40 protein-coding genes and 1 tRNA gene (1 of these 41 running past the window's edge) are annotated in these 57,671 nt (G+C 43.6%); 16 read left to right on the top strand and 25 right to left on the bottom strand.

Going from position 1 to position 57,671, the window contains the following annotated elements; genetic code table 11:
* Window positions 1–179: the 3' portion of an imelysin family protein gene (locus LU351_RS07065; protein WP_232593360.1), read on the top strand. The gene continues 1,105 nt to the left of window position 1, outside the view; only the last 179 of its 1,284 coding nucleotides appear in the window; its start codon lies off the left edge, out of view; it ends in the stop codon at window positions 177–179.
* A 137-nt stretch (window positions 180–316) separates the two neighbouring features.
* Here the strand turns inward: LU351_RS07065 and LU351_RS07060 are convergent, their stop codons facing one another.
* The gene (locus LU351_RS07060; protein ID WP_232593359.1) at window positions 317–1,516 is read right to left on the bottom strand and encodes a class I SAM-dependent rRNA methyltransferase; all 1,200 of its coding nucleotides are present in this window, start codon (window positions 1,514–1,516) and stop codon (window positions 317–319) included.
* A gap of 212 nt (window positions 1,517–1,728) precedes the next feature.
* Between LU351_RS07060 and LU351_RS07055 the strand changes: the two genes are divergently transcribed.
* Window positions 1,729–2,625, top strand: coding sequence for an HDOD domain-containing protein (locus tag LU351_RS07055; RefSeq protein WP_232593358.1), 897 nt, complete (start codon window positions 1,729–1,731; stop codon window positions 2,623–2,625).
* Window positions 2,626–2,685: 60 nt separating this feature from the next.
* On the opposite strand, the gene gcvH is transcribed toward LU351_RS07055, so the two are convergent.
* The 4 genes from gcvH to LU351_RS07035 form a co-directional block, all read right to left on the bottom strand.
* On the bottom strand, window positions 2,686–3,075 hold the full coding sequence (gene gcvH, locus LU351_RS07050) for a glycine cleavage system protein GcvH (protein ID WP_232593357.1): 390 nt from the start codon (window positions 3,073–3,075) through the stop codon (window positions 2,686–2,688).
* A gap of 146 nt (window positions 3,076–3,221) precedes the next feature.
* Entirely contained in the window at window positions 3,222–4,328 is a 1,107-nt protein-coding gene (gene gcvT, locus LU351_RS07045; protein ID WP_232593356.1) for a glycine cleavage system aminomethyltransferase GcvT, read from the bottom strand.
* Window positions 4,329–4,558: 230 nt separating this feature from the next.
* Entirely contained in the window at window positions 4,559–6,205 is a 1,647-nt protein-coding gene (locus LU351_RS07040; protein WP_232593355.1) for an ABC transporter permease, read from the bottom strand.
* Between the two features lie 45 nt (window positions 6,206–6,250).
* On the bottom strand, window positions 6,251–7,324 hold the full coding sequence (locus tag LU351_RS07035) for an extracellular solute-binding protein (protein ID WP_232593354.1): 1,074 nt from the start codon (window positions 7,322–7,324) through the stop codon (window positions 6,251–6,253).
* 219 nt (window positions 7,325–7,543) lie between these two features.
* Here LU351_RS07035 and LU351_RS07030 point away from each other — a divergent pair, with 219 nt between their 5' ends.
* Entirely contained in the window at window positions 7,544–9,700 is a 2,157-nt protein-coding gene (locus tag LU351_RS07030; RefSeq protein WP_232593353.1) for an AsmA family protein, read from the top strand.
* A 124-nt stretch (window positions 9,701–9,824) separates the two neighbouring features.
* Here LU351_RS07030 and LU351_RS07025 read toward each other — a convergent pair whose 3' ends face one another.
* Entirely contained in the window at window positions 9,825–10,046 is a 222-nt protein-coding gene (locus LU351_RS07025; protein WP_232593352.1) for a hypothetical protein, read from the bottom strand.
* 147 nt (window positions 10,047–10,193) lie between these two features.
* Between LU351_RS07025 and mutY the strand changes: the two genes are divergently transcribed.
* The 3 genes from mutY (at window position 10,194) to LU351_RS07010 (ending at window position 11,809) form a co-directional block, all read left to right on the top strand.
* A complete protein-coding gene (gene mutY / locus LU351_RS07020; RefSeq protein WP_232593351.1) occupies window positions 10,194–11,288 on the top strand; it encodes an A/G-specific adenine glycosylase in 1,095 nt (364 codons plus the stop codon).
* A 23-nt stretch (window positions 11,289–11,311) separates the two neighbouring features.
* Window positions 11,312–11,596 (top strand): oxidative damage protection protein, encoded by a 285-nt coding sequence (locus LU351_RS07015; protein ID WP_232593350.1) that lies wholly within the window; start codon window positions 11,312–11,314, stop codon window positions 11,594–11,596.
* Between the two features lie 137 nt (window positions 11,597–11,733).
* Window positions 11,734–11,809, top strand: a tRNA-Phe gene (locus LU351_RS07010).
* Window positions 11,810–12,676: 867 nt separating this feature from the next.
* On the opposite strand, the gene LU351_RS07005 is transcribed toward LU351_RS07010, so the two are convergent.
* The 4 genes from LU351_RS07005 to LU351_RS06990 form a co-directional block, all read right to left on the bottom strand.
* Window positions 12,677–12,886: a hypothetical protein gene (locus tag LU351_RS07005; RefSeq protein WP_232593349.1), complete on the bottom strand. Its 210-nt coding sequence runs from the start codon at window positions 12,884–12,886 to the stop codon at window positions 12,677–12,679.
* 134 nt (window positions 12,887–13,020) lie between these two features.
* Complete coding sequence (locus LU351_RS07000; protein WP_232593348.1) at window positions 13,021–13,527, bottom strand: hypothetical protein; 507 nt, start codon at window positions 13,525–13,527, stop codon at window positions 13,021–13,023.
* 124 nt (window positions 13,528–13,651) lie between these two features.
* Window positions 13,652–14,122, bottom strand: coding sequence for a hypothetical protein (locus tag LU351_RS06995; RefSeq protein ID WP_232593347.1), 471 nt, complete (start codon window positions 14,120–14,122; stop codon window positions 13,652–13,654).
* A gap of 182 nt (window positions 14,123–14,304) precedes the next feature.
* Window positions 14,305–15,837, bottom strand: a complete 1,533-nt coding sequence (locus tag LU351_RS06990; RefSeq protein WP_232593346.1) for a hypothetical protein — start codon at window positions 15,835–15,837, stop codon at window positions 14,305–14,307.
* A 1,169-nt stretch (window positions 15,838–17,006) separates the two neighbouring features.
* Between LU351_RS06990 and LU351_RS06985 the strand changes: the two genes are divergently transcribed.
* Entirely contained in the window at window positions 17,007–18,308 is a 1,302-nt protein-coding gene (locus LU351_RS06985; protein ID WP_232593345.1) for a hypothetical protein, read from the top strand.
* A gap of 266 nt (window positions 18,309–18,574) precedes the next feature.
* Window positions 18,575–20,731, top strand: coding sequence for a TonB-dependent receptor (locus tag LU351_RS06980; protein ID WP_269783347.1), 2,157 nt, complete (start codon window positions 18,575–18,577; stop codon window positions 20,729–20,731).
* Between the two features lie 86 nt (window positions 20,732–20,817).
* Here the strand turns inward: LU351_RS06980 and LU351_RS06975 are convergent, their stop codons facing one another.
* The 3 genes from LU351_RS06975 to LU351_RS06965 form a co-directional block, all read right to left on the bottom strand.
* Complete coding sequence (locus LU351_RS06975; protein WP_232593344.1) at window positions 20,818–27,252, bottom strand: non-ribosomal peptide synthetase; 6,435 nt, start codon at window positions 27,250–27,252, stop codon at window positions 20,818–20,820.
* Between the two features lie 68 nt (window positions 27,253–27,320).
* Window positions 27,321–27,932: an FcoT family thioesterase gene (locus LU351_RS06970; RefSeq protein WP_232593343.1), complete on the bottom strand. Its 612-nt coding sequence runs from the start codon at window positions 27,930–27,932 to the stop codon at window positions 27,321–27,323.
* Entirely contained in the window at window positions 27,929–28,873 is a 945-nt protein-coding gene (locus tag LU351_RS06965) for a TauD/TfdA dioxygenase family protein (protein WP_232593342.1), read from the bottom strand. Before LU351_RS06965 ends, LU351_RS06970 begins: the two co-directional genes overlap by 4 nt.
* A gap of 334 nt (window positions 28,874–29,207) precedes the next feature.
* Here LU351_RS06965 and LU351_RS06960 point away from each other — a divergent pair, with 334 nt between their 5' ends.
* Window positions 29,208–30,830: a long-chain-fatty-acid--CoA ligase gene (locus tag LU351_RS06960; RefSeq protein WP_232593341.1), complete on the top strand. Its 1,623-nt coding sequence runs from the start codon at window positions 29,208–29,210 to the stop codon at window positions 30,828–30,830.
* Window positions 30,831–30,878: 48 nt separating this feature from the next.
* On the opposite strand, the gene radA is transcribed toward LU351_RS06960, so the two are convergent.
* The gene (radA, locus tag LU351_RS06955) at window positions 30,879–32,258 is read right to left on the bottom strand and encodes a DNA repair protein RadA (RefSeq protein WP_232593340.1); all 1,380 of its coding nucleotides are present in this window, start codon (window positions 32,256–32,258) and stop codon (window positions 30,879–30,881) included.
* A gap of 291 nt (window positions 32,259–32,549) precedes the next feature.
* On the opposite strand from radA, the gene LU351_RS06950 reads away from it, so the two are divergent.
* The 3 genes from LU351_RS06950 (at window position 32,550) to LU351_RS06940 (ending at window position 37,240) form a co-directional block, all read left to right on the top strand.
* On the top strand, window positions 32,550–34,808 hold the full coding sequence (locus tag LU351_RS06950; protein WP_232593339.1) for a bifunctional diguanylate cyclase/phosphodiesterase: 2,259 nt from the start codon (window positions 32,550–32,552) through the stop codon (window positions 34,806–34,808).
* A gap of 130 nt (window positions 34,809–34,938) precedes the next feature.
* Window positions 34,939–36,636 carry a DnaT-like ssDNA-binding domain-containing protein gene (locus LU351_RS06945; RefSeq protein ID WP_232593338.1) on the top strand — a complete coding sequence of 566 codons (1,698 nt, stop codon included), beginning with the start codon at window positions 34,939–34,941 and terminating at the stop codon, window positions 36,634–36,636.
* Window positions 36,548–37,240, top strand: coding sequence for a replication protein P (locus LU351_RS06940; RefSeq protein ID WP_232593337.1), 693 nt, complete (start codon window positions 36,548–36,550; stop codon window positions 37,238–37,240). Before LU351_RS06945 ends, LU351_RS06940 begins: the two co-directional genes overlap by 89 nt.
* A gap of 153 nt (window positions 37,241–37,393) precedes the next feature.
* Here LU351_RS06940 and LU351_RS06935 read toward each other — a convergent pair whose 3' ends face one another.
* The 3 genes from LU351_RS06935 to LU351_RS06925 all read right to left on the bottom strand — a co-directional run bounded on the left by LU351_RS06935 (window position 37,394) and on the right by LU351_RS06925 (window position 40,367).
* Window positions 37,394–38,143 carry an NPP1 family protein gene (locus LU351_RS06935; protein WP_232593336.1) on the bottom strand — a complete coding sequence of 250 codons (750 nt, stop codon included), beginning with the start codon at window positions 38,141–38,143 and terminating at the stop codon, window positions 37,394–37,396.
* A gap of 224 nt (window positions 38,144–38,367) precedes the next feature.
* Window positions 38,368–38,997 carry a hypothetical protein gene (locus LU351_RS06930; RefSeq protein WP_232593335.1) on the bottom strand — a complete coding sequence of 210 codons (630 nt, stop codon included), beginning with the start codon at window positions 38,995–38,997 and terminating at the stop codon, window positions 38,368–38,370.
* Between the two features lie 137 nt (window positions 38,998–39,134).
* Window positions 39,135–40,367 carry an HD-GYP domain-containing protein gene (locus LU351_RS06925; protein ID WP_232593334.1) on the bottom strand — a complete coding sequence of 411 codons (1,233 nt, stop codon included), beginning with the start codon at window positions 40,365–40,367 and terminating at the stop codon, window positions 39,135–39,137.
* 263 nt (window positions 40,368–40,630) lie between these two features.
* Between LU351_RS06925 and aceK the strand changes: the two genes are divergently transcribed.
* Window positions 40,631–42,376: a bifunctional isocitrate dehydrogenase kinase/phosphatase gene (gene aceK, locus LU351_RS06920; RefSeq protein WP_232593333.1), complete on the top strand. Its 1,746-nt coding sequence runs from the start codon at window positions 40,631–40,633 to the stop codon at window positions 42,374–42,376.
* A 91-nt stretch (window positions 42,377–42,467) separates the two neighbouring features.
* Here the strand turns inward: aceK and LU351_RS06915 are convergent, their stop codons facing one another.
* The 4 genes from LU351_RS06915 to LU351_RS06900 all read right to left on the bottom strand — a co-directional run bounded on the left by LU351_RS06915 (window position 42,468) and on the right by LU351_RS06900 (window position 46,875).
* Complete coding sequence (locus tag LU351_RS06915) at window positions 42,468–42,785, bottom strand: PilZ domain-containing protein (protein ID WP_232593332.1); 318 nt, start codon at window positions 42,783–42,785, stop codon at window positions 42,468–42,470.
* Between the two features lie 116 nt (window positions 42,786–42,901).
* On the bottom strand, window positions 42,902–45,139 hold the full coding sequence (locus LU351_RS06910; protein ID WP_232593331.1) for a xanthine dehydrogenase family protein molybdopterin-binding subunit: 2,238 nt from the start codon (window positions 45,137–45,139) through the stop codon (window positions 42,902–42,904).
* Complete coding sequence (locus tag LU351_RS06905; RefSeq protein ID WP_232593330.1) at window positions 45,136–45,690, bottom strand: (2Fe-2S)-binding protein; 555 nt, start codon at window positions 45,688–45,690, stop codon at window positions 45,136–45,138. Before LU351_RS06905 ends, LU351_RS06910 begins: the two co-directional genes overlap by 4 nt.
* 111 nt (window positions 45,691–45,801) lie before the next feature.
* Complete coding sequence (locus tag LU351_RS06900) at window positions 45,802–46,875, bottom strand: MBL fold metallo-hydrolase (protein ID WP_232593329.1); 1,074 nt, start codon at window positions 46,873–46,875, stop codon at window positions 45,802–45,804.
* 637 nt (window positions 46,876–47,512) lie between these two features.
* Here LU351_RS06900 and LU351_RS06895 point away from each other — a divergent pair.
* Window positions 47,513–50,128, top strand: coding sequence for a serine/threonine-protein kinase (locus LU351_RS06895; RefSeq protein WP_232593328.1), 2,616 nt, complete (start codon window positions 47,513–47,515; stop codon window positions 50,126–50,128).
* A gap of 8 nt (window positions 50,129–50,136) precedes the next feature.
* Here the strand turns inward: LU351_RS06895 and LU351_RS06890 are convergent, their stop codons facing one another.
* The gene (locus LU351_RS06890) at window positions 50,137–51,321 is read right to left on the bottom strand and encodes a hypothetical protein (RefSeq protein WP_232593327.1); all 1,185 of its coding nucleotides are present in this window, start codon (window positions 51,319–51,321) and stop codon (window positions 50,137–50,139) included.
* 163 nt (window positions 51,322–51,484) lie between these two features.
* Between LU351_RS06890 and LU351_RS06885 the strand changes: the two genes are divergently transcribed.
* Entirely contained in the window at window positions 51,485–52,366 is an 882-nt protein-coding gene (locus LU351_RS06885; protein WP_232593326.1) for an FHA domain-containing protein, read from the top strand.
* Between the two features lie 78 nt (window positions 52,367–52,444).
* Here the strand turns inward: LU351_RS06885 and LU351_RS06880 are convergent, their stop codons facing one another.
* From LU351_RS06880 to LU351_RS06870, 3 genes are all read right to left on the bottom strand, one after another.
* Window positions 52,445–55,033: a hypothetical protein gene (locus tag LU351_RS06880; RefSeq protein ID WP_232593325.1), complete on the bottom strand. Its 2,589-nt coding sequence runs from the start codon at window positions 55,031–55,033 to the stop codon at window positions 52,445–52,447.
* Between the two features lie 304 nt (window positions 55,034–55,337).
* Window positions 55,338–56,213: a hypothetical protein gene (locus tag LU351_RS06875; RefSeq protein ID WP_232593324.1), complete on the bottom strand. Its 876-nt coding sequence runs from the start codon at window positions 56,211–56,213 to the stop codon at window positions 55,338–55,340.
* Between the two features lie 14 nt (window positions 56,214–56,227).
* Complete coding sequence (locus LU351_RS06870) at window positions 56,228–57,004, bottom strand: hypothetical protein (RefSeq protein WP_232593323.1); 777 nt, start codon at window positions 57,002–57,004, stop codon at window positions 56,228–56,230.
* Window positions 57,005–57,091: 87 nt separating this feature from the next.
* Here LU351_RS06870 and LU351_RS06865 point away from each other — a divergent pair.
* Window positions 57,092–57,671, top strand: a 580-nt coding sequence (locus LU351_RS06865; protein ID WP_232592392.1) for a transposase, incomplete at its 3' end; no start/stop codon positions are given.

Genomic DNA, 57,671 nt, shown 5'->3' with positions numbered 1-57,671 from the left:
ATAAAGCCAACCAAATGGTGAAACAGCTTCGGGAACGCCAAAAAGACCAGCCACACCCTCAAGACTGGCCTTGGAGAGATGAAGCGCTGAATAAAAGGCTGGTGTCTCTCTGCCAAGATATACACATCGCGTTGCAAGATATGCCACCACTGCCCCACCAAGGTGGAGGCGCTTACTAAATTCATCACCAACAATTGGCTACCAACAATTCGCTACCAACTATTAGCTACCAACTATTCGCTACCAACTATTCGGTAGCATGAATTCAGCATCGCTGTTCAGCGTCGTGCGCCCTTTCACGCCTCCGCCCTAAAACTTAGGGTAAATACACCCGAGCAAAAAGCGATTTAATGTAGTCTGTTTCTGGAATGGCAGGGTGTACTGGATGATCCACACCTTGCCCACCTTGATGCAGTACCTGAACATGCCGCTCTAAATGACGACCGCCCGCTCGAACCAAATCCACTAACGTGTCTTTTCCTAAATGCATTGAGCAAGACGCCGACACCAGTAGTCCATCGCGGCCTAACAAACGCATTGCCAACTCATTATGATGATAATAAGCCGACTCACCTGACTTTTGGTCTTTTTTGCGTTTGATAAAAGCCGGAGGGTCCAGCACCACCACATCAAACTTTTCCCCTTCGGCGATCAAAGCTTTGAGCACATCTAACGCTTTCCCTTGCACGCCTTGTACCTTGTCTTCAACGCCATTCAAACAGGCATTTTCTCCCACCCACTCCATAGCATCGGCTGACGCATCCACACACACCACTTCGCTGGCACCGGCCACGGCAGCTTGCACGCCCCATCCACCAATGTAGGAAAAGACATCCAACACCCGTAAGCCTTTACTGTAACGCTGCAATAACTCTCGGTTTGGGCGGTGATCGTAAAACCACCCGGTTTTCTGGCCCGTCTGAATAGGTGCTAAAAACTGAGCACCGTTTTCCACCAGCGCCACCGCTTCAGGTACGTCTCCAATAATCTGTTGCTCTAGAGGCAAGTTTTCCAAGCTTCGAGCACTGTGATCATTACGCAACAGTATGCCTTTAGGCCGCAAGCATTGTTCCAAGGCAAGAATAATTTCATCTTTAACCGCCTCCATACCGGCGGTGGCAATTTGCACTACCAAGACATCACCAAAGCGGTCAACCACAAGGCCCGGCAATAAATCCGAATCCCCATACACCAAACGGTAATAGGGCTGATCAAAACATCGCTCTCTCAGGCCTAGTGCTTGTTTAATCCGATGAACCAATAGCGACTTATCTAAAAAGACACCACCTTGTCGACTCACCATACGAGCACATATCAAGCCTTGCGGATTTAACGTTGCAATGCCTAACACCTTATTTTTATCACCGACTACCGTAACCTGCTGACCGGGCGTTAATGTTTTAAAGGGGGTTGCCTCTGTATCCACCTCATTGGAGTAAACCCACAAATGACCTTTTTTTAAGCGGCGATCAGCACGAGGCTTAAGTTGCAGTATTGGTATTGACGACGAAGTCATAGGAGCTCCAAAGTAATGGATAGGAGGGAACAAGGGGGTAAGTAAAGGCTGCGGATTATACTCTTGTCGTCATACTTGGCCACTGTTCAAATTTTCCGGCTAAACTCAACGTCATCAAGACGCTTTTTCTATACCAATCTGCCGTACTAAGCGCCTTACCTATCGTTTAGTTGCTCGGTTACAACAACACATTCACTACAAAAAACAGATCAATGACTACCAACGAGCATCCCACAATGGGCACAGACCTCACTGACGAACAAATAAAATTTGTTTTGCAAGGGATTACAGTACCACCACAACCTCAAATCATGGTGGATCTGCAAATGGAGCAACTCTCGCCGAACTGCTCATTGCAAAATATCGCAAAGCTGATCAGCCAAGATGTTGGACTCGCCGGTAGTGTCATCAAAACCGTCAACTCGCCGTTTTTAGGCTTGTCAAACAAGATCACCTCTGTCAAACAAGCGGTCAATTTGCTGGGCATTAACAGTGTCGTTAATTTGGTGAATGGATTGTCGATTCGCGGGGAACTTTCTGACGATAACATCGTTGCTATGGGCCGCTTTTGGGATAGCGCCATGGAAGTCGCCATGGCATCCGCCGCCATTGCCAAGCAAATTGGCTTTTTCTCACCAGACGAGGCCTATACTCTGGGGCTGTTCCACAATTGTGGTATCCCTTTACTGATGATGCGCTTTGACAACTATATGGAAGTAGTGCATCACGCCTACCAAGATCCAGACCACATCATCACGGCTGTGGAAAATAAACAACTCAATACCAACCATGCGGTGGTCGGCTATTACGTGGGCCGCTCTTGGAATTTACCCAATCACATTACGCGAGCCATTCACGAGCACCACCAAGTCGAAAAAATTATTGATAACGATAATGAAGATCATCAAAAGAAAACCTTGTTGGCCATTTTAAAAATGGCAGAACACATATGCGGCCTGCATCGTATTCTGGGAGACACGTCAGAAGACTACGAGTGGCAGCGGATTCAAGAGGCGGTCTTACTTTACGTCGGCATGAGCGAATACGACTTCACCACACTAAGCCAAAGCATTAATGAAATGGGAATTGGGGTTTCGCAGTTTGTTTGATGTGAAGTTTGTTGGATGTGAAAGCGGAGCCAGATCAGTCGGCCCCGCTAAAAGCGCGCTTTACTCTTCTTCGATCGCCGCTTTGTAGCCATCCATATCCAGCGCACCATCCAACTCCGACAAGTCTTCAGGCTTCACGCGGAAAAACCAGCCATCATCATAAGGCGAGCCATTAACGGTTTCTGGAGCGTCTTCTAAAGCCTCATTAACGGCAACCACTTCACCCGTGATAGGCGAATAAATATCCGAAGCGGCTTTCACAGACTCCACAACACCCGCTTCTTCACCGGCAGAAACGTTACTGCCCACCTCAGGGGTTTCAACATACACCACATCACCCAAGCTCTCTTGTGCATGATCCGTAATACCAATCGTTACGGTACCATCTTCCTCCACGCGCACCCATTCGTGTGAAGGTAAATACTTTAGCTCGCTGCGAAGTTCACTCATGCTGTTTTCCTCAACTCTTAATTTTCTAAAACTCTTACTTACTTTATTTTGGATTTCTAAAAAAATGGCTGTTAATTGCCATTTTTAGGATTTGCTTTCTTAAAACTCTAAAACTCTTTTTGGCTCAATTAGTCACCCAATAACGATTAGTCACCCAGTAACGATTTACCACTGCGGACAAAACTGGGCTTAACCACACTGACAGGCACCTGTTTGCCACGCACCTCCACAAAACACGATCCAGAAAGTGATTTCGGAATACGAGCCAACGCAATCGATAACCCCAACGTCGGTGAAAAAGAACCACTGGTAATTTCACCACAAGGGTTGCCTTCACTGTCCAAGACAGTTTGATGCGCACGCAAAACCCCTTTTTGACGTAACACCAAGCCCGCTAATTTTTTCTCTACGCCTGCGCTCTTCTCTGCTTCGAGCGCTTTACGACCAATAAACTCACGATCAGCCGGTGCCCAAGCCACGCTCCAGGCCATGTTGGATACCAACGGCGATACCGTCTCATCCATATCATTGCCGTACAAATTCATACCCGCTTCGAGTCGTAACGTATCACGAGCACCTAAACCACAGGGGGCCACACCGGCTGCCGCCAACGCCTTCCAGAAATCCGGCGCAGCCGCTTCAGGAAGAATAATTTCTAAGCCATCCTCACCGGTATAACCGGTACGAGCCGCCAACCAACCTTCTTGATCACCCGATAGCTCTACGCCAGAAAACACACCCAAAGGCTTGATTAGTTCGCCGGCTTGTTCACCAAGCACAGAAATGGTTTTTTCAATCGCGTTGGGCCCTTGCACAGCCAACATGGAAAATTCGGGGCGCTCGTTAAGCTCCACCTCAAACTGACCAATACGATCATTCATCCAAGCGAGGTCTTTTTCACGGGTCGCGCAATTCACCACCAAACGGAACCAGTCGCCCATGTGATAAACGATCAAGTCATCAATGACCCCACCATTGTCATTGAGCATAGCCGTGTAAAGCGCTTTGCCAACCTTTGTCGTAATTTTGTCAACATCATTGGCCAGCAAATATTGCAAATAAGCTTTAGCGTCGGTACCAGTCACATCAACTACCGTCATATGAGACACATCAAACATGCCTGCATCGTTACGAACAGCTTTATGTTCTTCAATTTGCGAACCATAGTTGATCGGCATATCCCACCCACCAAAATCGACGATTTTGGCTGACATTTCGGTGTGCACGGTGTAGAGCGAAGTTTTATTACCCATAGACATCTCGTTAATTTCAGTGGCCGACGGTTAGTCGGGTTTGGCTCTGGATCTCTCTAAAGCATCGTGTACGAAATAAGTTTCCAGAACGGATGAAAAACGGCGCGAATTCTAGCGTGTTTATTCAATAGTAAAAGAGGCGACGGTTTTTTTATCTCGGAAATTTGCAATTTAATAGGCCAACAATCAACTGTGCACCAAGAAATACGCAAAAAACACAGTATTAACGATTAACGACGGCTACCTCTCATGATCGAGAGAACCGGAATCAAACTGATCAATACCAAAGTCAATGCCGGCAATGCAGCACGCTCCCACTCCCCTTCGGCCGTCATTTCATACACTCGCACGGCTAAAGTGTCCCACCCAAATGGCCTCATCAAGAGCGTGGCGGGCATTTCTTTCATGGTATCCACCAGCACCAACAGCCCTGCTGACAACAGCCCGGGCCGAAGCAAAGGTAAGTAAACACGACACAATACCTGCCATTGATTTGCACCAAGGGTATGAGCCGCTTCCTGGAAGCTGGGTCGGATTTTCTCAAGACTGGATTGAACAGGCCCATAAGCCACGGAGAAAAACCGCACAATATAAGCCAAAATAAGAGCCGCCAAACTCCCCAATAGCCATTGCTTCGGTGGTAAGCCAAGTAACGCTTGAAGTGGGTTAATCAGTTGTTGATCGATAAACGCAAAGGCCAGCATAATCCCCACCGCCAACACCGACCCAGGCAACGCATACCCCAGCGACGCCACGCGCACAGCCGCACGCTGCCATGGAGCCTCTTTCAGCTGTCGCCTTCCAAAGGCCACCAACAAAGCAAGCAGACTTGCCAAAGTGGCTGCGGATGCACCAAGCGCCAATGTTCTGGCCACCAGTGACCAATAACGATGATCTACGTCCTGCAGACGCCCTGCCGTCCACATTATCAACTGCCCGATGGGGATGACAAACGCCACAAACAACACAGTACAGCACACCGTCGTTGCCGCCCATTTCGCAGTGCCCGTCAACTCAAAACGCTCGATAATACGGGGCGGGGTTTGATAGGTGCGTGCCCGGCCTCGGGCTTTGCTCTCCCCCCACAAACCGAGAAATACGACCAGCAACAGCAACGACGCCAACTGTGCTGCTGCCGATAAATTGAAAAAACCAAACCAAGATTTATAAATAGCAGTGGTAAACGTATCAAAATTGAAAACCGATACCGCCCCAAAATCCGCCAACGTCTCCATTAAGGCCAGTGCCGTACCCGCCGCAATCGCAGGGCGAGCCATAGGTAACGCAACATGCCAAAAGGCTCGCCAAGGGCTGGCACCCAGTAATCGCGCTGCATCCATTAATTCACGACCTTGGGATAAAAACGCATTTCGGGCCAGCATGTACACGTAGGGGTACAACACCAGCACCATCACCACAATTACGCCGCACGTAGAGCGAATATCCGGAAAAGTGCCCCCCGTACCGACAATAGAACGCCACAAGGTTTGTACAGGGCCTGCGTAACCAAACACCCCTAAAAAAATGAACGCCAACACATAAGGTGGAATCGCCAACGGCAAGACCAAGCTCCAATCCAGCCACCTACGCCCTGGGAACTCACACGTAGCCACCAGCCAGGCCAACCCCACACCCAAAACCGCCACACAGATACCCACACCCAATAGTAAAGACAGGGTATTGATCATCAGACGACGGAATTCGGTTTCGAGAAGGTGCTCCCACACTTCCGGTGCAGGAGTCAACCAGCTAAAAAGAATGACCACCAAAGGCAGCATGACTAACGCCGCCACCACAATTAATGGCAGGCCCCACCAACGCACACGATGCGGCTTCAGTAATTCTGGCGGCAAACTTACCGCGTTACTCAGTGACACGAATAAAATCCAGTAATGGCGATGAAACCTGCATCATCGGAATATTTAGTGATACCCCGCACGGTCCATCAGCTTAATCGCCTCAGCTTGCAAGCTACCGGCTGCTTCAACATTCACCGTATCGGCCTTAAAATCACCCCACGACCTAACCTCTTCGGATGCCTTCACCGCCGGATTAACGGGGTATTCTTGGTTCAACTCTGCAAACATAGATTGCACCGCCGGTGTGGTCATCCACTCCAACAAGGCTTTGGCGCCCTCTGGGTTTTTCGCATGGCGCGTGACTCCCGCCCCAGAAACATTCACATGCACACCACGATCATTTTGATTTGGCCAGAATAGCGCCAGCGGTAAATCGGGCACATCACGCTTCAGGCGGCCAAAGTAGTAAGTATTAACAATAGTGACATCACACTGGCCAGCAGCAACGGCCTCCATTGCTTTGGTATCGTTCGAATATGGCTCTGTCGCCAAATTACTTACCCAGCCACGAATTAACGCTTCTGTTTTTGCCTCGCCCATGGTTTTGATCATGGTCGCCACTAAGCTTTGGTTGTAGACTTTTTTTGAGGTACGCAAACACAAACGGCCTTTCCACTTAGAGTCAGCCAAAGCTTCGTAAGTACTTAATTCTTCCGGTTGAACGCGCTCTTTGGCGTACACCATCGTTCTTGCACGTTGTGATAACCCCGTCCATTCAAGGGTAGGTGAGCGCAAGCTATCGGGAACATTTGCTTCAATAATCGATGAATCAATTGCCGCTAACACCCCTTCGTTAGATGCTTGCCATAAATAACCCGCATCCACCGTCATGAACAAATCTGCCGGAGAATTTTCACCTTCTGCTTTCAAACGCGCCAACAATGGCCCGGCCGAATCCGTAATGTATTGCACTTCAATTCCCGTTTCTTTTGTATAGAGTTCAAAGATCGGTTTGATCAAATGTTCTTTACGGGCGGAGTACACGGTAATGACGCTGGCGGCTTCTTCATTGGACGATTTGGAGCACCCGGATAAAACTCCGACCATAATGAACATCATCAACAAAAAAGAGACTAAACGTCTTGATAAGCCCGGTAAGGCACGGGCAACATCAACAACACGAAAAATGAATGACATAAAAGAATTATGATTTAAGGAAAACATCGGATGAAGAGGCCTTTTGGCAAAATGAATGACAAGGGAAAGACTTGCGAATAATGTGTTTGCGAAAACTGACTTACCAGTAATAAGCACCTAAATAATAAGCACTATCGTTTATGGGTGCAATCAACGGATAATGTTGTCAAAAATCGACAATCACAAATACAAAGCATTCACTTTTTTAGGGTAATTGGAATGAAAACAGCCATCAAAGCTATTCTGGCGGTCATTGTCAGTATTGTTTTATTGATCTTCGTTGCGATTGGAATCTTGATTTTCGCAATCAACCCCAATGATTACAAAAAAGACATTGAATCCGCCGCTTTACAAGCCGGTTATCCCGTTCAAATTCGTGGAGACCTCAGCTGGCAGTTTTTCCCCAACCTGGGTATTGGCATTGGCGAAACCAGCGTCTACACCGATATTCAACAAACGCAAAGCATTGCCGCTATTGATAATGTATCGACGTCCGTTGCCGTCATGCCTCTGTTTAGTAAACGTGTTGTGATTAACGAAGTCTCCATTGCGGGACTCAACGTCCAACTCAAAGTGGATTCACAGGGTACGGGAAATTGGGAAGCCCTCGGCTCAGATCAACCCGCCTCCACCAACCGACCAGAGAACAACACCACTATTTCAGACAACTCCACTGACACCTCTACGAGCACACCTACATCAGGCAGCTCAACAGACCAACCTGGCACAACAGGTACTCCCTTCGAACTGAATGCCCAAAGCATCACCATTACCGATGCTCGCTTCGCCTATGAAGACCAACAAGCTCCCCTTAAAGCAGAAGTCAGTGATTTAGACATCGTATTAACGGACGTCAACTTGGCAAATCGTCCGATGAACGCCGATATCCGTTGGGCAGTCAGCCTCAGTGAGCCCAAATTGAATACGACCGGTACTCTTAACGTCGCCATCGCCGTAACAGAAGCGCTAGATCAGGCCGCGCTATCCGATGGTAAACTGCGTATCGACCTCGGAAATGGCAATATTTCTACCCCCATAGAGCTGGATTTCAATCTTGCTGTCGCCGACCTTCAAAGCGACAATCCACAATTAGACAGCCATCTCAACCTAAAACCCGTTAACGCTCGCGAGCTTTTAAAGATAGTTTCAGGTGAAGCTCTAGATACCGCCGACCCAGCTGCGCTCACCGCCTTTGCCACTCAAACGACGATTCGCGGAACACCGGATGACATCCAACTATCAGACATTGTTATCCGCCTAGACGACACCACCCTTAAAGGAGCAGTTCAAGCAAAAGATTTCAATACCGTCGCCCTCACACTGGCCGGTGATAACATTGATGTAGACCGCTACCTACCGCCTCCCGCTGAAGAAGAAAGTGAAGCCACTACGACCTCGCCTTCAACAACGCCATCAGGAGAAGAAGCCCCCCTCCCACTGGAGCCACTTCATGACTACACAGCCGACCTAAAATTCACCTTCGAGCGTATAAAAGCCGCCAAGCTGGTCTTTAGTGACTTCAAACTTAACGCCAACAACAAAGACGGCCTCGCGCAAATCAGCACACTGGCCGCAGATTTTTACGAAGGGCATTTTGATGTCAACGGGAAATTAGACGCTCGCCAAACCAACGCCAAACTGGCCCTGAACGGTGACGGTGACGGTATTCAACTCAAACCCTTACTCACGGATTTAGAAATCCTAAGTCAAGCCAATAACATCACGCTAGAGGGCGTTGCACACAGCCAGATTACCGCTAACAGCCAAGGGCAAACCGTCGGTGAACTGATAGAAGCGCTTTCAGCAACACTGAATGCAGACACCCAATCCCTCAAGCTTGCCCCCTTCAACGTAGAAAAATACGCCTGCCAGGCTGCCGCTTTAATTCAAGGCAAACCTTTCGACGCCGCTGCCTTTCCCGCCAGCACAAGCCTACAAGATGTGAAAGCACAAATTGTGTATGCCAATGGCATTGCCGACATTCAAACCTTCAGTGCAGGAGTGGAGCAGTTCAAAATTGGCGCAGCAGGAAAAGTTAATGTGAACGACCAAAGATTCGATATTAATCTGCCCTTCACCGTAGTACAGGCGATTGAAAGCGACCGTTGTGAAATCGCCAGTAAATCGATTATTGATAAAGTGTTGCCATTATTGCGATGCAAAGGGGATTTAACCAACCCTGTTGATGCCTGCGGCCTAGATAAAAAAGCCATTCGGGAATTGGCCAAAGCCTATGTGAAAGACAAAGCTAAGGGGAAAGCCAAGAAAAAGCTGGACGACAAACTGGCCAAGCCAAAAGAAAAAGCCAAAGAAAAGCTCAATAAACTGCTTGGTGAAGACCGAGTAAAATCGCTAAAAGATCTAATACCCCGTTAATCGGCGTAAAAAGATTCGCTTTGGAACAGGCCGCCTTTGCGGCCTTTTTTAATGGATAAGCGGGCTTACTCAATAAACATTTTTTACAGAAAGGCGCTATCGTAAAAAGGATCGTAGAGAGACCTCAATCGCCACCACCGCCGCCATCTCCAGAAGAGCCTCCACCATCATACCAACTACCAGAGCCCCCTGAACCGCCGCCAACACCTAACCATCTTATTAAAAGGAGTAAGGCACTTACAGCACAAACAGCAGGAGCCACTTTACTGTACAGCTCATCCGGTGAGGACATATCAATGAAAAACGCAGAAGCCGCCACCACTAATAACAACATCATATTGACCATATGGAGTCCTTCTATAGCCCCTCTAAATACCTATTAACGCAGCACATAGACTGCTAGAGTCCGCAGCCGATACTTTTACGGTGTTTGCCACAACACACGAACCGTAAACATGATTCATCAACACCACTAAGTAAAAGCAGAAATACCATGTCAGCAACCCCCTTTGCCCGTGCCGTATTACGCTGGTTTGATCAACACGGCCGTAAACATCTTCCTTGGCAGCAAAACATTACCCCGTATCGAGTGTGGGTATCTGAAATTATGCTGCAGCAAACTCAGGTTACCACGGTTATTCCCTATTTCGAACGCTTTATGGAGCGCTTCCCCGATGTACATCATTTAGCCAAAGCCCCGGTAGACGACGTCTTGCACCTCTGGACGGGCTTGGGTTACTACGCTCGCGCCCGCAATTTACATCGTTGCGCTCAAACCGTGGTTGAAAAGCACAAAGGGGAGTTTCCCAACAGCGTAGAAGGGTTGTCTGACCTGCCCGGCATTGGGCGCTCAACCGCCGGCGCCATCGCCAGTATCAGCATGGGACTTTGGGCGCCCATTTTAGACGGTAACGTCAAACGTGTACTCGCCCGACATTACGCCATCGACGGGTGGCCGGGTAAAAAAACCGTAGAAGAACAACTGTGGCAGCGCGCCACAGAGAACACACCAAAACAACGCACCCATGACTACACCCAAGCCATGATGGACATGGGCGCCCTGCTCTGCACACGCAGCAAACCCAAATGCGATGAATGCCCCGTTGCCAAAAGCTGCGATGCGCTCGCACTTGGGCGCCAAACCGATTTCCCCGGTAAAAAGCCGAAAGTGGAAAAACCTGTCAAACCCATACTTATGCTGATGCTGCAAAATTCGTATGGTGAAATTTTACTTTACCAGCGCCCAAGCTCCGGCATTTGGGGGGGGCTGTGGAGCTTTCCAGAAGAACCCTTAGAAGACGAGCCACACATTGCCGCAGAAACCGCAGCCCAAGACTTTGCTGAACACCTAAACGTAAAGCAATGGCAAACCCACCTCTGGGACACCTTTCGCCATACGTTTAGTCACTATCATTTAGACATCACACCCGTACATATCACGCTTCAAAATACACCGACAAGCCTAGAAGACAACCAATGGCAGTGGGTTAACCCGCTAACCACCATTGAAATAGGGCTGGCAGCACCAGTTAAAAAACTGTTACAACAACTGGGCAAACAAAGCCCGCTTCAAGCCAATTTACTGTAATCATCAACCTCAGAGGAACGATCATGTCTCGCACCGTTTTCTGCCGCAAATTCCAACAAGAACTCGAAGGCTTAGATCGCCCACCCTACCCTGGTGCCAGAGGCCAAGACCTGTTCGATAATATCTCGAAAAAAGCCTGGCAAGAGTGGATGAACTACCAAACCATGCTCATCAATGAGCGTCAGCTCAATATGATGGATTTAACCGCAAGAACCTACCTAACCGAACAAATGGACAAATTCTTCAAAGGTGAAGAAACGGATGCCGTAGAAGGCTATGTTCCACCTGAAGAACGCGGCAGCGAATAAGGCCAACTGGAGACAAACTTCAACCCAAGCCAGAGAGGGCCAACTTTTATAGCCAGCCCTCTTGACTCTCAAAGCCAGAGCGGTTTTAATACGCGCCTCCTGCAGCGGGCCTTTCTGAAAAAGCCTGCGATACCGTTGCCCAGATAGCTCAGTCGGTAGAGCAGAGGATTGAAAATCCTCGTGTCGGTGGTTCGATTCCGCCTCTGGGCACCATCTATTTTTCCCTTTAAAATCAATCACTTACAGCACACAATAGAATTCCTTAATTTTATTAAAATTCGCTGTTGTGCGTCAAAGTGTCCATATTGTGTCCATTTAAAAAAAGCCACCTTTATTGTTGAGGTATCGGCACCGCAATTAATTGCAAATTTAATACCTCGAAAATCTCAAAAACAAATCCCTGATCATTCGTTAATCGATTTAACATTTTATTTAATTTCGCCTCCGAAATTTCTCTCCCTCTTTTTTCTGAGAGTGCTCTTGCCACTGCCTTTCTGGTAATTCCTGAACGTTTAATTTCCGATGTCATCACTGCAAAACTTCATCAATGACATTCAACGTGATAGATTTTTACTTTTGAGGAAACAGCAATGAATTCATTGCTTTGAATATCTGTAATAGTTATATGGAGATTCCGCTGTACCAAAGATTTCCTTTTCAGGTTTATGAACGAATTATCCTAGTGATAAACCCTGCGATACCGCAACGTCTTCGAACCAGTGTGCCATTAAAATAGGTAGCGCTCTCACCAAATGTGGTGTGGAACCACTAGACTTGTAAGCAAAAAACATCCTTTGCCTTTTAGGGTCTATTATTGCCGAACTTGTGTGCAACGTGCTGATTTGAGGGATTGGCCAAGCCACGTATATTTCGATATTCGCTTGTTCCAAGACGAAGAAGAGGCCGCACGTAACTTTATTCTCTTCTTATTTACCCTACTTGTTTTCATTGTGGCTGGTACATTTATTGGCTGAAAAAATCAACCTAATGTAATCCGCTTACTTTGATTTTTATGTGACCGCCCTGTCCACTAAAGTCTCAGGCTTGACCCAAAGCTTTAGTGGGCATTTATTTACCTTGTTAAGTTTTGATGTAAAATCGTGTTTTGACTTTATCATAGTAGGTATTATTAGGCCCTTGAAGCATTGCTAGCACAGCTATAAATTCGGAGGCTTTTGCTATTTTCACGTTCTCGTACTTTCGAGCACCTTCCATTTTTACACTGATTACATTTTTGTCACTCTCAACTTCCCATCCTGCTTTATATCCAACAACTAATTTACCTGCCATAGCAAAACCCTCTTGTTAATAGAAATCTTTTTAAACTTAATGCCCACACAATGAATATGAGCTTGCGTGCATTCTAATTGATACGCTTGTTATCACGAATTCATATTGCGTCATCTTCAGACAAAAAACCAATCTTATTCTTTGTAAAAAGTAGGTTTTAGATTGTCTATATTTTTGGGGCCATTTTTTTTACTATTACAGCTAGAACACATCGGCTGAAGGTTTTTCGGATCATGGTATGCAATAATAACTTCTTCAGTAAGCAATCCAACCCAGTAGCCACCTTCGCATTCAATCATATACGAATCGCAACTTTCTAAAACATATCTTTTCCAATCCACTTTGTGATCAATTGAATTTGCTACCTTCTTGCACTTAATACATTTAGCATTTCCTTTACCACCAAATCTTTTCCATATAGATGAGGAATCAATCCATGAAGGCCGCCTCCCCTTAAAAAGTTTCTTCGGTGCTGCTGGCTGTAAGAAATACTCTCCATTTTCAAACTCTTCGAGCACCTTAGTTTGGGTTCTTGTTTTTCTTGAATTTCGTAAAGCAGCCATCCTTTTTGGGTCCATGGCATACGGGTGAAACCTTCGACCTTTTCTCAATCTTCTACTACTCGTGGGTTCTTTCGGCATAATATTCTCCTACCGTTACTGAGTGCTAACACTAAGTAAACGACATCTACTTAACCATCTAAAAGAAAACTGTAAGTGCCATACTATTTCCGATTTTGGATGAGGGTATCACAATAAATATCTTCTACTGTTTCATCAAGACAGTTCCATCCACATAAGTAAGATCACCAAATGTGGCATTTATAATACAGTAATCAACATCCCCATCGACGCCATAACCTAAACTTGGAAAGATATCCCGAGCAAATTCACGAACTACATTTGAGTCATGCTTAGCAAAGTTGTAGCAACGCAAAATCTCCACGAGAAACAACGCCACAACATCTTTTGAAGTAGCCTTTAATGCTTTAAGCCTTTCTAAATTTGCTTTGACTAATTCATAAAGCGGCTGAGCGCACATTTTCAAATCACTATCACTTTGATTGACTTCCGATATTAACCAAAAAGCCAAATCTTGTAGCATCTCAACTGGGCTGGCTTCATCCTCTAGAAAATCCGAAAAATTCTCTGAAATAAAACCAATTTTCTTTTCAGTAGCACCAAATATTTTATTATTCAGTATTTTTAATGCTTTGCTGTCGAACTTATATGGCATGAGACATTCTCCTTTAACTGAGCCTGCTGTATTCTTATGGTTATGGCGATACCCAATAGGGTTTACAGCAACACCTAGAAGAAAACAATCCCCCTATAAATCGATGTCACAAAGACCATTATTTTGTCACCTCATACCACCAAAGGCTAATAATCTACTCAAAAAACATAACTAAATACCCACTAACCAGATACATCAAGGCAATTACTAGCCTCTATTTCATCTACCAATGCATCCGCGTAAACTCCTAACCTCTCACTTGATCTAATGCTTTTGCCCACCATATTTTCGAAACCAAAGTTTTGAGTTACCTTACATTTATTTGCAATTTCTCTTATCAGGTAAGCGATCTGACTTTGTGTAAGCTTCCCAACATCTCCATTATCTGATTCAGAAGGGCAATATTGTTTGTATTCATCCCCCTCAAAGAAAGATTCATTAACATCACCAAAATAACTAACTTCATTTTTTCTTATATTGACCAAAGAACACTGTAAAGAGCGAATCACTCTATGCAACGCCATCCTCTTTAGCACTATTGATGTGGTGTTTTTTAATTCAGAGATATCCTTTTGGCGGGCATTAAATTCCATATCTCGCGTCACTTTCCTTCCAAAACTTTCCACCGCCTCGCGAATTTCAGAAGGATTTGAAATATCTCCGGTTTGCTGTAAAAATTCTGAAAAAGATACATCAGGGGTTAAATCAATACCGCCATTTCGTTTTGTTATGGAAAATACAACATAATTGTGGTCTAGCAGAGGTTCAGCATACGGGTATTTAGACGATACAAGCTCACCATCACCAGTGCATTTAATAGCGTATTTTAATTGAAATTCTGCCGATTTAGCTTCTGAATTGTTATTTCGATTACAAGATACCAACATACCGGTCGAATGATCATAATCAAATTCCGACCAAGGAATGGGAGACTCTCTATCTTGCTTTCTGACTATCACTATATCACCTGTCCTCAGTACGGGAGCGTGAACACTGTCTAAACTGGGTCGAGGTATAAGATGCAAGGTGTACGAGGCCATGATGTCATCTTTATTCGCAGACACAAGAGATTGACCTAACGAGTTGAGAATATTGATCGCTGGTGACGATTGTTTAAGGTATGATTTTCCTGCCTTGGATAAGGTGCTAAGGAGAGCACTAAATTGCTCATTTTCTTGTCGATCCAATTCAATAATAGTCAAATCTATTGTTAAACCATTTCCATCCCACCTAACAGGACCGTAAACTGGACCAAATGACTGGTTCGCAAATTGGCCCTCTTCCATGTCACCGGAGTAAAACACAACACGACCAGGAAGCTCCGCACTTGCTTCCCTTAACTCGGGATTAACGATCCCAGATGTTACATTTGCAACAATAACCACTTCACCTTTCAGTTTTTTTCCTAGTTTATTGGCAATACTTCTCTCAAACCTGGACTCTTCAAGATAGTTAAAAAATGCATTCTTTAGATTAATGGAAATGTAATCTTCCTCATTAAAAAGACTGCCTGAAATTGAATTTTTATCCTGCGCATATTTTAAGTCAAAGTTTGAAATTTCATGAAACTTTGATTCTACATTACGCCCACCATTAACCTTTCCAGCAAACCTATAGTCACCCAAGCCTTCATAAGATTGATGAGGGTTCAAAAACGAGCATGATGCAAGAGACAAACCAACAAATAAAAACATCATGAATCGAAAAATAACCATACTTAAATCTCCCCTGACTTAACCAAACCAAGATCCTTTCATTTATTAAAACTAAGCTATATTAGCTATTTCAAATCCAGACAATCACTCTAAATATAAAAATACGCCCGACTAAAAAGCCATACTATTTATTTCATAACTCAGACAATAATTTTAGATTGAAAAATTCAACCTTCTTGAATTAAGGTCAAGGAGAAAGAGGCTAGCCCATTCACCTGAAAAAGAAAGACTGAAGTAAGTGGCTAGATGCTGTACGAATGGGGTGTTGTAGCGCCAGATCCTTCGTAGAAACTATTCTTTTCATAAGCTCACCTTCACTTCACTGTTATTATGGCGTGAAAAGCATAAAAAATCCGTTAATATAATTTTTAGACAGTCAAAAGAAGATTGCAATTCTATTTCAAAAATAATGTCGCCGTTTATTTCATTACACCATAATTGTATCCTGTAAAAACAACTATTATCCTAATAAAAAAATAACGCGCCAATGGCTTCACTTGAGCCCACATAAAAATTGACTGTACCGAGTGCCAGCACGTTACGACAATTACGCATCGTAAGCCACTGCCTGATATAACGTTTGACGTGTATTGCGACTGCAACCAGCGGGCACCGGTTTGTGTATAGGTTATCTTCCTCTTGTACCACACGCCCGCCTATGCAGGATGAGTCACGCTTGTCGGATGCCCACCTCTTATTGCACCTGCAACGCAAGGGCTTTTTAAAGATAAATATACCCTTACCTCATAGCTCCTCTCACTCTCTAATGCAGACGCTGGCATCAATTTTTATAATCATTTTTGATAAACTAAGACAACCGACCTAATACTCCACTCATAAAGCCACACACTAAGCAACACCCACAATAAAAAATACCTTGCCTTTTATAAAATAAAAAAAACAAAATGGCACGCACCAAACACCCTCTCAAATGCAATCATGCTATATTCCTTTCACAATATTCATATGTAAGAAATAAAAATCACATGGAAAAAATATAATTCTCCTTGTAGGAACAGCACTTCCTATACAGAAATTATACAAACCAAGGATAGGCAATCATGAAAATGCGAAATAAACCGCCCCTCCTAAAATCATTTCATCTCGAAAAGCAAAATAGATTTCTAAAAAACCACCCACCCGCCCACTTTTAAAAGTGAGGAAAAGCAATGAACATAAATTCTTCTTTATTGCAAAATCTAACACTGGCAATACTACTTTCTGCATTAATAAGCTGTGGAGGCGGAAGCAGTAGTAGTGGAGGCGGGAATGACGCTGGAGGAAATCCACCGGGGCCAACAACGCCGTCTCCCATAATCCCATCTCCCGAAATATTTACAGGTAAACTTTATCCGCCTATTGATGGCTTTTACTATGTCTCCGGTAGCGAAGAGGGAATAACCGATAATGGCGGCACTTTTTCTTATGAAGGAAATCAGCCAGTCGCATTTTCAATAGGTGGCATTAATTTCGGCTCAAGCGCCGGAAAAAGTATTTTAACTCTAGTCGATTTAACTGGCACAGATGCCAGTGACATACGAGTCCAAAATAGCTATCGACTATTACTGGCCCTCGATAATGACGGCGACAGCACTAACGGTATTTTACTTTCAGAGGAACTAAGAGCTATTGCCGATAATTTTTCACAGCCAGATTTTTCTTTAGAAGATTTTGACAACGAAGTTAGTCTTATTCTTTCTGATGCAGCGACTGCTGACAACCGAACACCTGAATTACCAAGCTTTCGTGATACAAGTGAAATATTAGAACTTTCACTTTCATGTTTAGCCTCTGGCATATTCAGTGGAACGTTTGATGGCGATGACAACGGTACATTTTTACTTTGGGTTCAACATCAACGCTTTGATACCTCAATTTTTCCGGTTAACGGTATTGGCACAGGCGTAACCAGCGCCCTAGTATACAGCAATATTGAAGATATAATATTGACAGTACTCCCTAGAGAAGGTTTAACGCTTAATACCGATAGACTACTGATTTCTGGCAGTCTCGATTCTGGCGCCGAATTTTCCGGTAGTTTTAATGAAAACTTTATGTCTCTTAACGGACGATGGGTAAATAGTGTCACGGCAGAATCTGGAGGTTTTGAAGGGGTACGAAAAGCAGGTGCCCTAACGGCCAAATATCGCTTATCCGGCCTGGTTAATCCCAATAATTTACCCTTCAGCACTGACAACACCTCTTTGGTCGGATTAGATATTATGACTGATAATAGTGTTGAAGGCGTTTTAGTCACTTTACAAGGCAATGAAACTATTTTAAGTGGGAGATTGGAAAGTGACACTATTACAGCCACCGGTGGTCGCTTTGAGTTTAACTTAAACTTTGATGCCGATGGCAGTGATACAGAAAATGACAATTTCCTAGGGCCCGTTAGTGGCTATGTAGGCACCTATACCGATGGCATTAGTGGCGGAATAATATCTGGAACCAGTTGCAAAATAAACTAGATTCAACATATTCATATAAACTCTAAACAAAAAAGGTCGTGCAATATAAGCGACCTTTTTTATAAAGCTTGGTCTAAATAAACAACCTCTCCCCTCAGAAGAGTATTGAAAAGTCGCGTATAACAACATCATTTTTCAAAATGGAATTATGCTCACACCTGCGACAATACACCACATCCCTCTATTTTATTCACATCACTATGATGACCCCTTTGCCTTTAACGAGAGTGGTTCACATGCAAATATATTCTTTTTTAAGAGACTTCATGACACATAAATATCCACTATGCCTCTCGCATTTCTCTTTTGGCGCAGCTAGCGTAGTGACTTTAAGCCTCTCTTCTTTAAACTTTTCTTCTTTAAGCCACGCTTCAGATAACACCTCTTGGTTATTAGAGGAAGTCACTGTAGAGGGCAATCAAGACAATCGCTCTTATCAAAGTAATCAAACCATGTTTGGCTTGACGAATACGCCTGTTTTTAATACCCCGCAATCCATTCAGATTATTAACGCTTCTCTTATCAATGACCAACAGCTGACAACTCTCAGCGATGCCCTAACGAATGTTTCAGGCGTTGTTCCCAATGACGAATCTGAAACGCTATTAATCAACCCCATTATAAGAGGTTTCGAATCAGAAATTTTTGTGGACGGATTAATGAGCTATGGCGATACCGCTGTTGTTGATCCTGCTAGCTTGGCCGGCATAGAACGAATAGAAGTGGCAAAAGGCCCTACTTCTTCACTTTATGGTGGTGGCAGTGGGGCTCCAGTGGGCGGGCTAATCAATGTAGTGACCAAAACACCGAAAAAAGATAGCTTTTATCATATTGGCGTACGTACCGGCAGCTTCGATACGTTGGCAACAACTCTGGATATTAACCAAGTTATTTCGAATAAACATGCTTTTCGTCTCGCCGGAGAAATCCATGATAGTGAGGATTATATTGACGATGTCTCTATCAAGCGATTATCTCTATACCCTAGCTGGAAAACCCATTTTGACAATGACAGTGAACTGTTGATTCGAGGATTTCACAGCTCTATTGAACAATTGGAATATCCGGGCTTACCGGCTGAATTGGTTGACCAACCCAATATTAATCTCACTCAATTTTCTGGCGCATCCGATGCACCTGATACTGAAATTACCAATAATGCTTTACATGGTCGTTACCAACTTGCACTCAATGATCAACTGCAATGGACTCTACAATTACGTCATTACGATAATGATTTACACGAATTCGCTGCCTTTCCTTTTTTAAATACCCTTCCCTTAATGGGAACACAGGCTGTGCTGATTCGCGGAATCATGAAAGCCGATACCCAAGAGTGGACTTTAGATTCACAATTAACATTGAATACCCAATTCGGCTCTACCGAGCACGAAGTTGTAGTGGGTCTAAACTACGACAAAACAGAATATAAAGTAGGAATGGTATTTGACCCTAATTTTTTAGGCATTGTTGATTATGCCGAGGAGAATACTGTCTCTTTTGGTGCCCCCTTCACCGTAACCGATGATCAGCGCGCTGAAAACAACTACACAACACTTGCCTTATATGCACAAGATTACATCACATTAAATGAAGCCACCACACTGCAACTCAGTGGGCGAGTGAGTCGCTACACACTGCAAGACGACGCCAGTGGCATTAATACCGATGAACAATACACCGAATTTGATCCACGTATTGGCATTAGCCATCAATTAAACTCCGAATTATCTCTCTTTGCAGGCGCAGCAACAGGTTCACGATTAAGCTTGTATTACGCCGGCAGCAATGCTTCTTCCCCCAAGCCAGAAACCTCAGAAAGCATTGAGGCAGGTGTAAAATTCAATATGGCTGACGGAAAATTAGTCGGCACCATTGCAGCTTATCAATTAAATCGGGAGAATATTCCAACGATTGATCTCACCGATCCTAACTTTGGTTCTGTGCAATCTGGGGAACAACAAAGTAAAGGTATTGAGTTAGATGCCATATGGGAGCCTACACCACAGTGGTCTTTATTGGCGAACTATGCTTACACCAACGCCGAATATTCCGAGCCATTATTCAATGCGACTCTTGGGCAAATTAATACCGGAACCGACTTGGCACGTGTACCCCAAAACAGTGGTCGACTTGCTGGCCGATATCGCTTTGAGAATGGAATTCTACAAAATGTCGCAGTAGGGTTAGGGGTCACCTATGCAGAAGGCACACCCATTGTTGACGGCAGTAATATCCTGTCTGACGACTACACAATTTTTGATGCGCAGCTGAATTACAGCACCTCCCGGTATGACATTGGCCTAACCGTGCGAAACCTGACCGATAATGAATATGTCACACCTTATCAATACTTTAGACAAGAAGTCATACGCCCTGGAGCACCACTGAACGCACAATTGACTCTTAAATTGTATTTTTAATGGATCATTAAAATGATAATGGCTGGTTTTATTGTCCTCTTTTACATAAGCAATAAAATATAGACAATAAAAGCCAGCTGTCATTGTTAGCTCTTTTCGTCACACCTGAGATTTTGATACCAATGCCCCACCACAGGCGCCTTAACGATTGACCCATGATTTCCCGGTACAACCATAACGTTTATTTTTTCGAAGTACTCATCCCACTCATTAAGAGGCAGCCACTCACAGCTTTCTTCAGCAACAATAAAATTAAGCTTATAGGGCAATTTTGTTTTAGGTAAGCAGTAACTGACTTTTAATGAAGCATTTACAATGGCGATCATATTATGGATAAATCCTTCATCCATGTGGATATCCCATTCACTTAATACACTTATTAACGCCTCTGTATCGATAGATTGCTGATCAACGTCAACCACCCGTTGTGTGGCTCTATCAATAAGCGTTTCTGTGCACTCTTCTTTAAACTCTTTTTTAGAATTTTTTTCAAAATTATTTCTGAATAAGGATTCTAAAAATAATGCTACTGCTTTTTTATCAACACTGCATTGTTGTCGATGAATTCTGCTATCTAGAAAAGTTACCGAATCAATATGAATATCTGCCAGCCCTTGTTCGGTTTGTTTTTGAAGTTGATGCAACATTTCCAGTGCAACTGTACCGCCATAACTGTGAGCATACAGGTTAATATGGCCAGATGAACAATACTTTTTTAAGCATTCTATATTGTACTCGGCCATGCTTTCGATTGACTCATAGGGCTTACGGCCATCAAAACCTGCCATATCCAAGGCAATGACCTCTCCTCCTCCCGTTAATTGCTGAGCCATTTCAGAATAGGCTTCCGCCAACCCTGGCATACCCGGCAGAATAAGATTTATCGATGATGGTTTTAATATGCGTATGGAATCAAGTGCTTTTACTTTATTATCATTATTATCTTCATCAGATATTACTTGATCCTGAATGCCTATTTGCGCTTTTAAATACGAAGCAAATGGGCGAATAGATGGATACGTTAAGAAGTCGGATACCGATATGACCGTTTTCCAGTGCTGATTAATTTTAAAGACCAATTGTATTGCCAGTAATGAATGCCCTCCGATTGCAAAAAAGTCATCGCATACCCCAATAGATCTATTAGGCAATAAGGTTTTCCACAAATTCAGTAATTCGGCTTCCATTGAAGTTTCAGGCTTGACGGAAACTTTCATAGATTGCGTATCTTTTAAGCCTACCTGTTGCGCCAGAGATTTTCGATCCACTTTTCCATTCGACGTTAACGGTAACGCGGCTACTTGCTTTGAAAAATTTGGCACCATATAAGCTGGTAAAAAATCAGATACATGCGACTTTAATGTCTCTTCATTAACATTTTCTTCCGAGGTATAAAACACTGCAATTACAGAATTATCCCCTTCCTGCTCTACAGCCTTACTACCTTCTGACGTACTATTTATTGACGCCCCCTCTATTGAAGCATCATCTATTAAAGTACTCTCTTCTGAGTTAACGTTATTAACCTTAGAAAGGTTAACCACCACAGCAGCCACAGATACAATGGCTGAAAAGCTCGCATAAGCACTTTCAATTTCACCAAGCTCAATTCGAAATCCACGAATTTTTATCTGCTCATCCTTTCGACCTAGAAAAATAATTTTACCGTCGTTATCCCAGCGGGCTATATCTCCCGTCTTATAGAGCATCCCTTTGCTAAAGGGATTCTTAATAAATCTTTTTTTTGTGAGAAATGGTTGGCCCACATAACCTTGTGCTAATCCAGCCCCTGTAACAAACAGTTCTCCTGCAACCCCCGTGGGTACAAGCTGTAAATTATCATCTAAGATATAACACGTCGTATTACTAATAGGAGTACCAATCGTAATGGATTTTCCAGTGTCAATATTATTAGCCTGTATTGCTTCAATGGCGGTATTTACCGTATATTCTGATGGGCCGTAAGCGTTAAAAAGTTCGACAGGATAGCACTCAACATTGTCTATCACTGATTGAGGCAAGGCCTCTCCGCCGAAAGATAATACCCGCACCTGTGAGAAAAGCCGTTGCTTTTGTTTTGACGATAATGAATTTAATACGGGATAAAAGGCCGGAGGTAAATTTAATACGGTCACACCATTGTCACAGACACGACGATAAAACGCACTGGGATCAACGTCTTCATCACGACGGACAACAACCGCAGCACCACACAATAATGCGGGAAAAATTTCCTCAAGAGACATATCAAAAATCAGTGGTGAAAATTGCAAAATTCGATCATGAGAGGTTAACCGATACTGATTAATCATATGCAAAGACAAATTCGTTAAACTGCGTTGAGACACCATAACGCCTTTCGGGGTGCCCGTACTGCCTGACGTATAAATAATATAAGCCAATGAGTTCGGATTGTTGGACTGAGCGACCTTAGCTTTAGGAGCGATCTTAGCTTTAGGAGCCATCGTTTTAGCAACCGTAGGCTGATCAGCAGCTTGGCTGAGTATGGCTTTCTGTTTTTTTTCGGTTTCGTAAAATCTTTTGCTCTGATTGGCACCTTGATTAGAGTATTGCTTCAAAATGTTAAGGGGTACAGAAAAAGGGTGATTCTCGTTATCCGATACCATAAAGAGAAGCTGACTCTCTTCAACGATATGCTCAAGGCGCGCTTTGGGCACGGCAGGGTCTATAGGTAAATACACACACTCCAGATTCATAATGGCCAGCATGGTGACAATTGCTTCGCCAGATCGAGGCAAGGCAACACCAATAACGGTACTAGACGTTAAAGGGGCATTGTAAAATTGATGAAGGGCACACTGCGTTAGCTGTTGACAACGAACCATAACGTCATCGCAAAGTTGCTGATAAGTCCACAGGCACTCCCCGTCTATAACCGCGACAGCATGAGGGGACACACCCGCCCGATCAAAAATACGATCAAGAACACTATAATCCAACTCATTCTCAGAAATAACCGGGCCTGACCGACTCAAAAGGAATTGTCGCTCTTTATCATCAAGGATATTGAGTGATTTTACCGTTTTTTCAGGTGATTCTAAGAAGGTATCCAGAATTGTCATCCAATAAGTCAAATGACGCTCTATAGTCTTGGATTCGAATAAACAACGCTGATATTTCAAATTTACCTGTAGGTAATCACGATAATCGTACACTTCCAACGCATAATGGTCTCCAGCCTCTTGATAAATATCCATTTCTAAATTGACATCGATATTGTCAAGCAACTTACTTGGATACCCCTCAAAAATATTTTGATAAGTGAATCCAATAGACGCCAACCCCAAACCATTTCGAAAGATATTTAAATCTAAATCTGTCGCCAATTTAGAAAACGGATACTGACTGTGACTCAATGACTCAAGATAAACAGATTTAATATGATGCAATAAACTCAATAATGACTCTTCACCCTTCACGCGACAACGAGTAACAATAAGATTGATAAAACAGCCTATGCTATTATCAAAATCAGACGTTGGTCGAACACTTACAGGGCTTGCAATCGAAATGTCCGCCTGGCTAGACAATTTATGAATTAGTATTGCATACGCCGACAGCAATATGACAGAGAAATTCACCCGGTGTTTTTTTGAAAAACTCTGCAACTGTCTTAATCTCGAACCTTCCACAATGCATTTTTGACAGGCCACACCGACAGAATTTGAGGATGGCGCATGATCTTTTGTGAAATCATAAGGCAAGGAAATATCACTATTTACATCGTGTAACACAGACGCCCACCAATGCTTTGATGCTTCAGCTTGAGGTGATGCCAAATACTGTCGCTCCCATTCTATAAAACGCCAATAATCATGAGGTATTATTGGCGTCAGTGTACTATATTGCGCTTCCACATCATGCTGCATCTCGCCCGCCTGGCAAAGCTGATGATAGAGAGACCAAAACTTTTCGGTAAACAGCATTCCACTTAAACCATCAAATACGATGTGATGTAGAACAAAAAAGAGATATTCCTCTGGAGTGTCTTGCTGAGAAGAAGTGAAGTGATAACATCGAATCAAAGGCTCCGAAGCAAGATTGAATGGCTGGCGCAACAATTGCCAACATCGCTCCTGTACAAAACCCTTTTTCATTATCGTTTCTTTTTTCTTATTCTCTTTTTCCGACCCAGCACTGAGATTTAAATCAAAATCTTGACTTAACATAGTATTCTGATTAGCCGATACGAATTCACAAGGTACCTCAATACGATGAATAACGTTGTGGTTATGTCGAATATTTTCATGAGCATCTTTATGAGTACAATCTTTATGAGTACAATCATCATACGGGCGAGATCGCACCATATCAGACAATCTCTGAATGACCTCACCACTTTCAATATCTTCTAGAAAATTCACACGCATCATCGGTGTTGACTGAGTGAATAACTCAAATGCTTTATCGAGACAAACACAATTCAAACGTTGTTTAGATTGAAACAAAATAGGGACATTAAATTCGGTTGAGTTCGGGCAAGAAGATTGAACAAACCACAACCCCTTTTGAATTTCAGATAATAATGATTGCTTTACTTCATTAAAATTATGTTGTGACTCGTTTATTGAAGAAGCGTTTTTTGTTTCAGAAGAGCTTGTCGCCTTACCCTTCAGATAAGGCTTTAGTATTTGAATGAAATTTGAAAAGCGACTGAGTGTTAAAATTTCACCAACAGATATTGAAATATCGAAAGCACTGTTCACACGATGCAAAAATTGAATCATCACCATCGAATCAAACCCATAATCCATCGGAGAGGCTTCTGACGGCAAACTGCGATAAGGTCGTTGAAACACATTCTGTGCAATATCGTCTAATTGACTTAAATAAGACTCACCAAGAATGTTGTCATACTTCACATTAAATTCGATTTCTTTGGGTGTTTCTTTTTCTGTTAAAGAGGATGAGTCAACAACCATGCTCTCTGTTTTTGGTTGATTAGACACCACCAGCGCGGCACAAGAACCTCCAATGGCGTAACTATTCAATAATATACACCGTGGCTTACCCTCTTTTTGCTGCCAATGGGTCGATGAACTCTTTAACGTTAATGCATGGTCACGAGGTAACTCAGCATTAACCATGCTTAACCCACTAACCCCCGGTAATACATGACTCTGTAAAATATCTACCGCTTTCATGAATGAAGCAATACCGGAAGCCAACTCTACGTGACCAATGCTGGGCTTAATAGAACCCACCTGCCACCTCTTTTGCTGACAACGCCGGTGCGTTTTTAATACAGAATTTAAGGTATTCAGCTCTATGGCATCCGCCAAGCGATTACCAATACCATGGGCTTCCACATAATCAATATCGTCTACATGTACATTCGCCCGATTTATTACAGAGCGAATACATTCTCCCATTGCTTTCGGGTTCGGAGCGTCGAGGGAAAATGCTCGGCCACCATGCGCTATAGATGAAGAAAAAATATATGCCAATGGCTTTTCCGTTAGTTTTTGTGAAACGTGAGCAGAAGCCAATACCAGTAGCCCAACACCTTCACAACGGATAAAACCTGATGCAGATTGATCAAAACTGCGCATCGTGTGAGATTCGCTCAGCAATGAATCGTATACGCCACATTCCATCGCCGCAGTAAATTGCTCTTCATTAATGAGATTAATGGCACCCACTACTGCAATATCGCATTCTTTACTCTGTATCGCTTGCATCGCTTTATGAATACCAGCAAATCCGCTGGTACATAAAGACTGAATTGTTTCACTAGGGCCAGAGACATTCAGTAAATAAGAAAGAAGATTGGCAAGTGGCACTGTTGATGCCAACCCTGAATCAATCAATGCCGACTCAGACATAAACACACCCACTCGAAATTGAGAAAAAGTGGCAATATTTATGGCCGATGCATTTAATGCTTGGTGCAGCGCGTTAAGCATTAATCGAACACGATCCTCTTTTGTGATATCAGCATCCGCTTGACCAATACCCCAATTTTCTCTCAGTGAATCTATATTCACTGTGCGAGAAATACGCCCATATTGAAATTTTTTCTCAGGTTGAGTTGAGAGCACTTGAAAAAGACGATTTGATTTTACCTGTTCTTTCAATGCGTCAGCATCTTTAATACCAGGGAAGAGACATGCTTGTCCAATAAGTACAACATCACCTGAAACGTTCAACTCTTTTTCTTTTTTCGGAAAAACGCTTTCTTTCAACGACTCTTTTTGTTCATCAACAGGTTTATTGTCTTCCAAAGAGTGATTATTATTAAGAGCTTCATTTTGCTTAGAGGTAACACATTCAACAAGATAATCCAGCAAAACAGTTAAGGTTGGATACTCTACAATCAATGTACTGCTTAATGAAAGGGAAAGAGCTTCTTCCAAGTGACATTTTAGCTCTACCGCTTGTGCAGAATCTGCACCGAGATCCGAAAACCGATCGTCCGCATTTAAGCACTCACCTTCATCTAATAATAATGCATCCACCAAATACTGATGAATTAAAGCATCTAAAGAAGCTCTTATCATAAAACCACTAACCTTATTAACTACTATTGACCTTGTACACTTGCATTTCTCGGCATCACATCAAAAGGCTATTCAATGCTTGCCGATCGAATTGCCAATGTCACTTCACCTTTCGCCCGCCCTTTATGCTCATCTTCAAACTCACAGTATGTTTTCATAAAGGTGTATTGAGATCGCTTTCTAATGGAATGTATACCAAATAGGCCTTTAAAATACTTAGCATTTAATTCTGAAAGGTATTGACTAGAGATATTGACAATAAGAAAGTTGGATAATTGTTTCTGAAAAAACGAAGAAATATCGTAGTCATTTAACTCTTCAATTAAATGATGCTTAATGCAGTAAGCCAGATGCGTATACGCAATTTGATTAAAACAAATATTAAATTCTACCGCATTGAAATGGCCGGTATCATCAATATAGCAAGAATCCGCAATGGCAAACTCTCCCTCCATCAACATTTCGGTTGCTTTTGTGCTTGTTGCTGAAAATACCGCTTCTTTTAAATATCGACAGTGATCACGGTAGGGAGAGAGCACCCTCGCTTTAAACGATTGAGAAATAGGCTCTCTCCAACCTTCTGAAGAAGGCTCATTCGCAGAATATGATTTTTCGTTAATAGGTAATGCCTCTCCCTCACTAGAAAGCACTTGTTTCACAAAGGTATTGGAAGTATTCATTGATGTATTCCTTGATAAAAAGGGTATTCATCGTAAATGCCAATACGATAGCTTTTGTTTAATTCTCCTGGTGGTATTTCAACCGACATATGATTTAAATATCGGTTATCCCAAATAATGAGATCATTCTCTTCCCATCGATGCAGATGCACAAATTTTTCTTGTTCCGAAAAAGACAATATCGCTTCTAGCATCTCTTGGTTTTCTTCAAACGATAGCCCCTTAAATTTCGTTGTAAAACCACGGTTGACATAGAGTATTTTATCACCAGTGGCCGGATGCGTAATGACAGCCGGGTGTTCTACAGGCGGGACTTCTCTGTCTATTTGTTCTAATAACTCATGAAGAGATCGATCAATATCACAGGCTTGCACTTTGTAACGCAGTTGCCCTTGGTGAATGGCAATAGCACTGTCTGCAAACTCTCTAAGCTCTGATGGCAGAGCTTCATACACTTTTGCCATATTCATGTAGTAAGTCCCACGTACCGAATTTGGTAGCACTACAGGCCGAATAGACGTTAACGACAAGGGATGTTTTTCAAAAGAACAGTCCGTATGCCAATATCGGCCTGTGCCTGAAACCCCTACTTTTTTACCATTATCAGAAATATTCGTTGAAACAAAAATTTCAGGGTGATCTGGGTGGTGATATTGCGGCTGAAAATACACCTGTGGCGTACCAATCAACTTAGTAAAGGCAATATATTCTTTTGTATTCAATGGTTGATTACGAATCACCACTAACTTATTTCGATAAATAGCTTCTCGAATGATCTTAATTTCTTCAGAAGCTGGCGTGAGCATTTTCACATCAACTCCTGTAATCTCACCACCGATTTCACCTTGAGGCGAATCTATTACATCAATGGCACTATTATCTACATTAACCGAAGTGATTGCTGTTTGACCTTCAACATTGATTTCATTTGGGTTTAGCATTATTACTCCTCTAACCATCAGTTTCACCCACTGAAAAAACCCTTCCAAAAAAAGGTTTTTATACTAAAAAGTCACAACTCCAACAGAAGAACCCCTTTATTTTCAACTGATATTTTACAGACTTATTTATCATTAATATTAAAAATAGAGAACTCAAAAAACACATCATAATCAGGCAGGCACGAGTAAAGAATGCGACGTTTTGCCACATCAAACTCTCTCATTTGCACTGTTATTCATAGATTTATTTATTAACATTTCATCACATTAACGTTAAAGTGACGACTTTCCAAACTTAAGGCGTCACCCATAAAAACACCCGTGGAATTTTGGCATGATAAATACAATACCTGGCGCATTATTTCTTATTGAAAACCAGCACACGAACAAAGAATGCTTTCGATCTACTCACAAAACCACTACTTTTTCAGAATTAAAAGAAAACAGTTTAAAAGCCGCCGATGGATTACTCTCACTCGGCATTAAAAGTAATGATCGAGTTGCGCTATTATCGAAAGACAGAATCGAGAACTACGAATTGTTTTTTGCTTGCGCCATTGCACATGCAGTTCTCACCCCCATCAATTGGCGGCTTCAACCGGAAGAAATTGCTTACATTATTGAAGACTGCACGGCCAAAATCGTTTTTATTGAAAAAGATTTATTTCCAGCCATTGTGGACGTGATGAATAAGCTGAGTCAGATAGAAAAAATTATTGTCATTGGGGATAAGTCCAACACCCTAATTTCTACGGAAAACTATCTGCACTATGAAGAATGGTCTCAAGCTGTTCAAACCCCTTCTCACAATATACAACCCTTTTATGAAAAAGAAGGTGCCGAACAAATAACACGAAACTACACCACTACTGATGCCGTCGTACAAATGTACACCAGCGGAACAACTGGGCGCCCCAAGGGAGTAGTGTTAGCTCATTATACGTTTTTTGACTTACTCAATACCATGAAGACAGAAGGCGATAACTGGATGGGGCTAAACAGTCACGATTCGTTATTACTGTCATTACCCATTTTTCACATTGGTGGATTATGGTGGGCTATACAAGGTTTTCTTGCAGGCGCAGAAAGCTGCTTAATGGCATTTTTTAATGCACCTGAAGCCATAAAAATCATTGAGCAACATACAATTACCAAAGTTGCATTAGTGCCCGCAATGATACAATTCATATTATCCGAGCCCAATGCGACACCAGATAAACTCCGTTCTGTTAATGGCGTACTTTATGGGGCATCCCCCATTACTCCGGAATTATTAACCAAAGCCAAGAATTTATTTAATGCGTCGTTTTTTCAAATTTACGGTATGACAGAAACTGGCAATATGGCGGTTTGTTTGCGCCCTGAAGATCACAATCTTCCCCATCACCCCTATATTTCTGCAGCAGGGCGAGCACTACCAGGGGTTTCAATTAAAGTACTTGACCCAACAGGCAACCCTTTGCCGCCGGGTAAAACAGGAGAAATTGTCATCCACTCGCCTTCTCGAATGTTGGGTTACTGGCACAATCCAGAAGCTACCGACGAGACGCTGCGTGATGGCTGGGTTTATACGGGTGATGCCGGTTATCTCGATCAAGATGGTTATCTGTATGTGTGCGACCGCATTAAGGATATGATTATTTATGCAGGGGAAAACATTTATCCTGCCGAGATTGAATCTGTGTTAGCCGATCATCCCGCCGTCAAAGAGTGTGCGATTATTGGAAAACCCGATAATCGCTGGGGAGAAATTGTGACGGCATTTATTGTCTTGAATGATAATACTGCGTTAAAAAAACGCGATGTCGTAACCTTTCTCAGTGGCAAAATTGCCGATTTTAAAATACCGAAAGCCATCGAATACATCGATCAATTGCCTCGCAATGCTTCAGGCAAAATCCTCAAGAAAAATTTAAGAGCCCGGTATTGGCAAGATAAAGAGCGGCAAGTGAATTAAGCAGCTCACCTACGTCATTATCCGTCATAGATCATCAGTCATACATCATCAGTCATACATTGCATCAATGGCATCAGCCAAACGACGCACGGCAATAACCTCCATGCCTTCAGGCGGTGTTTTCGGTGCGTTTGCCACGGGAACAATAGCGCGCTTAAAACCATGCTTGGCCGCTTCTTTTAAGCGCTCTTGTCCACTGGGAACAGGCCGGATCTCACCGGATAACCCAACCTCCCCAAACACAATTAATTTTTCACTGAGGGCATGATTACGAAAACTGGAGATTACCGCCAATAATAGAGCCAAATCAGAACTGGTTTCTGCCACACGAACACCGCCCACAACATTGACATACACATCTTGGTCACCCAGGTGCAAACCACCGTGCCGGTGCAATACGGCCAATAACATCGCCAATCGATTTTGCTCAAGCCCCACCGCAACACGACGAGGGTTACCAAAGTGTGTTTCATCAACCAACGCTTGAATTTCGACTAATAGAGGCCGTGTTCCCTCCCACACAATCATCACCACCGAACCAGCCGCGACGTCCTCTGCACGCTGTAAAAATATCGCCGAAGGGTTCGATACCTCTTTCAAACCCAATTCGGTCATGGCAAAAATACCCAGCTCATTCACAGCGCCAAAGCGATTTTTGTGGCCTCGTAGAGTTCGATAACGGGAATCTTGATCGCCTTCCAATAGTGTTGAGCAATCAATCATGTGCTCCAACACTTTCGGTCCGGCTAATGAGCCATCTTTCGTGACATGGCCTACCAGAATTAAGACGGTACCTGTTTGCTTTGCAAAACGCGTAAGGTACGCTGCACTTTCGCGGACTTGCGAAACACTGCCCGGTGCAGATTGAATATCGGCCATATGCACCACTTGGATAGAATCGACGACTAAGACTTGCGGTTTTACGTCTCGCGCGATGTCTGTAATGGATTCAACGCTGGTTTCTGAAAGCATTTGCAGTCGATCCATCGGCAAACCTAACCGTTGAGCCCGCATAGCAACCTGTGCAAGGGACTCTTCTCCGGTGATGTACAGCGCATTCATTTGGCTTGCGAGGTAGCACAAGGTTTGTAAGAGCAACGTTGACTTACCCGCCCCAGGGTGACCACCAATTAACACCACGGCTCCGGGAACAAAGCCACCCCCAAGAACACGATCAAACTCCGTGGAGCCGGACGAAAAACGCGGAACATCCTCAATACTGATCTGATTTAATAGCTGAACGCGGTTCTGCTCTAAGCCACCCGCACCGGCATAGCCAGAGCGACGAGCATCGAGAGAACCGCTATTACTGCCTAATCGCACCTCTGTCAGACTATTCCACGTACCGCAATCACTGCATTGCCCCTGCCACTTTCGGTAATCCGATCCACATTCGTTACAAACATACGCTGTTTTGGGCTTTGCCAAATTTCTATCCTCTAATACATCATTTAAAGCAACGTAAATGAATAACTCGCCTATTTAACACTTTTTACTATCATTTATAACCAACTCACGTTCATTCATCACCCACTCACGCTTTATAGTGGCACGCCATTGGTCTTAGCTGATAAACACTTGGCTAATAAACACCTGGCTGATAAACAATTACGCTTAACGCTTTTTACTACACTGATAACGTCACTTATTTCGTCATAGCGAGGGAAAAATCACTAACTCATTCTAAAATTGATAATGGGTTTGACGATATGACACTCAATGGATCATTCATTTAATCAATCTACCTCGAATAGACTATTAGAGCCAAATCGATCTTTTGATCGACTCAGCCGGCACAATGCGATAATGACTCAAATTATCGCCCGTCGTCCCTTGCGCGAAATTCTAGAAAGCCTAGTGGAACTCATCGAAGGGGCAGCTCAACTCTCACGGGGCTCCATTGCTTTGTTAAGCAGTAACGGCAAAAAACTGAATACCCCCATCGCGCCTAATCTCCCCAATCAATACAGTCACGCTGTAACCGGCCTGGAAATCGGGCCTTGCGTAGGCAGCTGTGGTACGGCGGCCTACTTTGGCAAACGCATCGTTGTCGAAGATATTTACAAAAGTTCATTGTGGGCACCTTACCTAGAGATAGCAGAATTAGGTTCCATTAGAGCATGCTGGTCTCAGCCTATTATCGGTGCAAAAGAAAAAGTATTAGGCACTTTCGCTCTGTATTACCACGACACTCAACGCCCCAGCGAAGAAGGCATCAAGCTCATTGAAGAAGCTTCTCATCTTGCAGCACTGGCCATTGAGCACGCACACGCCCAAGAATATCTGGATCGCTCAGCCATCTTGTTTGAACACATTCCCATCGCCATTGCCGTTACCGATGAAAACCTGGTCATCACACGCGTCAACCCTGCACTATGCAGCCTAACCTGCCTTACTCAGGAGGCACTGATTGGGCACCCTTTGACTGAAGCCATTCATTGGTCAACCGACGTTTATCGTCATTTAATTCGTCCTCCTGACAACGAGCGACACACCGTCTGTGAACTGGAATACACCAATTCTCAGCAGCAGCATTTTTATCTGGAAGTGAAGGGCATGTCCATTCGATGCTCAGACCATTTACCCCTTGAAAATGTCTTTCTGTTTGAAAACATTTCTTCACGTAAAGAGCAAGAGTCGATCGTCGAGCAGCAAGCCAATTATGACTTTTTAACCCGCTTACCCAATCGCCATAATCTACAATCTCGCGTGGATTGGCTGATTAGTCTCTGTGAACGCACTAAGAAAAAGTTTGCCATCTTCGTACTCGATTTAGATCACTTTAAAGAGGTGAATGATTCTTTGGGTCACCTTGCTGGGGACCAATTACTCTGCCAAGTGGGTGAGCGCATCAACGCCCATGTCCGAGCCAGTGATACCTTTGCACGACTCGGTGGCGATGAATTTGCTTTACTGATGACCGACTATGAAGAGATTAATGACGCACTAAACCATCTTGCAGATAAAATTATTCAAACCTTTCACAAACCATTCTTGCTTGAGAATGATGCAAAGATCAAAGTATCGACCAGTATTGGAGTGGCCATCTATCCTCATGATGGGCATACCTTTACTGAGCTTTTATCGGCTGCCGACCAAGCGCTTTATCAATCAAAAGAATCTGGACGCAACAATTGGCGATTATTTTCCAGCGACTTACTGGAGCAAGCACAAAAAAACGCCTGGATTTTGCAGCAGCTTCACCAAGCCATTTCTCAGAATGAATTTTCTATTCACTATCAACCCATCGTCAGCCAGCAGAAATCTGGTCAGATTTGTTTCGTCGAAGCACTGCTGAGATGGCAAACGGAGGACCGTACCGTCGCCCCAGAAGAATTTATTCCTATTGCCGAACGATACGGGCTGATGCGAGATATTGGACGCTGGGTAAGAGAACAGGTATTCAGACAAATTCAGTGCTGGCAGCAGGCAGGCATTCATATCCCGGTTAGTATTAATTTGTCTGCCTCAGAAACATGCCATGAAACATTAGTAGAAGACTGGAAGAACAGTTTGAGCCGTTTCAACCTCTCTGCCAGCAGCGTTATCATCGAGATTACCGAATCGTTGTTATTGAAAAGCTCGAAAGGCATCAACGTTATCCACGACCTGGATCAACTGGGCTTTAGTATCGCTATCGATGATTTTGGCAGCGGCTATTCTTCTCTCTCGGCAATTCTAGACTTCCCAGTGAATGCCATTAAGCTGGACTCCAGCTTCCTAAAAAATATGGATCAAAGCCAGCGCAGCTTGGCGGTGGTAGAAAGCGTCATTCAATTGTGCAATCAATTGGATATTGCCCTCACGATTGAAGGTGTAGAAAGCCAGCAACAATACGATTTTCTAGATACTACCTTCCCTCTCTACCGTTATTCTCTTCAAGGGTATGCCATCGCACAGCCCATGAATATTGAGGATCTCAATACCTGGATTCAATCCAGATATCCCTCCAGCTCCTTTTCTTCCTCACAACAATAAAGCCTGCTCAGTTAGACTTTACCCAGTTAGACTTTGCTCACTTAGACTCTACCCAGTTAGACTTTGCGCACTTAAACTCTGCCCAGTTACATGCCTACTCATGTACACTACTTTTTCAGCGATACCTGAGATGATCGCCCCAGATAGAAAGTGCTATATTGCCCCTATGCCTCATGACCCTCATACCACCCACCCATGGGAACCGAATCTACTTGAGCGAACCATCTCGCTTTCACCAACCATTGCGTGTGCAGTAGGCGTGGAGGAAGCGGTTTTACTATCGATGTTATCCACAAGTCTACCCCTGTTGCCTGCGCAAACACGCAATGGGCACACTTGGTATTGCTTGAACCAAACTCACATCGAGTCTCTGATGCCGTTTTGGACCTCCTTGGATGTTCAACGCCTCAGCCAGAGTTTACGAGATCAAGGGTGCCTGTTACTGGCGTCAGCACCTTATGAAGAGAGCCGAGAACTTCGGTTTTCACTGAACCTGAAGGCTTTAAAAACACTGCTTCACCCTCAAACACCTGTGGATAAGTCAATCGAAGCCTCGACCGCACCTGTGCATAACCCACCTCCACCCACATTTTTGCCATCGAATTCTTCCGTATCACCAGGAATGCAATCACCAGAAGTGCAATCACCAGAAGTGCAATCACCAGAAGTGCAATCACAGGGAGCACAAACCACAGGGACCATCCATCAAGGCCACCGGGAAAGCCCCTTCCGAAACGCCAACTTTCCCCACCGACGCGACCGTTTTGTACCCGGCGCCAGACCGATACCACCTAATTGGCAGCCCGCCCAAGAAACATTGCAGCGTATTATGCAGCAGCACTATATTCCTGAGACATTCATTAACAGCCAGCTGCCGGAATTCATTACCTATTGGCGTGAAAGTGGAGAAGCCCATCGCTCTTGGGGTGCAAAGTTTCAAAGCCATGTATTGCGAAAATGGCGCCAGCATGAAAACGATCAGGCCCGACTGCACAAACAACAGATGGAACAAACCCCCATCCACAGCCAGTGGACACCGGACGAAGAAGTCATTCAACAACTCAGCCAAGAAAGCATCCCACTGACCTTTATTAATGACTGCGTGGCTCCTTTTCGTCTGTATTACAAAGACACCAATCAGACCAATCGCTCCTGGAACATGAAGTTTTTCAACTGGGTAAAAGAAGATTGGCAAAAAAAAGAAACGCCTTTCTTGGCCGACCGAAAGCCAGTGCCGATGCGTACAGACTGGCAACCTGCAGACTATACCCTCAACTACTTATCCGACCACTTGGGTATTGATCGGCAATTTGTGAAAGAGTGTGTGCCGGAGTTTGTCCATAAATGGATGGAGAAAGGTGGGTTTCGTAATAACTGGGGCGATCTGTTCAGCCAGCACGTCAGCACGCAATGGGCGTATTTCGAACAAGGCATTAGTATCAATCCAAAAGCCTCCCCTATTACGGAGCAATGGACGCCTTCGGCGGAATGTTTGGAGTTATTGCAAACACAGTGTGAAATGTCTGCTGAATTTATTCGCGCACAGATTCCAGAGTTTATTTTATACTGGCGCAACCGAGGTGAGATCAAACACAGTTGGGACAGCGTGTTTATTCGACACTTAAAATACATCTGGGCAAAACAACATGAACTCAGCCACACGCCCCCAGTTGTATCAACGACACTCACCAACACAAATAACACGATTAATGCAAATACCACTCAGCAAGGCCGTGCCCATGAAGGACAGCAACCAGCTCATCAACAACGTCGAACACGAGATATCTCACTCGAAGAAAGCCTCACCGACCGCAGCTGGGCCTACTAACTCGGAGCATGGCAATCCAGAACAAACAAGGCCATCACCACAACCTGTGTGGATTGATACCATTAACCAAGTTTTTGCACTGTTGAAAATCAGCTATCACAATCAGTACTACAGTGCCTTTCGCGAACAATCAATTGAAATTCAAGCCAAACGCTTATGGTTAGAGTCGCTCTGCTACCACTTCGAGCCGGCCATCATACTGCGTGCCACAAAGACCGTTATTGCAGAATCCGAGTACTTACCCACGCTGCATAAAATGCTCCGTCATTGCCGCAACCTTAGCCACGATGGCCTTCCCGAACCACGGGCCGCCTACGTCGAAGCCTGCCAGGCGCCCTCCCCCAAAGCCGGATTTACCTGGAGCCACCCTGCGGTTTATTTTGCCGGGCGCGAAAGCGATTGGTTTTTCTTAGGCAATACACCAGAGCACATTGCTTACCCAGTGTTTGCACGACATTACGAAGACTTATGTCAACGATTGCTAGACGGAGAAAAACTCCCTCCCATTGAAAGGCCACAACTGCCACAAACCATTGAAACACCACTGAGTAAACAAGAGAACAAAGAAAAGTTGAAAGTACTTAGAGAACAGTTGGATCTTTAGTTTTTCCATTACAAATTGCTTTTAGACCTTACTGTTTATACTAATACCAATACTTCCTTCCAACACTGCTTGCTCATAAAAATAGCTATGATTTAGCAATCACAGAAAATCTGTGACTGCTATTTTCTGAAAAAAACTCAATCCTTTTAAAAATCAAAAACGAATGCCCGCATTCACAACAGTGCGTGTCCGCGCTTCATTCAGCTTATCTTTGAAATTATCATCGCGCGCCGCAAAGTTACCTGCACTCCAATTGCTGGGATCATTCAAAGCTTGTTTTGCACGAGGAGTTAATAACTCCCAACTGGCCGCTGGCCACACAGTTCCGTCACCACGATCTCTTCTGGCAACAGCACCCATAGAATGGGTAAAGGCATCAATACCGTAAGACGCATTCACTCGGCCATTACTCAAATACGGGTTCTCGTCGTAGTAGTAATCCCCATGAGCAGAGTAGGCCGCACCAATAATGTCATTATTACGGGTCCATACGACAATTTCTTCAAAGTCATGGCGATGACCAAAAAAAGCAAAGGGTACGCCATTGTCTTTTGGCATGTAATAAACAAACATATGGCCACAGTATTCACCCACACAAGCACTCCGTGCATACGCTTGGCCGGAAGGGCTGGAGCTACATCCACCGTTATGGGCTCCTGAATTGTTTAACCCTGCATTATAATTTCCGCTATCATCTACAGCTGCAAACGGCTGACAACCATGCTCAATCACAAGCTTCGGTGTAAAACGGTTATGTGTGCTAGTAGCGCCGGTAGAAACAGGCTTTAATCGATCATGACCCGTTGATACACCAGGGCCTGCTGCATTTGAAAAAGAGGCAACGGCCGTTAGTAACACAGCACACACAGCCGGTAGAGACATTTTTATTTTTAATAATTTCATTTGCTTTTCCCAATAGAGAGAATTTTTATGGAAGTACCTTACTCACTTCAACAACACCCTTTTATTACTGCGCACATTAAACTGCAGTAAAAGACCCAAAATACTGAAGTGTACTTACCAAGAGGAAAAACAAACAAAAAGGTAGACAATATTTAATGTTAACTTTGCATGTCAAAAAAATTAAGGAGCCTGTCAAAAAAATATAAACAATCAGACATCATTTTTTAATAATTCTTTTTTATTTCTTCTACACTCATTTTTCTCTCTATCGAAACAGATTCTTCCTCAAGCAGGAAATACCCATAATCATCAGAATAATCACAAAAATAATGCATTATAATAGGCGACGACATTTCTTGATGATCATCCATTTTTTGAACAACACTCACTGCTTGCTGATAAGCCAGCGTAAACTCACCCAGATAGCACCCTATTTTATTTTTTCGATTGTCTCCGTCTTTAGGCATAATCGGCACATCAGCCACAATGAATAACGTTTTTGACAAATCCGCCGCTAAAGTTAACTCGGTCACATAATTTCCAAACTGATCTTGTTGATCTATCTGCTCATTCAACAAAAAATAAGTAGGCAAACTTTCATCGATTTGATCTTTCCCTTCGGTGTCATTCTCTTGAGAACTTTGTATTTGCAGGTTTTTTTTGGGTAGATTAGGCTCTTGCAAAGAATGCATAGCCGAAGAACTGGACGACTGAGATAACCGTTCGTTGTTATCCGCTTTATTTATTTCACTGATGCTTTTACTCGAAGAGGCCATCACTAACGCCGAACTGGCATCATTTTTACCGCCACCACCCTCTGGAGATAAAACGAATATTGTTATACCCCAAAGCATCCCAGCCGCAATAAACAATAAAAAAAATCGACTTTTCGAACAGTGATTTAAAAACAAAGGGAATGTAAAGAATCTGAACATAATCTACACAACCGAGCTAATAAAAATTGACTCGGTTGATCTTAAACACAGTAATGTTACAAAAACTGTTCAAGAGAAATATTAAAACATTCAGGTGCAATTGCTCTTCGGATTTTTCGAGTATTCGTCGGAGCAGCCAAATTAATACGGACAGGAGGAATGATCTTACCTAAGTTGGTATCATAAACCACGATAATTCTAGGCTTGTCTTGAAATTCGATATCCACTTGTTCTACATAAGCCAATTTCGCGTTATCCAATTCAACAAAACTGCCAACAGGGTAAACACTCAAGCTGCGTATCAGCTGATAAACCACGGCTTTATCCAAATGTTCATCACCCGCCCATTCCACCATTTTTTTCAATGCATGAGGTGGGAGCATACCTTTGTGATATACTCGATCTGCAGTGATGGCGTCATAAACATCCACTACAGACGCCATGCGGCTATGAAGTGGAATGTGCTCGCCAATAAGCCCTCTAGGATAACCGCTTCCATCGAGCCGCTCGTGATGCTGGGCACAAATATCAATAATTTCTGGAGCCAACCCTGGTATCTGTCGTAGCACTTCCTCACCATAGATAACGTGCCGCTTCATTTCTTCCCATTCTTCAGGCTCAAGGGAGCCGGGCTTATGTAAAACTTCATCGTCGATACGTACCTTACCTATATCATGCAATAATGCCCCAGTGACCAAGTTGTGTAACTTTTTCCCCTCAAAACCGACAGAACGAGCAAGCACCCCCATTAATACACTGACATTAAAAGAATGCTCTAATAGATAGCGATCTTTATCCCGCAGACGTGTCATACACAGTAGCGCATTCTGGTTGTTCATCATCGAACCTAATAAGCCATCTGCCATATCCTTAACTGGCAACACATCAACGCCACGCCCTAATTTAACATCTGTCATAATATGATGAATCATTTCCGTCGCTTCAGATTTAAGTTGTGATGCGGCGGCTAATTCCGTTTTGAGGTCTACATTAGGCTTGGGCCTCTGTTTTGCGGAGAGTTTGACCTCGCTGATTTCTTTTTCACTTTGTCGATCAATCTCATCTTGTGTCCTGCCAATGGCACAATTTTTACCTTTTGTAATATCAATGTATACATGGGTTACACCTAAGGAACGAATCATCTCAATGATTTTTTCCGACTTTATGACCCCTTTTTTGGATAGATTATTATCGGGAATCCATTCGTTATTCAGATCAGAAAGGTACATATCCACCTCTAAGGCGGAAATTGGAATACGTTTTATATTTTTTAGTGTCATTTGATCCATACAGCGGTTATCTACTCAAAAAGTCATGTCTTTCTGTAATACTTCCCATTATCGAAATAGACAAAAAGCAAGTGGCAAAATTCTAGATAAGTATAGTCAAATCTCCTTCTTATTTATTTAAACCCCTAATGCCATGCAAGTTAAACCCTATGCCGGCATTATGGACATACCCTTACAGAGCCATAAAGCATACCTATAGTTAAAGAATCAACATATAAGATATAAGTCGTAACCTATGAATATTCAGTAACAGGACAGGCTCAATGCGTGCATCTCCAACCGCTCGGCGTATTGCAAAAACTATTATGTATGGCTTCGATGCGTATTTTGCGGACTATCAAAATATCACTCTGGGCGCTAAAGCACGATTTGAACGTGGTGAATGGCAAAAAGTACGTGAGGCACAGACGGAACGCATTGACCTGTATAAATCGCGGTGCGATCAAGTCTTAGATCGTCTTGAGCACGTCACCAGCAAGTCGCTGCACTCTTTAGAATTATGGCCAGATGTTAAACAAACTTATGCTCAATTACTGGAACATCACATAAATGGCGAAATAGCAGAAACCTTTTTTAATACTATTTTTTGTAAAATCTTTGATCATCAACATATTCATGATCGCAATCTATTCGTACTCCCCAGCCATGCAAACGCAACTCTACCCACACACTACGCCAGAGTGTCTGAACCTTTATCTGGTGATGGCATCTTCTTAAGTTATACCTTTACAGGTAACCCTGAGTCAGTGATTGCCTCCATTCTGGATGACTTTCAGTTTTCTATCCCGTGGGAAGATGCCATTCGAGATCGACAGCACTTGTGTGATGCCTTATGCAATGAGATCGACATTACTTCAACCATTACCATTGATCTATTAGACACCTATTTCTATCGTAACAAAGGTGCTTATCTGGTCGGTCGAGTGGTCAGTAATGATTCGCTTATTCCCTTGGTTATTCCTGTGCTACGCAGCGATATAGGGATTTATGTGGATAGTGCAATTTTCAGCACGGATGAAGTGTCTGTAATATTCAGTTTCACTCGCTCTCATTTCTTTGTAGAAAGTCGCGTGCCTTCACGCACCGTCAGTTTTTTAAAAAATCTTATGCCTTCAAAATCTGCGGCGGAACTCTATAGCTCCATTGGTTTTCCAAAGCATGGAAAAACGGAATTTTATCGTGATGCCGTAGAACACACTCGCCACAGCAAAGACCTATATACGATTGCCCCAGGCACCAAAGGCATGGTAATGGTGGTTTTCACATTACCTTCTTTTGAATATGTCTTCAAAGTTATTCGAGATCGTTTTCGACCGCCCAAGTCAGTAACAGAAAAAGAAGTTATTGAGAAATATCATCTCGTTTCCAGAAGTGACCGTACTGGACGAATGGCGGATGCACATGAATACAGAAATTTTATTTTTTATCGTAATCGTTTTAGTTATGCCTTAATACAAGAATTATTAGAACTTGCCCCAAGCAAAATCACCCTTACCGAAAGCCGTATTATCATCAAACATGTGTACGTAGAACGCCGTATGACCCCCTTAAATCTCTACTTAAATACCGCTTCTTCCCATGAGATTGACGCCGCTATGGACGAATACGGTAACGCCATCAAGCAACTCGCCGCCGCCAATATTTTTCCCGGGGATATGCTACTGAAAAACTTCGGAGTGACGCGTCATGGGCGAGTGGTCTTTTACGATTATGATGAAATTGTCCCACTAGAAGACTGCCACTTCAGGCATATACCACAAGCACGAACCGAGGAAGACGAAATGGCCTCTCAACCATGGTATAGCGTGGCGGAAAACGATATTTTCCCAGAAGAATTTCGGCTTTTTTTCAGTGGAAAACCGTTAATAAAACAATCTTTTGAACAACAACACAGTGATATTTATAACGTTGACTTTTGGCAATCCATGCAAGAGCAGGTTAAAAAAGGCCATATTGCTGATGCCTTCCCTTATCGACGAAGTCGACGTTTTTTAAACGACTATCAGTAATCCTTCAATCATTAGCCTCTTCTATTTGTAGTGCCTTTTACGTCTATTAAACTTACCATAAAACTGAGACTCTTGAATTCCCACTGAAGACCTACGATAAAAACTGCAGCCCCACACCATTATCATCACATCGAACTACTTTTACTGTGCGCTTTTGTTGTATAGGAAGATGAGTAATAACTTCAATAATTAATTCTGATCCTATCGGTGGTAGAGGGTGTCCAAGAAGATTCAGATATAGACCTGTTGCAGATACATCTTTTGTAGAAAGGATTTGCTCACCGATAAAGGGGTTATAGACGCTCAAAAAACAATTAAAGCGTGTACGGGGAGATATACGCTTTTCTTTTTGTGTGCTTGCCTCTTTAGGAAGCACTTTATTAGCAATGTTATGATTCAATACCACCATAATACCATTCAAATAAAAAAGAAGTATTATGAAAGTATATTCATAGATGAGAATAGGAGCGCATTTTTTACAGTCTTTAAAACTATAAAAACGCGCTCTATTTATAAAAGAGTGATTTAAGCGAGTTTTAAGGGAAGGCTTCTCAACCTCTGCCCGGTTGCTTGGAATACCGCATTCGCTACTGCTGGAGCAATCGGAGGAACACCTGGCTCACCCACACCGGTAGGGTCTTCTTGGCTGTCAATGATATGAACTTCTACCTCTGGCGCTTCGGCTAATCGAACCAGCCGGTAATCATGGAAGTTACTTTGCTCAACCGCCCCTTCTTTAAAGGTAATTTCTCCGTACAAAGCCGCAGACAAACCAAAGATGATGCCACCTTCCATTTGCGCTTTGACCATATCCGGGTTAACCGCTCGACCACAATCCACCACACAGGTCACTTTATGGACGGTGATTTTCGATCCTTCCACAGAGACTTCCGCAATTTGGGCCACATAAGAATCAAACGAACGATGGGCAGCAATACCTTGGAAACGCCCCTGTTGAGGCTTACCCCATTGGGCAACCTTCGCAACTTCACGAATGACACCATTTAGCCTTGGCGAAGACTGGGTATGGTTAAGGCGCATTTCAACCGGATCCATATTGGCTTTGATGGCCAACTCATCCATAAAGCTTTCTTTGAAGAAACCAGTATAAGAGTGACCAACACTGCGCAAAAACCCAAGTCGCATACCGTGATCTACGGTGACATGACGCACTTCTTTATTGGGTACATCATAATCTTCGTGCAGACCTTCAACACTGGAGGGGTCAACCACCCAGTTTTCGAATAAACCGTAACCGCGTTTACTTAACCAGTCGACCATGCCATTGGGTAAAAAGCCAGGCGCGAGCACATCGATAACCTCATCGAGAATATAAGACATCATATTCCCACCAGATCGGGTTGCCGCCCAAGTTTGTACTTGGCCTTGGTCATCAATACTGGCTTTGAGTCGGGCAAGTGCTGCAGGGCGATAATAATCGTGACGCATATCGTCTTCCCGGCTCCATACGATCTGTACCGGCGTATTCGGGTGAGATTTTGAGAAGGCCTGACCCACTTCAACCGCCTCAACAACATAGTCGAGATTACCCCGACGGCCGAAGCTGCCACCTAACAACGTGGTATGAACGAATACGTTCTCTTTATCCAATTCACCATGATACGCCACGGCTGACTGCACCGCGCCAGTCATTTGTGTGCCCAACCAGATATCACAACGAGGGCCATTAAACTGAATCGTGCAGTTCATCGGCTCCATAGTGGCGTGCGCAAGAAAGGGCACCCAGTATTCCGCTTCCACCACGGTGCTGTTTTCGGAAGACTCGGCTTGTTGCAACGCTTGAACACCTTCCCCACTTTTAAAATGCTCTTCGCCTTCTGAGGTATCCAGCGCAGAGGCAAAGTCGTCTCTTATGTGGGTGCTGGATTGAGAGGCAAGAGGAACGTTACTCCACTCCACAGAAACCAACTTTGCCGCTTTTTTGGCTGTCCAAATATGTTTGGCGACGATGGCAACACCATTGTCGATAGCAAAAACCTGAGCCACATCCGCCAGCTTTAAGGCTTCAGTAGCGTCGAATTTCACCGGCTTTGCACCATACACTGGGCTGCGAATAATCACCGCTTTATGCAGGTTGGGCAAGTCAACATCGATACCAAATTGAGCTGTTCCGGTTGATTTGCTGATGCCGTCGATACGAGGTCGTTGCTTACCAATTAAATTAAAATCGGAGGCATTTTTTAGGGGCACATTTTCCGGTGTTGGTAGAGTACTGGCTAATTGCACAAATCGGCCATAAGGGTGACGCTCACCACTTGTGGTAATGATGTGGCCATCTTCCGTTTTCAATTGCGCTGGAGACACACCCAGCTCGGCTGCAGCAGCGTCAACAAGCATCGCTCTCGCATTGGCGCCGGCTTGCCGAAGTGGATAAAAACTCACCTTCATACTGGTACTGCCACCGGTGCCTTGCATACCAAACTCAGGGTGGTTAAAGGCTTTATTTACCGGTGCGTGCTGGACGGTGATTCGCTCAGGCAATACATCTAACTCTTCTGCCACCAAGGTGGTTAAGCCATGATAAGAACCCTGCCCCATTTCTTCACGGGGTAGGTAAAAATGGACGGTATTCTCTGGAGTAATTTGCAAAAACGCATTCAGCACTAAAGCCTCCGGCGAAGGCGATTGCACCGCGTTATTGCCACTAGCACACCCAGATAAACTGGCTGACAGCACTAATCCACCGCTGCCCGCCCCCAACAAGCCCATAAAGCCACGACGACTAACCTTTAATTGACTCATGCTTCACCTCCTGCAACAGACTTCTCTTGGGCAACCCCATCAGACACAGAATCGGCTGAGGGTGCGTTGTCCGAACCCGGTGGCTCCCACTGCGCAACACCACCGGCAGCGGTGTCCAAAATGGCGTCTTTGATACGAGGGTAAGTCCCACAACGGCATAAATTACCGCTCATGGCATTGGCAATATCGTCTTCGGTAGGATTCGGATTTTGGGCGAGAAGCGCACTGGCACTGATTAATTGACCAGACTGACAATAACCGCACTGAGGGACACTGTGTTTCACCCACGCCTTCTGTAACGGATGCAAATTATCGGCAGTACCCAACCCTTCGATGGTGGTGACATGGCGACCTTCAACCGCCGAAACGGGTAAAATACAAGTGCGGGTAGACACCCCATCCAACTGCATAGAACAAGCCCCACACAGCCCCATACCACAGCCAAACTTTGAGCCTTTTAAATTAAAATAATCCCGAATAACCCAAAGTAAGGGCGTATCTTCAGGAACATCGGTACTTACCGGCTCACCATTGAGCATAAAGTGGATCATGGTCAATCACCTTTTGGTTGTTATGAGTACGCCGCAAATTTCCAGAGAAATTCACGGCGCACGCACTTTATTATTGAAATCTTTTTACAGAACGGCTCAGGGTGGTTCGAGTTAAAGGGTTGCGCTCTTTAAGGCCAGTTTTTCTGCTTTTTCAGTCACTTTTGTCTCATCGGCAACGTCTGTCATCATGGACTGCCACCAACGCTGTGTATTCGTCGGGTTCAGAATATCAACGCGCTCACCAAACACCGGGCTCAGCATGTTTACGCGTTTTTCATTGGCTTTGTTTAAAGCACGCTCAAAGGGCTCATACCAATCGTGCAATGCCAAATCGAACGTGCCGTTATGAATGGGCACCATGGCCACGCCTTTTACATCCAAATGCGCCTGCACGCTTTCTTCCGGCATCATGTGAGTATCACCCCACATTTTGTTATAGGCCCCGGTTTCGATTAGCGTAATATCAAACGGGCCATAGGCGTCACCGATCTCTTTAAAGCCGGCAAAATAACCGCCGTCACCACTGAAGAAAATTCGGCTTTCTTTCCCGATAATCGACCAGCTGCACCACAAGGTTTTATCTCGATCAAACAACCCTCTGCCTGAAAAGTGCTGCGCCGGAGTGGCCACCAACTTCAAACCATTCACTTCATGGCTCTGCCACCAATCCAATTCGGTAATCTTTTCTTTCGCTACACCGAACTTTTGCAATCGCTTGCCCACTTTTAAAGGCACGACAAACTGCTTCACTTTGCCGTTAAGCTCGCGAACACTGGCTTTATCTAGGTGATCATAATGGTCATGACTGATAAGAACGACATCAATAGGCGGCAATTCATCGATTGTTAACGGCGCATCATGAAAGCGTTTTGGCCCCATCCACTGCACAGGGGAGGCTCGTTTACTGAAAACTGGGTCGGTAAGCACATACTGCCCATCGACTTTTATCAAAATCGTGGAATGCCCTAAGCGGTAGAGAGAAGGAGAAGGCGCCTCCTGAAGCGCTTGCGCGGTTAACGGTGTGACCGGCACAGGCTGGGTCGGCATGGGCGCAGTACGGTCTTGAACAATAAACTGTTTCAAAATACGAAACATGTTCTCGGTATGTACTGGGGCTTCATTAACAAATTTGCCGCCCTCTTGGGCTGCATTTTTTTTAACCTGTTCAGCAAAACTATTATTCATCGTAGACACCAACATTCCCATTCCAACTATAATTCCAACTACTGTCTCAACAACCTTTCGATTCAGTCGATTCACACTCAACACCTTTTGAAACTCGTTGATTCAAACTTGTGCATATTATAATCACTGTTTTTTGACGCCACATCCACCTCCCATCACGCCATTCGACATTCCATGTGTGACATAGAATTTATACAAAAATATAAAGCTTTTATTTCTTTTGGATATATCAGAAATTGATAAAAAGAATGCTGCGATTTAAAAAATATCAAAAATAAATATCAGCACCTGGACAATGATCTACTTGGGATGTGATTTTAGAAAAAACCCTGAGGACATTTCTCCCACATAAATAGAATGGTAATTTACAAAAACTTGCGTTAGAAAAAACGAAAAACAATGGTAAATAAAAAGTGAAAATAAATTATTATTTTACCCATTTAAAAATACCACCCCGCCATAACTTTTGCTTTCAATATAAAGATCAATTCATTTTTCACTCCTGATGATGGATTACTTTCTCTTTATTTTCCTATATCGATCAGTCAATCAAACCCAACTTTTCCCTCGCTTTATTAACCCCACCGCATCTTATACCATTGTCCCATCTTAACCACGGTGAACCCTATACTCAGCGATGTCGCAAGAAAAAAGTAACATAGGTTTAGAAGAAAACCGCTACAACATTACCAAACTACTGGGAAAAGGCGGTTTTGGCGAAGTCTACTTGGCTTGGGACAACCAACTTGAGCGACAGGTAGCCCTTAAAGTCATCCACAAGTACGCTGGCGACCTCAAACAAGAGGCCAAAGCACTGGCCAAGCTGAGCCATGAAAATATTGTTGGCATTTACGACATTATTCAGTGGGAAAGTAGCCCAGCCATTGTGATGGAATACATTGATAGCGGAATATCATTCACCCCAGAACGTCTAAAACACCTTACCTTAGCGGAGTTTCTGAGCTTTTACCTACCTCTACTCGCGGGTGTTGAGGCCATTCACGAACAGCACCTCATCCACGGTGATATCAAACTTAGTAATATTCTCATTGATCACCGAGGCAAGGTGAAACTCACCGACTTTGGTTTAGCCCAGCATGAATCGTGTAACAACAACCATTCTCACTCACAACAAAATACATTTGATTCAAAAGAAAATGAAGAGAATACGGTTTCCGATAAAATAGTCGGGTCTTGGGAATGCCTTTCTCCTGAGCAATTGCGCAACAAACCTCTCACCGCCGCGACGGACATTTTCTCATTGGGCACCATTTTGTTTTCTGCACTATTTGGTTATCACCCCTTTGTCATCACTGGTGATTCACAAGCAACACGAAAGGCAATAGAAACAGGGGCCAAATTTCACGGAATCACTCCAAAAAACAAAGAGCTGGAACCCTTTATTCATATTTGCCAACAGATGTTGCAAATCAACCCTAAACGACGTCCAACAATTAAACAGGTACAGGCTCTATTCCAGCCATACGGAGAGTTTGTTACGACTAATGCACTGGGAATAGCTTCAGAAGAAACTCAATCTCTTGACGCCTCTCCAGATAACACATGGGTGTCAGTTCTCAAGCAGCGCAGCACTGTGATAACAACATTAATATTTGCAGGAGCCATTGCCGCTACTATAAGTGGGTATTTTCGAGTGTTTGAACCGATTAAGTCGACGCTGGTCATCCCCACATTGGCTGAATCATTAGCTCACTCCAATAAAGTTGATAAAGACGGAAAACCAATAACCCCAGAGTTGCAAAAGATCTTAGTTGAGAAAGAAAAAGCAATGACGGTGATAATGGACGATGAATTAACCGACTCAGTGTTGGCAGACCCGAAACGGCGGCTAGTGACCAAACGGGAGTGGCGTGGAAACAGAGATTGGCAGCAAGTGGCCGAATCGTTGTTAGTGGATGAGATTGTTTTTGGTCAAACTCAATGTAACGAATTTGAATCGTGCCGCTTTACACTGTCTAAATATAGCCGCAAAGAGCGAAAGGTAGTCGATAACGTCTCTATCGACACCCCAACGGATAATATACTCGAAGTCTCAGAAGTGATCAGCTCAATGACCGACAATATGTTAGGTGGTTATCGCAATGAAAATACAGAAAAACGAGCGACTCAAGAAGAACTCGAACACTATTTACGATACAGAGCAAACCTAGATAAATTATCAAATACCGAATTAATCACTGCACTGGAAGGCATGATTGAAAAAGGCACATCATTTAATACAGCATACGCTTATCTCGGTAAACTCTATTTAAAAGAATATGAAGTCACCAGAGAGCATGACTGGCTACTCAAAACCAAAACCATTGCTGACCGCATTAGCCACACCATTAGTGGGTTGGAATTGCTCTTCTGGATGAACATAGAAAAGAAACAATTTACCAAAGCCCAGGAAATTTTAGATCAAATACGCCAGCTTCCTGCCATTGATCAGTCATATCTCGTATTAAGAAACAGTTTTTTAAAGTTTGAATCAGGAGACAAAACCAAAGCCGTAAATTATTTATTATCCCAGAATAACATTAGAAAGAACGCTCGTTACTATCACACCTTAGTCTATATGCTAAATGATTTGGCCAGAAACGAAGAAGTTCTCAGCTACACCGAACAGTGGTTACAATTAGAACCCGAAAATAGAAATGCCAAAGAATACCAATTGGTCGCTCTAATTTTTCTGGGTGACCTGCGTAAGGCACTCGACATAGGGCTAAAATTGCAAACTGAAAATGCCAATCAATTAGTTCTTGATAATCTGAGCCTAATTTATTTACTGCAAGGTGATTTTGATCAATGTATTAAAATACTTTCTAACCTTTTGAAAGCAAACCCCGACAATCGTAACATTCTTTACAATTTAGCCGAGGCGTATCGAGGACAAAAAAACAACGCCAAGGCAAATGATCTGTTCAAGCAGTTCGTGACGGCCACATTAAAATTTTCCGATCTTCAATGGCAAGATCATGCCTACCTCGCTTTATCGTATGCGCATCTTAAACAAACGAATGAAGCCTTATTATCGATGCAAAATATGTCAGCTCAAGCGTTAGCCTCCGGTAACTCGAGTGACGGTATGTATTACTTACTTTCTTCGCATATTTATTCTCTACTCGGTCAAAACAAAGCTGCCCTTATCAATGCAAAGGAGGCACTGCGTAAAGGACAAGGGCTCCATTGGTTTAACTTGCCGTGGCTAGCTGAGCTAAAAGCTCAGCTAGAGCTCAAGGCCGCTAATTAAAGGGCGTCTTAATAAGGCTTTGCGGGGCGTGTAACATCTGTAGGGTCAACAAATACAAATTGCTGAATTCCATTTTTCGTCTTAAGCGCCAACATCGCATAACTGTAAGTTGCCACCAATGGATCATGAATGGTGACTCGAATACCTAAACTTTTGCCATTCAACACTTTCACCTGTTTAACAATTTTCCCTGCTGCACGATCTGCACGAAAAGCGTCCCAGCTTCCAGGGAAATACAGCATTGCCGCCGATTCACTACCGTAAGCCAACGATAATTGATTAATAAACGTGTTATAGACGGCATCCGCAGTATATTCACCATTTTGTACCACTCTCATGTTAGCAATGGTATTTCTGATTTGCGCCAATACGGCTTGCTGTTCATCAGTTAAATTCTGAGCTCTTGGGTCAAAACCAAGGTCATCTACGAACTCATACAGGTGTGCTTTATCGCCTCCAAGCTTGACCTTAAACCTCCGCGAGACACCATCACTAGAAGTCGCACTGGGTGCTGGCGTGTAAAAACCATCCATAGGTGCACCGTTGTTTAAATACACCAAACACGTTTCTCTCTCTATATCGAACGGAGTTAACCAAGTTTCCAAAAAACGGCTGTCCATACGCAGTAGAAATTTGCTGTTGTTCGGGTCGTTCAGTTCTACCAACTCTAACGGGCGCGCTTGAGGGTTGCTGCCTCGCTGAGGAATCAAAGCCCACTCTTTACCGTTATCATGTTCATTACGGTTCAGAATTGCCACATCACCCTCGGTCGTCAGCGCCTTAATGTACCAATGGGTGTGTAACCCTTCCGCCTCAGTATCCGATACCAAACTCACCCGCCCAGAGGCTTGGTTACCCGCCAAATACAGGCCATATTGTAAGCTCTTCAATTTAAAGAATTTAGTTTGAGGAATAAGCTCAAGCTCCCATAGCACCTTGTGTGGCTGCTGCCCCACCGCAATTTGACGCGGCAGAATTTCAAAAGCGACATCGTGCTGTTCGTTGGCCGATAACACCATCACTTGGGTTTTGGTATCAACATTCTCGGTATATAAATGGGAAATCACCGCAGCGTCACGCCAAATTTGGCGCTCATTACCAGGGTCTACGACACCCGCTGAGGCTATCATTGGCACCGCAATAAGCGGAATAAAAATTGATGCTACTTTTTTAGCCATTTTTAAAACATTCATTGAGCAAAACTTCCCCTAAAATCCACTTTGGTGGGGCGGACTGTAGAGACCCGCTGCCTCAGAGTCCATTACAAACTCTTACAAAATTGAAAAACGGTCACGATTACTTTGCTTTAAGTTGCCTAGTTGCCTTAGGATTTTGCTTTTACGATCAGGAAACCCCATGGCCATTTTGCGATCAACCGACAGCTCATCATTTATTTACCTTAAGCCCGCCCACATCTTTGGGCGTGACCCTAATACCGCAGATCAGCTGTTATTTGATACCGCCTGTTCACGCCTGCATTGCGTGATTCGCTGGCAAGGTAATTGTTGGGTACTCACTGACGAAAGCCGCAATGGCTGCTACATTAACGGCACACCCACCAAGCGCGGGCAAACCGTACGATTAAAGCTGGGGGATATATTTGCTCCCAGTAAAAGTTCGCAGCCTCAATGGCAATTGGAAGATGACTCTGAACCCACCCCAGTCATTATTACCACCTGTGGCAGCCGACTCATCAAACTCAGTAGTTTTAATTTATTGCCCAATGAACATACCCCTATCTGTCAGCTCACCCAGAAAAATCATCAATGGTATTTCGAACAAGGCCATGATTCCGTGGAAATTTCAGAAGGGTTTATCTTTGACATGGCAGGCCAACACTGGCGGTTTTACCCCAATTACGTAGTGCAAGAGACAGAAGTATTCGAAGATAACAGCACACCGATGTTAATTTTTGACGTTAGCCAAAACCAAGAACATATCGGCTTGTCAATGAATATTGATGGCCGGAATATCGAGTTTGGTTACAAAGCTCACCATCAATTTTTACTGGAAATGGCAAAGCACAAATTGGAGTTCAATAGCGAAAAGGACGCCGGTTGGATGAGCAATGATCTGCTGATGCATAACCTGGGGATAGATATTAATTACCTCAATATCCAAATCTATCGCATTCGGGATGCCATTAAAAAGTACTCCCCTTATTGGGCGCAACACTTAATTGAACGACGCAGAGGAGAAGTACGGTTGAGCGGATGTGAAATTAAGATTCATCAATAACCTTTATGTACTTAAACCCTTTAAACACCTACCTTTTTATAAAGATAGGTGTTTACACCAAACGGTTTATTGATGAATTTATTTCCAACTACAGTTCATACCGCTTTCTGTAACGGTAGCGAGTTTTGCTTCATCGGCGGCATCATAGGCGAAATAAAAACCACCCGCACGTACTGGTTCAGAAACATACCCAGATTGATTAAAATACACTTCACTACGGAATCCCGCTTTAGCGAAGAAGACTTTAAGACCTTCTCCCATTAAATGGTAAGGTCGAATTAGCCCAGCATCCTGTAAGCCATTGATCACACTGGTAAATTGATTAATTGTCTCTGTAGAATCCCCTGCGTTGTCCATGGTTGAACACACCGCCCATTTCATATTACTCGGGATATCCAATGCTACCCGGTTAGTGATGGGGGTAAGAGAAGATGCCTCTGGATGCATAAATACCATACTTGCGCCGATTCTCGCTGCCGATACCTGAGAATTATTACTGTTTAAGTCTGATGCGTTAGTTAAAAGGGACAGACGTAAAAAAGCAGCCTCCTCCGGTGAATAACGAGCGGTATAAGCCTCAAGATAGTTGCGACCTGCCTGAATGACTTTTTCGATAGGCCATTGCCTGAATAAATCAAAAGAACCCTCATCAAAAATGCCAAATCCGGTTAAACTTTCTACTTCTTGAGCCAAACTCAGCGCTGCATCCCCAGCACCTAAGCTACTTGTGGTACCATAAATGTAGGCATACTGCTCTTGATATTTAGGGGCCGAAACCTCACATAGCGGATGCGCAAGCCCAGAACAAGAAGGCGCATAAGCATGAGTTGAGAAATGCAAATGATCTTTAGAGCGATAGCGCATCACATCTACTTTCGCCAACATACTTTCCAGCGCATTGGGAAACGTCGTTGTAGAGTTCAGCTGCTTGATTGTATCCAGCACTAAGTCTTTTTGGTTTCCGTGAGTTCCCACAAACTGCACCCGTTGTGTTAAATCTACATCGGCACCGATACTTGCCGGTGGCAGGTAACCAATACACTCCCCATAGTAACTTGATTTTGTGCCCGTCGTTTGGTTGTACTCCATTTTCCCATGGCGGGTACACGCCGTTTTTGCTAATCCACCTGAGAGATTTGTCGCACTGACATTATTTAACACATCATCAAAGTAATCATCAAAATTATCGCCACCACGATTATGGGTGTATAGCCAATCGCCACCGCTCATTTCTAATGCGTCTTCTTTTATTGAATTTTTGTACGCTGAAGAAACATTCGTTTGTGGCACAATTTTCCAATTGTTTAAATCAGATTCACCTCTGGTATGGTACGTATTAGTACTACTGGCGCGTAGATAACTCGCATTATCAGGGCTATAGAAACGAAAGCTGTCTTCTTGTGCGTCGTACTCAGACTGCCACTGTTCTCGCCACTGCCCTCGATACCCAAGCTGCGCTTTCCAATCACCGCCGGCCCACAACGATAAGGTGTTCTCGGCATAAGCACTGATAAAACGAGGCTCATTATTTTCACAACTTAATCGCCAAATGGAATCGGTTCCTGGTTCGGAAACCGCATCTACATTGCCATACGTTGGCGCTTGCGGCCCTCTCTCATTATTGGCCCATACTTTACTTTCAATATTAAATAAGCCCACCTGTTCATTTTCAAAACGAGTACAAATAGGTAATGGCATATCCCGCTTCAACTTCACTTGCCAATCATTAAATAAGGATTCACCCTTAGCATGAGAAGTATTGCTCGTACTTGCACGTAAATAACTGTCATTTTGAGGAGAATAAAATCGGTAGGTATCCGCTTGAGCGTTGTATTGAGATTGCCATTGTTCACGCCATTGATTGCGATAACCTAATTGGGCATTCCAATCTCCCCCGGCCCAAAGTGACAAGGTTGCTTCAGCAGAATCACTGATCAGTCGAGGGTCACCATTTTCACAGGCCACCTGCCACAATGTATTTTCCGTTGGGTTAGTCACCGCATTCACATTATTGTAGGTAGACGCTGAAGCACCATTAGGATTATTCACCCAAGTACCGCTAGCGGGGTTATACAACCCTATTGTCTCACCTTCAAAGCGTGTACAAAACGGCAATGGCATTTCAGTACGAGGCACTACTTTCCAAGTCCTACCGGCTTCAACTGTAGATTGGTTAAAATACGCTTTGTTCGCATCCGCTCGAAGAAATGCATCATAACCTGGCGTCTTCAATCGATACTGATCCGTGCTTGAAATATGTTCAACCAGCCAATCCTCTCGCCATTGACCTCGGTAACCCAATTGGGCATCCCCATCACCACTGGCCCATAACGACAACGTGTCTGTTGCGGCGATACTAATAAAATGTACCGTTTCCTCATCACACTCTACCTCCCACAATGCATTAGCGGTTGGTGTAGCTGTAGTATTTAATTTGTTGTAAGTCTTAGCCTCTGCACCATGTTGATTGTTTACCCAAACTTGACTCGCCGTGTTATATAATCCGACAACCTCACCATCAAAGCGTTGACAAAAGCCACTCGCCGCTTGCACACCAGACGCGGAAAGCAACGCCCCACCCAGTAAAAAGAACGACGATAGCGGCTTTAAAACACCTATTTTTGTCGAAGGAGAATGAATCAATAATGTGGAACGTTTCCCGTCCATAAGATTTCCTCTAATGTTAAAAGAAATAAAAAAGCAGTGGTTTGTGAATGCAGAGAAGGATACGGGAGTGGCAGTAAGAAGCCATTACAAACCCTTACTGCTTGATTGAACATTAAAAGATGAGAAGCAATAAAATTCAGTCTATTGCAAATGGCAATCACAGTGCCTTTAAAACAAAAAACACCTATCTCTTTAAAGAAAATAGGTGCTTAAACAAACTCGCCCGGTACTTACGGCTTCTTATCAGAAGCCAACAGTAAATCTAACATCGTCAATAGGCCAATTTAAGAACAGCTCACGGGGACTATGCTTTCCACTCAGGAGGAAAAGCTTTCTTTTCAGTGACAACGAACTCGCCCCCTTCATAGTGCCCCTCATCGTATTCCCACTCGATAGGCTTCATGTCTTGGCTGATCGTTGCATCAGGCCAAGTCTTTTGGGCGTATTCCAGTTCTTTCTTTGCATGATCTGAGAGTTCTATTTTTACTGTTTCTAGAATCTCATCTCTGAGATCACGGAGAAGGGGATAGCATCTTTCAGTTTCAACTGATTGGAATGTGCTGAAATGTAAAGTAAGTGCATGATATCGGTCTATAGGGATGATACATGAAGAACGAAATTGCTCACTTAACATGCCAGCTGCTTCCTTATAAGCATCATAACGAACCATTAATAACCCATTATCTAGAGTTGTGATCCGCCAATTTATAGGGGATATCTCTCCTTCATTGCGACTTTTGTACGCGCCGGGACCTTTTGTGTAGTAAATTAAATTAACAGCTGCCTGTTCTAAATGAGCAGGATTAAATAGAGAAAATTCCTTGAGAATCGTAGGAAAATAAAGCAAAGTGCCTGATGCCGAAAGGCTTCCGAGACACTTAATTCCAAACGGGAATCCAAAAACACCAAAACTACGAGTAAAAATACTGATCACCTCGGAAGAGCCCGCTCTTTGTTCTCTCCTCTGAGGATCTGTTATATTTTTAACACCATACTCTGCTTTATTAAGGTAATTTATGTTGCCTTTAGTATTGGCTCGATTTCGCGCATCCGCTGGATAATGGGCCGGCAGTTCAATAGAAAATCTTGTTCCATTAAAATTAAAAGAAAAAAGTTTTTTTGACTTACCACCGGGAACATAGGGCCTTTTATCAGAAGCCAATAATAAATCTAACATCACTACCAAACCCACCATTAATCTACGAATTTGCTTTGCAACTTCTGAGCACTTTCATACCAATAATCATTACCCCGCCCAAAGTTAGATTTGACCAACGCATTTAAATGCATCCCAACATGCACCGATTTTTGAAGGGTTTTTCCTACTGCATAAATGCCTGCTGCGGCTGCAATAGCTACGACCCCATCATTGGCCATTGCCTTATTGAAAACGTCCACGGCAGATTCAGAGGTTAGCGCATCCCAAAAGGTAGCAACACCCACCGCTGCGAGCACAACTCCTACACCAGAATTATCAGCCACTGTTTTAGCAAAGCCTGTTGCACCACTCCCCAATTCCTCCGTATTAGTACGCTGAGCTTTTTGCAGCTCTGCAATAATATTACCATGGCGAATTTGCCCCTTAATACAGTAGGGATTGTTATTGAATCCATGATCACCATGTAACTTCATACCCAATTCTTCACACTTCCTCAAAATATCCCTAATATCCGCTTCAGCATTAGAGAAAAAGAATTCCATATTAGACATAAGCTTCGCCATAGAAGAATCTATCTCCCTCTTATGACTTGCCATAGCTTTCACTCCTGAACTCCCCAACAACTGATCCAGAGCCCCCGAAAAGCTCGCTGCACCTTTACCCTGAACTAACCAGAGAACAGGTATGTCATTGATTTGAGACTGCTTAGCCAAATATTGAATAGAAGCAGCTAAGCGCTTTTTAGTGGGAAGAGCGTCAAACTGACCATTAGGAATGTTAAATAAGGAAAATTCTGATTGATCTGAAACCAAAGCCTCTTCATTTACAACTGGGCACCTCTAAAAATAGCCCAACTTTGATATAATCTCACTGTTCAAAAATTTCAAGAGTTTCCTTCTATGTCTCAGCCCGGCTTTTTTGATTTAGATGACAGGTATCGCAAGTTAGATGAAAAAGATCCATTAGTTCATCTCAACAAACTGATATTTTGGGAAGCCTTTCGTCCGACCTTAAAGGAAATACGAAAGTCGAACCGAAAAAGCAATGCGGGTCGTAAAGCCTATGACGAGCTTCTGATGTTCAAAGTACTCGTACTTCAGCACTTATACAATGTATCCGATGATCAGATAGAGTACCAAATACGGGACCGCTATTCTTTTTGCCGGTTTTTAGGTCTGACTCCATCGGACAAGGTGCCTGATGCCAAGACAGTGTGGCTGTTTAGAGAAAACCTAGTCAAAGCTGGTTTAATGAAGCGTTTGTTTTTTACTTTTGATGTTCAATTAGAGGAACACGGTTTTCAAGCAAGAAAAGGTCAAATAGTGGATGCGAGTTTTGTCGATGTTCCCAGGCAGCGCAATAAAAAGGAAGAAAACAAACAGATAAAACGCGGTGAAACGCCTGATCGTTTTGAAAAGAATCCGAACGTTGGCGCTCAAAAAGATACGGATGCCCGCTGGGCGAAGAAGAACCAAGAGA

The organism is Marinibactrum halimedae (genome assembly GCF_021234875.1).
Classification (GTDB): Bacteria; Pseudomonadota; Gammaproteobacteria; order Pseudomonadales; family Cellvibrionaceae; genus Marinibactrum; species Marinibactrum halimedae.
This window is presented reverse-complemented; position numbering and strand designations above follow the sequence as displayed.

Excerpts from the sequence above, each read along its gene's own strand:
- mutY (WP_232593351.1), top strand. The coding sequence starts at position 10,194 with ATGTCAGCAACCCCCTTTGCCCGTGCCGTATTACGCTGGTTTGATCAA.
- LU351_RS07055 (WP_232593358.1), top strand. The coding sequence starts at position 1,729 with ATGACTACCAACGAGCATCCCACAATGGGCACAGACCTCACTGACGAA.
- LU351_RS06930 (WP_232593335.1), bottom strand. The coding sequence starts at position 38,997 with ATGCTTTGGGGTATAACAATATTCGTTTTATCTCCAGAGGGTGGTGGC.
- LU351_RS06945 (WP_232593338.1), top strand. The coding sequence starts at position 34,939 with ATGATCGCCCCAGATAGAAAGTGCTATATTGCCCCTATGCCTCATGAC.
- LU351_RS06990 (WP_232593346.1), bottom strand. The coding sequence starts at position 15,837 with ATGGTTATTTTTCGATTCATGATGTTTTTATTTGTTGGTTTGTCTCTT.
- LU351_RS07015 (WP_232593350.1), top strand. The coding sequence starts at position 11,312 with ATGTCTCGCACCGTTTTCTGCCGCAAATTCCAACAAGAACTCGAAGGC.
- LU351_RS06890 (WP_232593327.1), bottom strand. The coding sequence starts at position 51,321 with ATGAATGTTTTAAAAATGGCTAAAAAAGTAGCATCAATTTTTATTCCG.
- LU351_RS06950 (WP_232593339.1), top strand. The coding sequence starts at position 32,550 with ATGGATCATTCATTTAATCAATCTACCTCGAATAGACTATTAGAGCCA.
- LU351_RS07060 (WP_232593359.1), bottom strand. The coding sequence starts at position 1,516 with ATGACTTCGTCGTCAATACCAATACTGCAACTTAAGCCTCGTGCTGAT.
- LU351_RS06910 (WP_232593331.1), bottom strand. The coding sequence starts at position 45,139 with ATGAGTCAATTAAAGGTTAGTCGTCGTGGCTTTATGGGCTTGTTGGGG.
- LU351_RS07000 (WP_232593348.1), bottom strand. The coding sequence starts at position 13,527 with ATGCCGAAAGAACCCACGAGTAGTAGAAGATTGAGAAAAGGTCGAAGG.
- LU351_RS06965 (WP_232593342.1), bottom strand. The coding sequence starts at position 28,873 with ATGCTAAACCCAAATGAAATCAATGTTGAAGGTCAAACAGCAATCACT.
- LU351_RS06925 (WP_232593334.1), bottom strand. The coding sequence starts at position 40,367 with ATGGATCAAATGACACTAAAAAATATAAAACGTATTCCAATTTCCGCC.
- LU351_RS06900 (WP_232593329.1), bottom strand. The coding sequence starts at position 46,875 with ATGAATAATAGTTTTGCTGAACAGGTTAAAAAAAATGCAGCCCAAGAG.
- gcvH (WP_232593357.1), bottom strand. The coding sequence starts at position 3,075 with ATGAGTGAACTTCGCAGCGAGCTAAAGTATTTACCTTCACACGAATGG.
- LU351_RS06970 (WP_232593343.1), bottom strand. The coding sequence starts at position 27,932 with ATGAATACTTCCAATACCTTTGTGAAACAAGTGCTTTCTAGTGAGGGA.
- LU351_RS06940 (WP_232593337.1), top strand. The coding sequence starts at position 36,548 with ATGAAGGACAGCAACCAGCTCATCAACAACGTCGAACACGAGATATCT.
- LU351_RS07025 (WP_232593352.1), bottom strand. The coding sequence starts at position 10,046 with ATGGTCAATATGATGTTGTTATTAGTGGTGGCGGCTTCTGCGTTTTTC.
- LU351_RS07035 (WP_232593354.1), bottom strand. The coding sequence starts at position 7,324 with ATGTCATTCATTTTTCGTGTTGTTGATGTTGCCCGTGCCTTACCGGGC.
- LU351_RS06960 (WP_232593341.1), top strand. The coding sequence starts at position 29,208 with ATGATAAATACAATACCTGGCGCATTATTTCTTATTGAAAACCAGCAC.
- LU351_RS06985 (WP_232593345.1), top strand. The coding sequence starts at position 17,007 with ATGAACATAAATTCTTCTTTATTGCAAAATCTAACACTGGCAATACTA.
- LU351_RS07005 (WP_232593349.1), bottom strand. The coding sequence starts at position 12,886 with ATGGCAGGTAAATTAGTTGTTGGATATAAAGCAGGATGGGAAGTTGAG.
- aceK (WP_232593333.1), top strand. The coding sequence starts at position 40,631 with ATGCGTGCATCTCCAACCGCTCGGCGTATTGCAAAAACTATTATGTAT.
- LU351_RS06975 (WP_232593344.1), bottom strand. The coding sequence starts at position 27,252 with ATGATAAGAGCTTCTTTAGATGCTTTAATTCATCAGTATTTGGTGGAT.
- LU351_RS07030 (WP_232593353.1), top strand. The coding sequence starts at position 7,544 with ATGAAAACAGCCATCAAAGCTATTCTGGCGGTCATTGTCAGTATTGTT.
- LU351_RS06915 (WP_232593332.1), bottom strand. The coding sequence starts at position 42,785 with ATGGTGGTATTGAATCATAACATTGCTAATAAAGTGCTTCCTAAAGAG.
- LU351_RS06905 (WP_232593330.1), bottom strand. The coding sequence starts at position 45,690 with ATGATCCACTTTATGCTCAATGGTGAGCCGGTAAGTACCGATGTTCCT.
- LU351_RS06995 (WP_232593347.1), bottom strand. The coding sequence starts at position 14,122 with ATGCCATATAAGTTCGACAGCAAAGCATTAAAAATACTGAATAATAAA.
- LU351_RS06935 (WP_232593336.1), bottom strand. The coding sequence starts at position 38,143 with ATGAAATTATTAAAAATAAAAATGTCTCTACCGGCTGTGTGTGCTGTG.
- LU351_RS06885 (WP_232593326.1), top strand. The coding sequence starts at position 51,485 with ATGGCCATTTTGCGATCAACCGACAGCTCATCATTTATTTACCTTAAG.
- LU351_RS06980 (WP_269783347.1), top strand. The coding sequence starts at position 18,575 with ATGACACATAAATATCCACTATGCCTCTCGCATTTCTCTTTTGGCGCA.
- LU351_RS06895 (WP_232593328.1), top strand. The coding sequence starts at position 47,513 with ATGTCGCAAGAAAAAAGTAACATAGGTTTAGAAGAAAACCGCTACAAC.
- gcvT (WP_232593356.1), bottom strand. The coding sequence starts at position 4,328 with ATGGGTAATAAAACTTCGCTCTACACCGTGCACACCGAAATGTCAGCC.
- LU351_RS06880 (WP_232593325.1), bottom strand. The coding sequence starts at position 55,033 with ATGGACGGGAAACGTTCCACATTATTGATTCATTCTCCTTCGACAAAA.